The following is a 57,193-nucleotide window of genomic DNA, read 5'->3' as shown; positions in this document are numbered from 1 at the left end:
AACCCCTGCCGGCGGAAACACCATGAAGCCTCGCCACAGTCTCTGTCTGCTGCTGGCCAGTGCCAGCCTAGCGGCCGCCGACCCACGCTACACCCAGAACGATTTTGGCGGCGTCGGCCTGCTGCAGACCCCAACCGCGCGCATGGCGCCTGCGGGGGAAATCAGCATCAACGCCAATCGCACCGATCCCTACTCGCGCTATAGCTTCTCGCTGCAGCCCTTCGACTGGCTGGAGGGTACCTTCCGCTATACCTCGATCAGCAACCGCAAGTATGGGCCTGATGATCTGAGCGGCGACCAGAGCTACAAGGACAAGGCCTTTGACGTCAAATTCCGCCTGTTGCAGGAATCGCGCTGGGTACCCGAAATTGCGCTGGGCGGTCGCGATATCGGCGGTACCGGGCTGTTCTCAAGCGAGTATTTTGTTGGCAACAAGCGCGTGGGCGACCTCGATTTCAGCCTTGGTCTGGCCTGGGGCTACATCGGCAATCGCGGCGAGCTGGACAACCCGCTCGGCTGGGTCGACGACAGGTTCAATACACGCCCCCAAACGGAAGGCACCGGCGAGCTAAGCTCCAACAGCTACTTCCGTGGCCACCCGTCTCCCTTCGGCGGTATCAACTGGCAAACACCGTGGGAGCCGTTGTCGATCAAGCTCGAGTATGACGGCAACGATTATCAGCATGAGCCGCAGAACAACAACCAGAAGCAGAACTCGCCGTTCAACATCGGCATGGTGTTCAAGGCCAGCGACTCCATCGACCTGCATGCAGCCTTCGAGCGCGGCAATACCGCCATGTTCGGCATCACCCTGCACACCAACTTCGCCAGCCGCACGGCGCCCGCAAAGGTCAACGACCCGGCTCCGGAACCACTGCAGCAGAAAGCGACCGAGCGCCAGCCCGATGCTGTGGACTGGGCAGAGGTTTCCCGGCGCGTAGAAGAGAACGCCGGGTACAAGGTAAACCGCATCACCCACAAGGACAGCGAAGTCGTGCTCTACGGCGAACAGACCCGCTATCTGTACCCGCCCGAAGCCGTCGGGCGCACTGCGCGCATTCTCGACAACAGCACCGGTGACGATGTCCAGTGGTTCACTATTGTCGATACACGCTACGGCCAGCCTGTAGTAGAAACCAGCGTGCCGCGCCGGGTATTCCGCGACGTCGCAAACCAGGAACGGCCACTGGAAGACCTTCGCCGCACCACTGAGCAGAGCGCGCCGTTACCGCAACAGGAAGAACTGGTTTATCAACAGAAACCCGATCCGTTCAGCTACAACCTAGGCCTGGGCTACAACCAGAGTATCGGTGGCCCCGATAATTTCCTGCTGTACCAGTTCACCGCTGATCTCGACAGCGAGTATCGCTTCACTCCGAGCCTGTGGTGGAACGGACTGCTCAGCGCCAATCTGATCAACAATTACGACGACTTCACCTACGACGCACCGAGCAACCTGCCACGGGTACGCACCGACATCCGTCAGTACATGACTACCTCCAGTGTCATGTTGCCCACCTTCCAGCTGAACAAGACCGCACGACTGGACCAGGACCTCTACGGCATGGTTTATGGCGGTTACCTGGAAAGCATGTACGCCGGCATTGGTGGCGAACTGCTCTATCGCCCGATGAACGAAGCCTGGGCCGTAGGTGCCAATCTGGACCTGGTCCGCCAACGCGATTTTGATCAGCACTTCGGCCTGCGCGATTACCAGACTGCGACGGGCTTCGTCACGCTCTACTGGCAAACCGGCTTCGAAGACATCCTCGCCCAGGTCAGCGCTGGTCGTTACCTGGCTCGCGACTGGGGCAGCACGCTCGATCTCTCTCGGCAGTTCCGCAACGGCGTGCGTTTTGGTGCCTGGGTTACCCTCACCACGGCCAGCAAGGATGCCTACGGCGAAGGCAGTTTCGACAAGGGTCTCTACGTCTCGATCCCCTTCGACGAGCTGATGAGCAGCTCGACCATGCGCCGAGCCAATCTTTCCTGGGACCCGCTGACCCGCGACGGTGGCGCTCGCCTCAACCATTATTACTCGCTCTACGACCTCACCGAAGGGCGTGACCCAGTGATGTTCCAGAACTTGTTCGGACGCATCGTGAAATAACTCGAAGCTCTCCCGGATCATGGCGCGGAAACCAAAGTCACCCACAATGGTCTGACGCGCCCTGGATCCAAGGAGAGTTCCCTTATGAAAACCCTACCCCTGCTACTGATGGCCGGCCTGCTCGCCGCGTGCAGTTCCACTCCTTCCGGAGACAAGGCGTCGCTGGACGGCGAAGTCTTCTACCTGCAGCGCATTGCTCTACCGCCGACAGCCCAGGTGACTGTCAGCCTGCAGGACGTTTCCCTGGCCGACGCGCCCGCCACCGAACTGGCCCGGCAGCAACTGGAATCCGGTCGCCAGGTGCCACTGGCGTTCCACCTCGACTACGACCGTAGTCAGGTCAAGCCGGGCCACAGTTACGCCGTCAGTGCTCGCATCGAGGACAACGGCCGTCTGCTCTTCATTACAACCGAGCGCCACAGCGTCAAACTCGACGGTAACGACCCGCAACCACTGAGAGTCCGCGTCGACCCCGTGCGCTGATTCACCGCGCCGCCGGGTTTTCCCCGGCGGCCTTCCTCCGTTAATCTCCCCCCTCCATTCTCCACCACGGGGCCGCCCCGGCCGCCGTGTTTCGCTCAAGGAAGTATCGATGCTGCGATTCCCCGTTCTGCTGGCCGGCGCCCTGCTGTCCGTCAATGCCTTCGCCCTGTCCCTTTCCGACCTCAGCCAGAGCGACGCCGCCGGCGGCCTGAAGGATGCGCTGACTCAGGGTGCGCAGGTGGCCGTGAAGCAACTCAGCCAGCCCGGCGGCTTCAGCAACGACCCGGCCGTGCGCATCGAGCTGCCCGGCAAACTGGGCAAGGCCGCCAAGACCATGAAGCAGTTCGGCATGGGCGCCCAGGTCGACCAGCTCGAAGCGAGCATGAACAAGGCCGCCGAAGCCGCCATGCCGCAGGCCCAGGCGCTGCTGGTGGATGCAGTGAAGAAGATGAGCGTGACCGATGCCAAGGGCATTCTGCAGGGTGGCGAGCACTCGGCGACGGACTACCTGAACCGCAGCAGCCGCGAGCAACTGCGCGCGAAGTTCCTGCCGATCATCAAGCAGGCCACCGACCAGGTGGGCGTAGCCAAGCAGTACAACGCTTTCGCCAGCCAGGCCGCCGCCTTCGGCGTGGTCGATGCGAAGAGTGCGAACATCGAGAACTACGTGACCGAGGAAGCACTGGACGGCCTGTTCAAGCTCATCGCCGAGCAGGAGAAGACCATTCGCCAGAACCCGACGGCCGCCGCTACTGGCCTGGCGAAGAAAGTATTTGGAGTGCTCTGAGCAGACGTGCGCCGCGGGCGCCAAGAGCGTTCGCGAGCAAGGACTGGGCGTCCCCCTCGCTCCTACAGGTAAGTGAAAGCCCGGCCAATGCCGGGCTTTTTCATGCCTACAGATTGGTGTCACGCGAGCCCCCCTGCAGGAGCGCGCCCTGGGCGCTAACTGCGGGCATAGACCACTCCTGCAGGTGCTGCGAGCGATGGGTATCGCTGCGCCTCACGCCATCCTATGAGAAGCTGCCGCGCTCCAGTAATCGGCCAGCGTCGCCGAGGCGTAGCCATACGCTGCCTTGCCACTCCAGTACGGTCAGCGGGTAGCCCTGTACCTCGCGCACAGCCTGACGAGGACCATAGCCCGTTGGCAGTTGGGCATCGCGCAGGGTCGGCACGACTTCGTTGCTCAGCCACTGGCGCAGGTTGCGGTTTTCCGGGTGGTAGAAGTAGACCAGCAGCAGTGTGTAGAGGCCGCTTTCGTTGACCAACAGTTCGTCCTCGCTGCCACCGAGCAGGTGCTCCCAGCGGTACTGGTCGGGATCGAGCTTGCGGGTGGTTCGGCCGCTTACGTCGGAGTTGGTCAGGCGGGCCAGGTCGCGGGTGGAGAACCAGGCCTGGCGGTCGATCATCAGGCCACGCAGGGTGCGGTCGAAGCGCTGAAAGGTTTGGAAGCTCAGGCCTTTGTCAGCTGGGAACAGCTTGGAAGGGTTCATGCGGTCTCTCCTCATACAGCGAAAGAGCCGCCCCCGGGAAAAGGGAGGCGGACCGTGCAAGGGTGGAAAACCGGGTGCTACAGCTATAGACCGGTCGGGCCGAAGCCCGCCTCACACGGTCCGCCATAGACAGCCAGAGTTGGCCCGGCCTACGAAAGGCCGGGCCATCCCTGCTATGGCGATAGCTGGAGCACTACAGGTTTCCACACCTGACCACGGCTGTTCCGTGGCGGAGAGAACGCTAAGCAGCAGGCTTGTAGGACCGCAACGCCATTGATGAGTCAGGCGGTTCCTGAACGATGACCAAGCACCTTACGGAACGATCCGTGTCTGGGAATCGGCTTCAGGAAAAGGTCATGAGGGTGACAGGTAGAAAGGTTCGCGTATGTCGGACGATTCGTTTCGAGCAGCCAGACGGCGGATAACGCTGCGCGTTATTCGCCCTACGCCGAGGTTCGATGGGTGGAGTCTGTCTGTAGGAGCGAAGGGGACGCCCAGTCCTTGCTCGCGAACCCGTTCAACGCCGGAGTCGCTGGGAAGCCAGTTCGCGAGCAAGCTCGCTCCTACAGAAAGCCGAAGCACCGTAGGGCGGACAACGCTGGCGCGTTATCCGCCCTGCATGCAGTTACTCACACTGCCCCATGCCTTCGTCAGGCTTCCTTCTTCACCCTGAACCACGCCGCATACAGCGCCGGCAGGAACAGCAGCGTCAGCGCCGTGGCGACGATCAGGCCGCCCATGATCGCCACCGCCATCGGGCCGAAGAACACACTGCGCGACAGCGGGATCATTGCCAGCACCGCCGCCAGGGCGGTCAGCACGATGGGGCGGAAACGCCGCACCGTGGCTTCGATGATGGCGTGCCAGGTATCCATGCCATGGGCGCGATCCTGCTCGATCTGGTCCACGAGGATCACCGAGTTGCGCATGATCATCCCCGCCAGGGCGATGGTGCCGAGCATGGCGACGAAGCCGAAGGGCTTCTGGAACACCAGCAGGAACAGGGTTACGCCGATCAGGCCCAGCGGCGCGGTGAGGAACACCATGATCATCCGCGAGAAGCTGCGCAGCTGGATCATCAGCAGGCTGAGAACCACCACGATGAACAGCGGTACGCCGGCGTTCACCGAATCCTGGCCCTTGGCCGAGTCTTCCACGGTGCCCCCGACCTGCAGCAAATAACCGTCCGGCAATTCGGCCCGGATCGGGTCAAGCGTCGGCGAGATCTGCTTCACCAGCGTCGCCGGCAACGAGTCGTCGTAGATGTCGGCGCGCACGGTCACAGTCGGCAGGCGGTTACGCCGCCAGATGATGCCTTCTTCGAAGCCGTATTCCAGCGTCGCCACTTGCGACAGTGCCACGCTGCGGCCGCTGCTGGTCTGCATCGACAGGCTGGGCAGCTGCGAGAGGTCATGCCGGCCGCGCTCGTCGCCGCGCAGGAGGATCTCGATCAGCTCGTTGTCCTCGCGGTAGTAGCTGACGGTGGAACCGGTCAGCGAGCTCTGCAGGAACTGCGAGATATCCGAGGTGCTCACGCCCAGGGCGCGGGCGCGCTCCTGGTCTATGTCGAGGAAGATCGCCTTGCTCGGCTCTTCCCAGTCCAGGTGCACGTTCACCACATGGGGGTTCTCGCGCATCTTGTCGGCAACCTTGCGCGCCAGCTCGCGGACTTCCGGGATGTGCTCGCCGGAGACGCGGAACTGCACCGGGTAGCCCACCGGCGGACCGTTCTCCAGGCGGCTGATGCGCGTGCGCAGGGTCGGGAAGTCCTCGTTCATGTGCTTGATCAGCCACTGGCGGATTTCCTCGCGCGACTCCAGGCTCTTCGCCAGGACCACGAACTGCGCAAAGCTCGCCGCCGGCAGTTGCTGGTCCAGCGGCAGGTAGAAGCGCGGCGAACCGGTGCCGACATAGGCCACGTAGTTGTCGATGCCCGGATGCTCGGCGAGCATTTTCTCCAGGCGATTGACCTGCTCGGTGGTGGCGGTGAGCGAATCGCCCTCGGCCAGTTTCAGGTCCACCAGCAATTCCAGGCGCGCCGACGGCGGGAAGAACTGCTGCGGCACCAGGCGGAACAGCATGATCGAGCCGATGAAGGCTGCCACGGTCAGCAGGATCACCGTCTTGCGGTAGCGCACGCACCATTCCACCACGCGGCGGAAACGCTGGTAGAAGGCAGTGGAATACGGATCGTGGCCTTTGTCGGTGCCGCCGTGTTTTTCCGCGTAGCGCTTGGCAAGGTCGGGCAGAAGTTTCTCGCCCAGGTAGGGCACGAAGACCACGGCGGCGATCCACGACACCAGCAGCGCGATGGTCACCACCTGGAACAGCGAGCGGGTGTACTCGCCGGTACCCGATTGCGCGGTGGCGATGGGCAGGAAACCGGCAGCGGTCACCAGCGTGCCGGTGAGCATCGGGAAGGCCGTACTGGTCCAGGCGTAACTCGCCGCCTTGAGCCGGTCGTAGCCCTGCTCCATCTTCACCGCCATCATCTCCACGGCGATGATCGCGTCGTCCACCAGCAGGTCCAGCGCCAGCACCAGCGCGCCGAGGGAAATCTTGTGCAGGCCGATACCGAAGTAGTACATGCAGGCGAAGGTCATCGCCAGCACCAGCGGGATCGATAGCGCCACCACCAGGCCGGTGCGCAGGCCGAGGGAGAAGAAGCTCACCAGCAGCACGATGATCAGCGCCTCGGCCAGCACGCGGACGAACTCGCCGACGCCTTCGCGCACCGCTGCCGGCTGGTCGGACACCTTGCGCAGCTCCATGCCTGCCGGCAGCGTCTGCTGCAGGCGTTCGAATTCCGAGTCGAGCTTCTTGCCCAGCACCAGGATGTCGCCGCCGTCCTTCATGGCCACGGCGATGCCAATGGCATCCTCGCCCATGAAGCGCATACGCGGCGCGGGCGGGTCGTTGAAACCGCGGTGCACCTCGGCCACATCGCCGATGCGGAAGGTGCGGTCGCCGACGCGGATCGGGAAGGAGCGGATGTCCTCCACCGAATCGAAGCGACCAGACACGCGCAGTTGCACCCGGTCAGTGGCCGTCTCGAAGAAGCCGGTGGCAGTCACCGCGTTCTGTTCTTCCAGTGCCTTCTGCACCGCCGCCAGCGGCAGGCCGAGGGTGGCGAGCTTGGTGTTGGACAGGTCGATCCAGATTTTCTCGTCCTGCAGGCCGACCAGTTCGACCTTGCCGACGTCCTTGATGCGCTGCAGCTGCAGCTGCAGGCGGTCGGCGTAGTCCTTGAGCACCGCGTAGTCGAAGCCCTTGCCCGACAGCGCGTAGATATTGCCGAAGGTGGTGCCGAACTCATCGTTGAAGAACGGCCCCTGGATGCCCTGCGGCAGGGTGTAGCGGATGTCGCTGACCTTCTTGCGGATCTGCTACCAGAGCTCGGGAATGTCGCGGGAGTGGAAGTCCTCGCGGGCGACGAAAGTCACCTGGGATTCACCGGGCCGCGAGAAGGAGATGATGCGGTCGAAGTCGCCGGTCTCCATCAGCTTCTTCTCGATGCGCTCGGTGACCTGGCGCGAGACTTCTTCGGCGGTCGCGCCCGGCCAGTTGGTCTTCACCACCATGGCCTTGAAGGTGAATGGCGGGTCTTCGCTCTGCCCGAGCTTGGTGTAGGACAGCGCACCGACTATGCCCAGCAGCAGCATGAGGTACAGGACGATGGAGCGGTTCTGCAGCGCCCAGGCGGAAAGGTTGAATTGCATCGGGCGTTACTCCTTCGCCACCAGCTTGATCGACCGGTTCTCCCGGTCGACAGGCCTTACCTCCTGCCCTTCACGCAGCACCTGGACACCGGCTGCCACCACCCAGTCGCCATCCTTCAAACCTTCGAGCACCGGCACGCGGTCTTCGGCGTAGGGACCGACGCGCACCGGGCGACGGTGCAGGGTGGAAGTCTTCGGATCGACCACCCAGACAAATGGCTGGCCTGCCTCCGAGGTCAGCGCGGCCAGTGGCACCGCCAGCGGCACGGCGCCCTCGGCATGGACGTAGACGCGGGCGCTCTGGCCCAGTTCGGCGGGCACTTTCGGATCGTCGAAAGCAACGCGCGCTGCAAAGGTGCGCGATTGCGGATCGGCCGCCGGCGAGAGTTCGCGAATCTTGCCGCTGAAGCGCTTGTCACGCTGCGACCAGAGCTCGACGCTCACTGCTTCACCAACGCGGAAGCGCTCGAAGGCATGTTCGGGGAAGCTGATCAGTACTTCGCGGTCGCCATCGGCGGCCAGGGTGAAGACGGTCTGCCCAGCGGCGACCACCTGCCCCACCTCCACACGGCGCGTGGCGATCACGCCGTCCTGGGGCGAGCGCAATACCGCGTAGCCAGCCTGGTTGCTGGCCACGTCGTATTCGGCGCGAATCTGCTTCACGCGCGCTTCGCCGGCGCGGTAGGTGTTCTCGATATTGTCGAACTGCGACTGGCTGACCAGCTGGCGCTCCAGCAGGGTCTTGTAGCGGGTGTATTCGGAGCGGACGGTCTGCAGGTTGGCTTCGGCTGCCGCCACCTGCGCACGAGTGGCTTCGAGCTGCAGACGAACGTCTTCAGGATCGAGTTCCGCCAGCGGCTGGTCCTTCTTTACCCGCTCGCCGGTTTCCACCAGGCGCTTGCTGACCTTGCCACCAATGCGGAACGCCAACTCCGGCTCGTGGCGGGCATGGACTTCGCCGGGATAGGCTTCGGTGATGTCACGCGCCGGCAGCGGCTGTACCACGATGGCCGGACGCACAGCGGGCTTGGGAGGCTCGCCATTACCGCAGGCAGAAAGGGAAAGGATGAAGGCAGCAGGCAGCGCGACAGACAGAGCATGGCGGAACATGATGTGTGACCTTTCGCAAAACGCGGTTGGAATTCTTATACTCCCCGGTATAGTAAAAATACAGAACCCATCAGTCCAGTATTAGAAATGTAAAATCATGTCGCCATCGAACTCATCGAACGGCCCGGGTCGCCCCAAGGACCCCGCCAAGCGCCAAGCCATTCTCGAGGCCGCCAAGGAGCTGTTCGTCCGCCATGGCTACGACGGCAGCAGCATGGAGGCCATCGCCGCCGAGGCCGGGGTGTCCAAGCTCACCGTGTACAGCCACTTCACGGACAAGGAGACGCTGTTCGTCGAAGCCGTGCAGGCCAAGTGTGCGGAGAACCTGCCAGAGCTGTTTGCAGAGCCATCGGCCGATGCGCCGCTGGAAAGCCTGCTGCTGAACCTGGCGCGCGGCTTCAATCAGTTGATCAACAGCCCGGAGGCCATTGCGCTGAGCCGGCTGATGATTGCCCAGGGCGGGCAGAACCCGCATCTGTCACAGCTGTTCTTCGACGCCGGCCCGCAACGCGTGCTGGACCAGATGGAGCGCCTGCTGGAGCAGGCTCGCCAGCAGGGCAAGTTGGCGATGGACAGCCCGCGCCGGGCCGCCGAGCACTTCCTGATGCTGGTGCAGGGCTGCGTGCACTTCCGCCTGATGATCGGTTGCGTGGAGCCGCCGACCGAGGAGGAGTCCGAGGCTCACGCGCAGGAAGTGGTGGCGCTGTTCCTCAAGGCTTTCAGGCCCTGACTCACGCCGGAGTGCCTAGGGAAGAAGCGAGCTTGCTCGCGAACAGGACTTCCCGGCGAGTTCGGCGTTAGGCGGGTTCGCGAGCATGCTCGCTCCTACAAGAATATCAGCCCCCGCAGACTGGCCCGCACCGCCGGTGTAACGGACTTCCCTCCCCCCAGCGCCCCGCTCCTGAGGGAGAGGGAGCAGCACAGTCTCATCCTGCATCGATCGGTCCCCTCTCCCTCAGGAGCGGGGCGCGTAGCCAGGGTTAGGGTGAGGGCTGGATCGCGCGAGGCATTATCAGCCAGGAGCAGACCCGCAAAGTGGCCGTCAGCCCTTGAGGCTCTTCAGCGGATAGATGTCATAGCGGCTGGACTTGCCTTCCAGGCTGTAGCTGGGCTTCTGCCCCTCGATGATCGGCGCTTTGCGCGGGCGCTTGACCACCACCCGGTGGCTGGCCAGCTTCAGCGCCGCATCCAGCAGCGCCGGCGCGTCCAGGTCGTCGCCCACCAGTGGGCGGAACAGGCGCATTTCCTTCTTCACCAGCGCACTCTTGTCGCGGTGCGGGAACATCGGGTCGAGGTAGATCACCTGCGGCGCCTCGCCTTCCCAGGCGGCCATGCGCTCGATCGCATTGCCCTGCAGCAGGCGCATACGCGCGACGATGGCGCCCACCTCGAAATCCCCGGCGGCACGGGCCAGGCCGTCTTCCAGCAGCGCGGCGATGATCGGTTGGCGCTCGGTCAGGTGCATCTCGCAACCCAGGGTCGCCAGCACGAAGGCGTCCTTGCCCAGGCCGGCGGTGGCGTCCAGCACACGGGGACGCACGCCCTGCTGGATACCCACGGCCTTGGCAATCATCTGCCCGGCGCCGCCGCCGAACTGGCGACGATGCGCGGTGGCGCCTTCGAGGAAGTCCACCCGCACCGGGCCGGGCGAGTCCGGCCCCAGTTGCAGCAGTTGCAGGCCTTCATCGCCCAGTTGCAGAGCGAAGTCCGCATTCCCCTCGCCCAGCGGCAGCCCGAGCCGCTGCGCCCACTGCTCGGCGGACGCCTGCCAGGCAGGCGCCAGGGCCTGGACGACGATGCGCGGCGGAGTGAGGACTTCGGTCATGGCGGGGCGATCCTGGAAAAAACCGCAATTCTACCGCAGCGCGCAGCCGGCGGGCTCAACGGCAGATCTGCCAGCCGCCCAGGTCGAGGTGAAAATGGTCATGGTGGGCGCGGTTGTAGTCCGGTCCCAGCACAGCGTCGAAGTTGCCGCAGGCGCCGTCGCGCACGGCACGCAGGAAGCGAGCGGCATCGCCCTCCCCCGACCAGTCCCTGGCCACGACGATGCGCCGGCCGTCGGCGAGGCGGAAGGCGGCAATGTCCAGCGCGTTGGCACTCGCGTGCTGGCTGCGGCGGGCATCGGCGCGCCCGTAGATGTTGCGGCAGGCAAAGCTGCCCAGGTGCTCCACGCCAACCACCGGCTGGCCGTAGACGGCCCTTGCAGCCGGTTGCAGCGAGTGCCGCTCGAACAGCGCGAAGCTCACCGCCAGCGGGCAACTGGCGAGGAAGCTGCTGCTCAGCTTTACCTCGGCGGCCTGCACGCGCCAGACGTTCTGCAACGGGCAACCGGCGACCGGCTCGCTGTCGGCCATCGACTGCGCCTTGAGATCAGAACTCTGCAACGCCAGGCGGCACAGGTCGACGTCGTCACGCAGTCGCCAGAGCTTGTAGCGGGTCAGCAGGTTGGGCTCATCGCGCACATCCAGCGGTGCCCAAGGATTCCAGCGAGCTGGCAGGCTCAGCCACTGCTGCTGCACCGATAACGCGAACCCCGCGCAGGCGAGGACGAAAGCGAGCAGCCACCAGCGCAAGCGTCAGCCCCGGAAGAGTCCGTTGATGCGGTCGAAGGGCATGGCGTTGTGCATCGGCTTGAGGTCGCCCTTGGCCAGCGCTTCGGCGCTACTGAAGAAGGCGCCGTAAGCCGCGCGTGCCAGGGTCGAACCGACGCTGACGCGCTTCACCCCCAACGCTGCCAGCTCCTCCAGGCCAAGTTGCACGGCGGGCGAGCCCACCAGCACGTTGACCGGTCGCGGTGCCACGGCGCTGACCACGGCGGCGATTTCCTCGCGAGTCTTCAGGCCCGGCGCGTAGAGCACGTCGGCGCCGGCTTCGGCGAAGGCCACCAGGCGGCGAATGGTGTCATCCAGGTCGGCACGGCCATGCAGGAAGTTCTCCGCCCGCGCCGCCAGGGTGAACGTGAAAGGCAGGGCCCGGACCGCCTGCACGGCGGCGGTGATGCGCTCGACCGCCAGCTCCAGCGGATAGATGGGTGTGTCCGGGCGGCCGGTGGCGTCTTCGATGGAACCGCCGACCAGCCCGCAGGCGGCAGCCAGGCGGATAGTCTCGGCGCAATCGTCAGGCGTATCGCCGTAGCCATTCTCCAGATCGGCGGCAACCGGCAATGGCGTCGCCTCGATGATCTGCCGCGCATTGGCCAGGGCTTCGTCGCGATTGACGGCGCCTTCGGCGTCGCGGCGTCCCAGCGCGAAAGCCAGCCCGGCGCTGGTGGTCGCGAGGGCTTCGAACCCCAGATGGGCAAGCATCTTTGCCGAGCCGGCATCCCAGGGGTTGGGCAGGACGAACAGGCCCTCGCGCTGGTGCAGCGCGCGGAAGGCTTCGCCGCGTTGTTGTTGATGGGTCATGGCTGTCTCCTTGCCGAGCGGGAAGGAGCAGGTTAGCCCCCTCGCCCGCTCGCCGCCATGCACAGTTGGGGTGTCAGAGCAGGCCGAGCTGCTCCACTTCCGGCTTCGGCTCGAACAGTGCCGGCAAACCTGGAAGGCGCTCGCGCAGCAAGGCATGGAAGCGCTGCGCCTGTTCGGCGGCGCGGTGGTTGTCCGGCGTGTGGAGGAAAACGTAGGGCGTCAGGCCCTGCTCGATCCACTCGGCCACCTTGCCGACCCAGGGCGCAAGGTGAACGAGATTGGCGTCCAGGTCCGGCCCACCGATGAAGCGCACCTGCGGGCTGTCGCTGAAGGCCGCCGGGCGCACCGGTACCTTGGGCTTCTTCGACTGTGCGTGCAGCACGTCAGGGTCGTCAGACCGGCAGGCAAACAGCGCCCGCGAGTCCAGGCAGATACGTTCTACACCACGATCCAGCAGCAGCCGGTTGAGCGCCCGCTCCTCCTCGCCCTTGGCAAAGAACGCCGGGTGTCGCACCTCGACGGCAAGGCGACGCTCGGCGAAGGCGTCGAGCCAGGCCGCCAGCTCGCCCAGCCGATCCGGTCCGAAACTGGCCGACACCTGCAGCCACAGCGGCGCGACGCGCTTACCCAGCGGCCTCAGCAGATCGAGGAAATCCCGCGTGTTCTCCAACTGGCCGCGCAGGTCGCCCTCGTGGCTGATATCGCGGGGCAACTTGGCGCAGAAGCGGAATGTCTCCGGCATGGTCTGCGCCCAGCGCGCGAGGGTATCGGCGTTGGGGCGGGCGTAGAAAGTGGTGTTGCCTTCCACAGCGTTGAACACCTGGGAGTAGAAGCCCAGGGTATCGGCGGGACGCAGGTCAGCGGGATAGAAGGTGCCGCGCCAGGCAGGCTCGTTCCAAGATGGACATCCGAGGAAATACGGCAGCGACATCGAATCAGGCGTAGAGGTCGAGACCGAGGACTTCCTGGCCTTCGTACTGGCCGGCCATGCTGGCGGTGCTGGTGTAGCTGGCCAGCGCCTGGGCAGCACGGGAGCTCAGCGGGCGCTGGTACTCGATGTCTCGCAGGGTCGCCGGCACGCCGTAGCTGCTGGCGCTGGAGGATTCGACGCGGCGGGTCTGCGGCTGCGAGTCCAGCCCCTGGCTCGCCGAGGTCGGCGCGGGTTGGTCGCGGCGGGCTTCGACGTCACTCTGCACATCCCGATACGGCGTGACCGCAGTGCCCGTCCGGGAACCGCGCTCAGGCGTCTGGGATATGGAAGTGAAACCGTCGATACGCATGTCAGAAACTCGGTGGGAATGCGCTCACTCTAGCGAGCGCTCCAGGCTGCGGTCAATTGGCACAGGTCAGGCTTTCTTGGGTGTCGCCACGTTGTCCCGCAGGTAGACGGGCTGCGCGTGCTCTGCGTCAACCGACTCGCCCCGCGCCCAGGCGAATTCGGCCAGGGTCAGCAGGTCTTCGGCGTGCGGCAACAGGCTGGCATCGCAGGCGGCAACCTTCACCGCCAGGCGCTCCTCGAAGCCCCAGCCGGTGCCGGAGCCGAACCACTCGCCCTGGGCATCGCGCGGCAGCTCGACGCGCTCGGGCGGCAGCACCGCCTCGGCGCCGGCCAGACGCATCTCGCCCTGCTCCACGCGGTAGCAACCCCAGTACACCTCGTCCATGCGCGCATCGATGGCAGCGGCAACCTGGGCGGCGCCGTGCTCGCGGTGCGCACGCTGGGCCAATACCGCCAGGTCGGAGATCGGCAGCACCGGCTTCTGCAGGGCGAACGCCAGGCCCTGGACGACGCCGATGGCGATACGCACACCGGTGAAGGCGCCGGGGCCGCGGCCGAAGGCGATGGCGTCGACGGCGGACAGCGCGATGCCGGCCTCGCCGAGGATGTCCTGCACCATGGGCAACAGGCGCTGGGCGTGCAGGCGCGGGATCACCTCATGGCGCACGAACCGGCGGCCGTCATGCAGCAGGGCGACGGAACAGGCTTCGGTCGAGGTATCCAGGGCCAGCAGCGTGGGCATGGTGCTTTCCATTAGTCGATAAAAAACGGGCGGGCATTATAAACGCCAAAGGCCCGCATGTGCGGGCCTTTGGCAGACGCGGGAGCGATCAGCTCAGAGCGGCGAGCACCTTGGTGGTGATCTGCTCTACCGAGCCGACACCCTCGACGCGGGTGTACTTCGGGGTGCCTTGGGCGGCGGCCAGCTTCTGGTAGAAATCGACCAGCGGCTTGGTCTGCGAGTGATAGACCGACAGGCGGTGACGCACGGTGGCTTCCTTGTCGTCTTCGCGCTGGATCAGCTCTTCACCGGTCTCGTCGTCCTTGCCGGCAACCTTCGGCGGGTTGTGCTCGACGTGGTAGACGCGGCCGGAAGCGGCATGCACACGGCGGCCGGCGATGCGGCTGACGATTTCTTCGTCTTCAACGGCGATCTCGACGACGTTGTCGATGGTGACGCCCGCTTCCTTCATGGCCTCGGCCTGGGGAATGGTGCGCGGGAAGCCATCGAACAGGAAGCCGTTGGCGCAGTCGGGCTGGGCGATACGTTCCTTGACCAGGTTGATGATCAGGTCATCGGAGACCAGACCACCGGCGTCCATCACGCTCTTGGCCTGCAGGCCCAGTTCGGTGCCGGCCTTGACCGCTGCACGCAGCATGTCGCCGGTGGAGATCTGCGGAATGCCGAACTTCTCAGTGATGAAGCGAGCCTGGGTACCTTTGCCGGCACCGGGCGCCCCGAGCAGAATCACACGCATCGATATGCTCCTTAATACTTGTTAAGCGAAATCACGGATCCGCCTCTTGGGGCCAATCTCATCGTGCTGGAATGGCGCAGACATGCGCCGAAAGGTTGCTCACGATACACAGCGGTCCCCTGCCAGACAAGCCGGCCATGGGGACTGCGCGAGCCGGTCCCGGGCGCTTGATGGCACCTGGAACAGCCATCAAATTAATCTCATTTGCCGGCTCGGCAATCCACCTTTGGTGGGGGGTGATGTGCCCTCAACCGGTATTGCGCAGCCCCGCGGCTATCCCCGCGACCGTGACCAGCATGGCCTGCTCCAGACCGCCGCAGGCATCGCCGGTGCAGCGTCGCGAGCGGGCCAGCAGCTCGGCCTGGAGCAGGTGCAGCGGGTCCAGGTAGGTATTGCGCACACCAATGGATTCGCGCGTCTCGGCGGCGTGAGCGAGCAGTTGGGACTGCCCGGTCAGGCCCAGCACCACGCGCACCGACTGCGACAATAGGTCGCGCAAATGCGCACCTAATGGTCGCAGTTCCGATTGCACCAGGCGCTCGTCGTAGAGTTGGGCAATTTCCCGGTCGGCCTTGGCCAGCACCATCTCCAGCATGTCGATGCGGGTGGTGAAGAACGGCCACTCCTTGCGCATACGGGACAACAGCGCGCCCTCGCCACGCTCGATGGCCTTGAACAACGCGTCTTCCCAACCCAGCCAGGCCGGCAGCATCAGGCGCGTCTGGGTCCAGGCGAAGATCCAGGGAATCGCCCGCAGGCTTTCCACCCCGCCCTCGCGTCGTTTGGCCGGGCGGCTGCCCAGCGGCAGGCGGCCCAGCTCCTGCTCCGGCGTGGCCTCGCGGAAGTAGTCGACGAACTGCGGGTTCTCCCGCACCACCGCGCGGTAAGCGAGCACGCCATCGGCGGCCAGGCGATCCATCTCCTCGCGCCAGGCCGGCTCTGGCACCGGCGGCGGCTGCAGGGTGGCTTCCAGCACCGCGGCGAGATAAAGGTTGAGGTTCTGCTCGGCGATATCCGGCAGGCCGAACTTGAAGCGAATCATCTCGCCCTGCTCGGTGGTGCGGAAGCGCCCGGCCACCGAGCCCGGCGGCTGCGAGAGGATCGCCGCGTGGGCCGGGCCGCCGCCACGGCCGACGGTGCCGCCACGGCCATGGAACAGCAGCAGTTCGATACCATGGTTGCGGCAGATGTCCACCAGCGCCTCCTGCGCGCGGTACTGCGCCCAGGCCGCCGCCAGAGTACCGGCATCCTTGGCCGAGTCGGAGTAGCCGATCATCACTTCCTGCGGCCCGGCCAGGCGGGTGCGGTAGCTGTCGAGGCTGAGCAGGCGGTCGATGCAGGGGCCGGCGTTGTCGAGGTCATCCAGCGTCTCGAACAGCGGCACGACGCGCATCGGCCGCTCCAGGCCGCATTCCTTGAGCAGCAATTGCACGGCGAGCACGTCGGACGGCTGGCCGGCCATGGAGATGACGTAGGAGCCCAGCGACGCTGCCGGCGCCTGCGCCACCACGCGGCAGGTGGCGAGTACTTCGGCGGTCTCGGGGCAAGGTTCGTAGTTCGCCGGCAGCAGCGGGCGACGGCTGGCGAGCTCTTCCAGGAGGAATTCCTGGCGCACGCTTTCGTCCCACTCGGCGTAGTTGCCCAGCCCGAGGTAGTCGGTGATCTCGCTCATCGCCCTGGCGTGGCGGGTGGAATCCTGGCGCACGTCCAGCCGGGCCAGGAACAGGCCGAAGGTGGCGGCGCGGCGCAGGGTATCGAGCAAGGCGCCATCGGCGATTACGCCCATGCCGCAATCGTGCAGCGAGCGGTGGCAGAGTTGCAGTGGTTCGAGCAGCTCTCGGTTGTCTTGCAGCACCTCGCTGCCGGGCTCTTCGCCGGTATGGATAGCCCGCTCGGCCCACGCACGGGTGGCACGCAGACGTTCGCGCAGTTGCTTGAGCAACGCACGGTAGGGCTCGGCAAGCTCACCCACGTCGGCGCGCAGTTCTTCGCTGGCCTGCTGCATGGATAGATCAGCAGCCAGGCTATCCACGTCGCGCAGGTAGAGATCGGCGGCCATCCAGCGCGCCAGCAGCAGGACCTCGCGGGTGATAGCGGCGGTGACATTGGGGTTGCCGTCGCGGTCGCCGCCCATCCAGGAGGCGAAGCGGATCGGCGCGGACTCCAGCGGCAGCCGTTCACCGAGGGTTTCCTGCAGGGTGCGATCGACATGCCGGAGGAAGTCCGGCAGCGCGTGCCAGAGGGAGTGTTCGATCACCGCGAAGCCCCATTTCGCCTCGTCCACCGGGGTCGGCCGGGTGCGGCGGATTTCGTCGGTGTGCCAGGCCTCGGCGATCAGGCGCTGGAGTTTTTCCTGCACCGCCTGGCGCTCTTCGGGCAACAGGTCGCTGTGGTCACCAGCGGCCAGTTGGCCGGCGATGGCGTCGTACTTCTGGATCAGCGTGCGGCGCGCCACTTCGGTGGGGTGCGCGGTGAGCACCAGTTCGATCTCCAGCTCCGCCACCTGCCGCGCCAGGCCTTCGGCACCCAGGCCGGACTTGCGCAGGCGCCCCAGCAATTCTGTCAGCACGCGGTTCTCGAAGGGCTCCGGCTCCTTCGGCGTTCGGCGACGAATGCGGTGGTACTGCTCGGCGATATTGGCCAGGTTGAGGAACTGGTTGAAGGCGCGCGCCACCGGCAGCAGTTCGTCCTCGCCCAAGTCGTCGAGGGTCGCGGTGAGCTGCTTGGCGCCTTCCGCCGAGCCACGCCGCGCGGCCTTGGCGCCGGTGCGGATCAGCTCGATCTTGTCGAGGAAGCCCTGCCCGTACTGGGCGCGGATGGTCTGCCCGAGCAGTTCGCCAAGCAGGTGAACGTCCTCGCGCAGGCGCGCATCGATATCCGGCATCGCGGTCTCCTTGGAGTGAGAGCGCCCATTGGAAAGGGCCACGCTGAGAGTTTCACAGTGCCGCCAGGTGTGGCGGCTGACAAGCGCTCGACGAACGCCCGCAGTCATGCTCGGACAACGTCTAGGCTGAAAGTTATCCCCATCGTCGGGAAAACCTGCGGCGGCCTCACGAGGGCCGACCGCCACGTAACGACCCTAGAGGTGAATATGAAGATCCGCGAGCTGGTACGCCATTGGGAACAGAACGCCAGGGGGCGCATGACCAACCACCAGTACAGCATTCCGCTGGACGTCGAGACCGCCGCGCGTCTGGCCGCGCTGCACGACATGTACCCCAAGCGCAGCGACGAGGAGCTGCTGGGGGAACTGGTCAGCGCGGCGCTGGAGGAGCTGGAGGCAAGCTTCCCCTACGTGCAGGGAAACAAGGTGGTGGCCCAGGACGAACAGGGCGACCCGATCTACGAGGACACCGGCCCGACGCCGCGCTTCCTGGCGCTGTCGCGCAAGTACCTGCATGAGCTGACGGAGGCGGAGCACTCCTGAAACCCAGCGCCCTGGAGTTTTCCGGGGTGCTGGATTCTATTTGTTGGAGCGAGCTTGCTCGCGAACAGGCCTGCCGGCAGCTCCAGCGCTGGGCGGTTTCGCGAGCAAGAACTAGGCGTCCCCCTCGCTCCTACATAAAAGCGGTGCCAACTGTCCGTTCCTACGCATGGCCTCAGATCAACAAATTGGCCCAGTAGGACCCATGCCCTGGGACAGGTTATGCGCCAGCCGGCGCTCAATGGCGGATAACGCTGACGCGTTATCCGCCCTACGAATTCTCGAGCCCGACAATACGATCAATGCCGGCCATGCACGCCTGGCACATGCAAATGCCCCGCCTCGGCGCACGCATCGGGAATCACCGAAGGCTCCGCCGGCTGTTCCAGCTCGCGCAAGATGCCGCAATCCACGCTGCTGCCCTCGCCCTGGCACTGCGCGCGCAGGTCGCGCAATTGCTGGCTGAGCGACTGCAGTTCGGCGATGCGCACCTCGACGTGGTGCAGGTGCTCGTCGATCAGCCGATTGGCGGTACCGCAGTCGGACTCGGGGCGGTCGCGCAGGCCAAGGAGGATGCGGATTTCCTCCTGGGTCATGTCCAGCGAACGGCAATGGCGGATGAACGACAGCCGCTCGACGTGGCTGGCGTCGTACTGGCGGTAGTTGCCCTCGCTGCGCGACGGCGCGGGCAGCAGGCCTTCGCGCTCGTAGTAGCGGATGGTTTCCACTGGGCAGCCGGTCAGTTTCGCCAGTTCACCGATCTTCATTTTCGACTCCTCGCCAGCAGGTGCTTGACTCTGTAGTTGCTACAGGGTGTGCAATCAGCAGCAACTCGTCAAACAGGAACGGACGACATGACTGCCAATCGCCAGGGCCCGATCATCCACGGTCCCGCCCCAATCCAGGATCAGCACCGCGAACAGGAAGCCGCCGGCTGCTGCGGCTGCGACAAAGGCGCGCTACTGCGCGCTCCGGCCGCCGAACCTGCCCCGCACGCTCACGACCATGCCCATGATCACGATCACGATCACGATCACGATCACGATCACGATCACGATCACGATCATCAGCATGAGCGTATCGATCCCGCGCAAGCGGCAAGCGCCGTGGCAGGGGCTGCGGCCGGCGAGCTGCGCTGGACCAGCCTGCGCATCGAGGCCATGGACTGCCCCACCGAGGAACGCCTGCTGCGCGACGCACTGGGCCGCGTGCCGGCGGTGGAGGACCTCGACTTCAACCTGATGCAGCGCCTGCTGCGCGTGCAGCACCGCTTCGATAGCATCGAGCCGCTGCAGAAGCTGGTGGCCTCCCTCGGCATGCAGGCCGAGCCCGTGGACGAAAACGCTCCTGCGCCCGCACAACCCGCCCAGCAGAAACCCTGGTGGCCGCTGGCGCTGGCCGGTGTCGCGGCGGCGGGTGCGGAGTTCTTCGAGTGGTTCGCCATCGGCCCGCACTGGCTGGTGGCGGTGCTGGCCATCGCGGCGATCCTTGGCGCCGGCCTGCCGACCTACCGCAAGGGCTGGATCGCCCTGAAGAACCGCAACCTCAACATCAATGCCCTGATGAGCATCGCCGTGACCGGCGCCATGCTGATCGGCCAGTGGCCGGAAGCGGCCATGGTCGCCGTGCTGTTCGCCATCGCCGAGCTGATCGAGGCCAAATCGCTGGACCGCGCGCGCAACGCCATTCGCGGCCTCCTGCAACTCGCCCCGGAGCAGGCCACGGTGCTGGTCGACGGCCAGTGGCAGGAGCTGCCGGCCAAGACCGTGACGCTCGATGCCCGCGTGCGGGTGCGCCCGGGCGAGCGCATCGCCCTGGACGGCGAGGTGCTCGACGGCCGCTCCAGCGTCAACCAGGCGCCCATCACCGGTGAAAGCCTGCCGGTGGAAAAACAGGCCGGCGACACCCTGTTCGCCGGCACCATCAACGGTGAAAGCGCGCTGGAATACCGCGTCACCCGCGTGGCCGACGACAGCACCCTGGCACGCATCATCCATGCGGTGGAAGAAGCCCAGGGCTCGCGTGCGCCGACCCAGCGCTTCGTCGACCAGTTCTCGCGCATCTACACCCCGGCGGTGTTCCTCATCGCCATCGCCACTGCGCTGCTGCCGCCGCTGTTCTTTGGCGGCGCCTGGCTCGACTGGGTCTACCGCGCGTTGGTGCTGCTGGTGATCGCCTGCCCGTGCGCCCTGGTCATCTCTACTCCGGTGACCATCGTCAGCGGCCTGTCAGCGGCGGCTCGCCTGGGTATCCTGATCAAGGGCGGGGTGTTCCTGGAAATGGGTCGTTCGTTGAGCTGGATCGCCCTCGACAAGACCGGCACGCTCACCGAAGGTCGCCCGCGCCAGACCGATTTCACCGCCCTGCGGGAAACCACCGCCGGCGACGTTCGCGCGCTGGCCGCCAGCCTTGCGGCGCGTTCGGATCACCCGGTCTCGCACGCCGTGGCACAGGCCGCCGAGGCAGACGACATTGCGCTGTACAGCGTCGGCGAGCTGACTGCCCTGCCCGGCCGCGGCGTGAAAGGCGAGATAGACGGGCGAACCTACCACCTGGGCAACCACCGCCTGGTGGAGGAGCTGGAGCTGTGCTCGCAGGAACTGGAGGCGCGCCTCGACGCCCTGGAACAACAGGGCAAGACGGTCATCGTGCTGCTCGATAGCGAGGGCCCGCTGGCACTGTTCGCCGTGGCCGACGGCGTCAAGGAGACCAGCCGCGAAGCCATCGCCCAGTTGCACGCGCTGGGCGTGAAGACGCTGATGCTGACCGGCGACAACCCGCACACCGCCAACGCCATCGGCGCCCAGGTGGGCATCGACGAAGCACTGGGCAACCTGCTGCCCGAGGACAAGCTGCGCGAGGTAAAGCAGCGCCAGGAAGGTGGCCAGCGCGTCGGCATGGTCGGCGACGGCATCAACGACGCTCCCGCCCTGGCCCGCGCCGACATCGGTTTTGCCATGGGCGCGGCGGGCACCGATACCGCCATCGAAACAGCCGGCGTCGCGCTGATGGACGATGACCTGCGCAAGCTGCCGTCCTTCATACGCCTGTCGCGCCAGACCCATCGCGTGCTGATACAGAACATCACCCTCGCGCTGGGCATCAAGGCGGTGTTCCTCGCCCTCACCCTGGCCGGCGAAGGGACCCTGTGGATGGCGGTCTTCGCCGACATGGGTGCCAGCCTGCTGGTGGTGTTCAACGGTCTGAGATTGCTGCGTCATCGCGGCTGATCCCAGTGGATCGTCACCAATGCCCGCCAATACGGCGGGCATTTTTTTTGAACCCCCTGACAAAACCCTTAGTCCCCTAATCAGATGCCCACGAAGCCGCAGACCAGCGTGGCAGGCATCCACCGGCACTCGAATCGCCGAGGGAACCCCTTACCAAACGTCAGAGGATTCACCCAATGGAACTGAAATCTCAGAGCGCTCGAACCGTCCCGACCGCCTCCACCTGCGCCTCCCTGCGCCTCAGCCTGCTCGCCCTTGGCAGCGCCGTGCTGCTGGCTGGCTGCGCCGGCAACCCGCCCAGCGAACAGATGGCCGTCACCGAATCGGCGGTGAACGCCGCCGTCAGCTCCGGTGGACCGGAATTCGCCCCGGTCGAAACCAAGAATGCCCAGGACAAACTCGCCCAGGCGCGCATTGCCCTGAACGACAAGGAATACGACCAGGCCAAGCGCCTGGCACAGCAGGCCGAATGGGACGCTCGCGTGGCAGAGCGCAAGTCGCAGGCCGTGAAGGCGCAGAACAACGTCAAGGACGCCCAGCAGGGCGTGATGGAGCTGCGTCAGGAAGGCCTGCAGCAGGCCCAGTGATCCCGCCCCTACGTCCGGTCATATAAGGAATTCCGACATGAACAAGCTCATCGTACTGCCCGCCATCTCGACTCTCGCCCTGGCCCTGGCCGCGTGCTCGACGCCGCCCAACGCCAACCTGGAGAAAGCCCGCAGCGACTTCCAGGCGCTGCAGGCTGAACCCCAGGCCACCCAGCAGGCCGCGCTGGAAACCAAGGACGCCGGTGACTGGCTGGCCAAGACCGACAAGGCCTACCGCGACGGCGCCGACCAGAAGGACGTCGACCAGATGGCCTACCTGACCCAGCAGCGCATTGAGCTGGCCAACCAGACGGTGGCCCTGCGCAACGCCGAGGACCAGATGAAGAACACCTCGGCCCAGCGCGCCCAGGCCCGTCTGGATGCCCGTACCGCACAGCTGAACAAGCTCAAGGGCGAGCTGAACGCCAAGCAGACCTCGCGCGGAACCATGGTGTCCTTCGGCGACGTGCTGTTCGATCTCGACCGCGCCGAGCTGAAGTCCGGCGCCATGAGCAATGTGCAGAACCTCGCCGGCTACCTGCAGCAGAATCCGGAACGCAAGGTCATCGTCGAGGGCTACACCGACAGCAGCGGCTCGTCCTCCTACAACCAGGGGCTTTCCGAGCGCCGCGCCGACGCTATTCGCCTGGCCCTGCTGAGCCAGGGAGTCACGCCCGATCGCGTCGTATCCCGCGGTTACGGCAAGGAGTATCCGGTGTCGAGCAACGCGACCCCGGCCGGCCGCGCCATGAACCGTCGCGTCGAGGTCACCATTTCCAATGACGCCAACCCGGTGCAACCGCGCTCGGCGGTGAGCGGTACTTATTGATCCTTCGGGATACAGCGCTCTTGTAGGATGGCGTGGAGCGAAGCGATACCCATCGATCACTGCACCTGCAGCATGGGTATCGCTCCGCGCCACCCATCCTACGACCTGCGTTTCCTGTTGGAGCGGGCCACGCCCGCGACCATGGGCGTTTATTCAGGCCAGCGTTCAGCCCAGCAGGCGCCGGTACAGCTCGGCCATCTCGGCCGAGAAAGGCACCAGCACCAACTCTTTCAGCGAACTTCCTTCACCGAGCAGACGACGCAGTTCGTCCACGGCGACCTTCGCCGCGGCTTCGGCGGGATAACCGTATATACCAGTACTGATGGCGGGAAAGGCGATGCTGGCGAGGCCGTTGTCTTCGGCCAATTGCAGGCTGTTGCGGTAGCACTGGGCGAGCAGCCCGGGCTCGCCGTGCTCACCACCGCGCCAGACGGGTCCGACAGTGTGGATGACGAAGCGCGCCGGCAGGCGGAAGCCAGGAGTGATCTTCGCCTGGCCAGTCTTGCAGCCACCCAGCGGGCGGCACGCGTGGACCAGCTCCGGGCCGGCCGCACGGTGAATGGCGCCGTCGACACCTCCACCGCCCAGCAGCGAACTGTTGGCGGCATTGACGATGGCATCGACGTCGAGTCGGGTGATGTCGCCCTGCCAGACGCGGATTTCGGGGTGGCTCATGATGCTTGCTCCCTGCCTCTGCGACGGCGGGCCCGTCGTCATTTGACCTCTTGCGGGGTCTCTTCACCCATGCAGCGCACGGCGCGCTTGCGGCCATCGACCAGCACACCGGTCAGGCCCTTCTGGGTCATGTCGAACATCACCAGCACGCCATCGATGCACTGCGCCTGCTGGTCGGCCGGGTCCAGGGAGAGCTTGGTGCTGTCCTGGCCGGGAATGCTCTTGAGCATGGTGAACTGGGTCAGTTCCAGCGCGTCCTCGGGCTTGGCGAAGTGCAGGTAGCCGTAATACCAGAGCGTGCCAACCGAGACGAAGATGGTGGCGATGACAGTGAGGATGTAGGAGATCGGATTGCGGTCGTTCATGGGGTGCCTTGTTGTTTCGGGTCCGCCTGCGATTCCTGTGGCTTCGCCGGAGAGGGAGAGTTCGGGACTTCGGCCAACCGGCGCAGGCCGGTGAAGTGCTGCGGATCGTCAAGGAAGCGCAGCATCACTTCGCGCCACACCGGCTCCCCGAAGGTTTCCACGTGATTGCCGCGTGTCAGCTGGAAGACCTTGGGCGGCGGCGCGGCCTTGTAGAGGGTCAGGCCGTTGTCCAGGGGCACAATGGTATCGTCGATGCTGTGGAAGAACAGCACGGGTGCGCCAGAAAGTCGCGGCATGGAGCGGATCGCGCTGTCACCGTCGGGCACCAGCCAGGACAGCGGCACCTGCAGCGGCCAGGTCAGCCAACTGGTGCTCAGGGTGTATTGCGCCACATCGCGGTAACTGGCCGGCACGCCATCGAGCACCACGGCATTCAACTTCTTCTGCCGCTCAGGGTGCATGCCCAGGTAATGCACCGCCATGGCGCCGCCCAGGCTCTGGCCCAGCAGGATCACCGGTTTGCCCTGCACCTCCGGTGCCTTGTCCAGCCAGGCGAAGGCGGCGTCGATGTCCTGGTAGATTGCCGGCAGGCTCGGCTCGCCCTCGGACTTGCCGTAACCGCGGTAATCCAGCATCAGCACCTGGTAGCCCTGCTCCGGCAGCCAGTACGCGCCGCCCAGGTGCCAGGCCATGTTGCCGCCATTGCCGTGCAGGTGCAGCACGGTTCCCTTGACCGGCACACCCGCTTTCGCCGGCAACCACCAGCCGGCGAGCTTCACGCCATCGGCAGTGGTGAACGTGACGTCGCGGAACTCCAGTTTGGCCCGCGCGGGGGTGATGGCGACGTCGTCGCTGGGGTAGAACAGCAAGGAGCTGCAGGCGGTCAAAAGGAGAGTGCTTGTCAGTAGCAGGCAGGCTTTCAGCAATCGAGTCATGCAGCAGGTGTCCTTGTGTAGCGGCAGCCAATCACCATGCGGGGCGCCGCGCGGCGGTTATTTACGCCCGAGTATCCGCAGCACCCGCAGGAACAGGTTGATGATGTCCATGTAGAGCGCCGCTGCACTGTCGATAGCGTTATCGAGCGTCTTGGGAATCTGATTCGCACGAGCCCAGTCGTAACCGATGTATCCGCAGAAGATCACGGCGACGATCCAATCGAGGATGCCGTGGTGCACTCCGAAAACGAAGACTTCCACCAACTCAACCACGATCACCAGTAGCAAGGCGATGAGCAGTGTCGAACCGATTCGCTGGAAGAATGCCGGGAACAGGCTTCCGGCACACATCATCCCGACCGTAACCAGACCTGTGACGCGTATTGCTTGCAGCACAAGTTGCGGGTCGTACCGGGCGACGACCAGATTGACGATCAGGCCGAACGGAACCACCACGAGGTTGTAGCCCAGGAAGCTCACCACCGGGTTGCTGGACGAGCTGAACAGGTAGGCGCCGGCCAGACAGCAGGCAAAATAACCAATGTAGAAGATCCAGGGATTGAGGCCGCGAATCCACTCGACCGGGACGTTTCCCACCATCCACCAGTTCACCAGGAATCCCCAGCAGAGGGTCAGCCCGATGATCAGGTTGTAGGCGGCTGCGCCGATCGGGCGATCCTCGAAGTTCGCCTGCCTGTCGAATACCGAATGCTCCATTGCAATGCGCTCCTTGCGCCTGGATACCGACAAGTTCTCTCACCGCTGATTGGCAAAGCGACTCAGAGGATATTGGCGTAGTCCGCCTCGATGCGGTCGAGGCTGAGGTGGTTGAGGAAGTTCGAGAAGCACATCCACGCCGACAGTGCGTTGAGGTCGCGGAACTGCGGCGGCAGGTACTTGGGCGGTACCACCAGGCCCTCGTCCACCAGTTGGCGCAGGGTACGCATGTCTTCCAGGGTGGCCTTGCCGCAGAACAGCAGCGGGATCTGCTCCAGCTTGCCCTTGCGCACGGCGAGCTGGATGTAGTTGTAGATCAGGATGAAACCCTTGAGGTACGACAGGTCCTTGGTGAACGGCAGGCCCGACGGCGTCGAACCGCGGAACACCCGGCTGGCGTTCTGGTAGCTGCTTTCCGCGCTGTAGTTCTGCTCGCGGTAGAAGTTGAACACTTCCAGGAAGTCCGCGCCCTCCTCCGCCATGTGGATGGCGCGGGTGCGGTTGGTGAGCTTGCGCAGGCGCGTCGGGTAGGAGGCGAAGGCGATCACTTCCATCAGGATCGCCAGGCCTTCCTGGGTCACGGTGGACGACGGCGGGCCCTTGGCGAGGAAGGTGCAGATCGGCTGGTTGAGGCCATTGAGCGTGGTGCCGACGTGCACCAGGCCTTCGTGGACTTCCAGCGCGCGCACGTCGCGCTCGTTGAACATGGCGTCGGCACGCACCTTGATGTAATCGGCGCCGGCCGCCGCGTCAGCGACGATGCCGTCGGACTCGAAGACGCGGATGGTGTCCTCTTTGCCGTCGAACACCTTGTTGAGGCGCTCCTGCAACATCCGCACCGCGTCGCTGGCGGTAAGGGTCTTGGGTTCGTCCTTGAGGTCGCCTCGGTCGGCGATGTTGTTCAGGTAGTCCGAGAGCATCAGGCCGAGGTCCGCCAGGGTCGGATCGCCGGCATGAAAAGCATCGGAGGCAGAGCCGTAGAGTTCCTGGGAAATCAGCCCGAAGTCCTGGGTGCCGCGTGCTTCGAGCATGCGGATGACCATGCGGTATTCCTTGCACATGCGCCGCATGATCTGCCCGACCGGGTTGAACTGCCCCAGGTGGCGGGTGATGTCGCGCTCGATGTTCTGGAATTCCTGCTTCTTCGCGCTGCTGTCGAAGGACAGTGGGCGACTGTCGTAGTAGCTGCGGTCGACCTTGGGCGCGTGCTTGCCGCGGCCCTTGAGGAAGTCGTCGCGGATGCTGTCATCCCACTTGATGGCATCGAGTACGCGGATCGGTGTCTGCGCCTCGACGATCCGATCGGACAGGCTGCGGATGATCTGCTGGTACTCGTTGGGCGTGGACTTCTTGCGCCGTGGGGTCATTGCTTTTCTCCCGGGGTCACGCGCGAGAAGCGCAGCGCTTCGACGAACACGTCGGAATTGGCCGGATCATTCAGGTAGGCGATGACGTCGGCGAGCGGGCTGCTCACCAGCGCACCAGCACCCTGCTCGGTGTCGACCTTCTCGCCCTTGAGCGCGCCTTCCTTCATGTCCTGCAGGATATGGTCGACATCCAGGTTATAGATCACCAGTTCGTCCTTGTCGGTGATCTCGAAGCCGGCCAGGGCGAAGTTGCCGCCCATGCTCTTCGGCAACCCGGCCGAGAGGTACCAGCGACTGCCGTGATGGGCGACGGTGAAGCCGAAGTCCTCGACACTGTCGGTGTTGTCCTTGCTGTCGACGTAGCTGAGCGCACGGTAGAGGTTGGAGCCGGAGCGGGTGACCTCGAGGAACTGCTCCTCGCCGTACTCGTCCACACGCGACCACTGGCCCAGCAGGTGAGCCGGCGCGGGCTCGTTGGCCGGAATCGGGTCCTTGAACGTCACCAGACAGCCACTGAGCAGGCAGATGCTCAACAGCAGCAGTGCACGCCAGACTTTCATCACGCCCTCCTTAGGTCCGGATGCCTTCTCATGCGATACGCGCAGGCGTCCGGAGTTCCGACACGAAAACCCCGCCGGCCGGCGGGGTTGGAATGCAGCAGTTGGCGCTACAAACCCATCACCAGGTCGAGGTAGCGGCTAAGGATGGCACGCATTTCCTCGATCTGCAGATGGTCGGCGCCGTCCAGCAGGCCCTGATACTCCATCTGCAGGATGATGGCCGTCAACACCCGGGCATCCTGCTCGGGCTGCTTTGAACCGAGCACTTCGAAGAAATGCACCACGCCCAGGGACAGAATCCGTCGGTGGCGCTGTGCCAGATCGCTGAGGCTGGGGTTGAGCAGCGCCTCCTGGCGGAAGGCCTGTTCGGCCAGCAGATGCTCGCGGCGCTCGTTGAGCTGGACCATCACGTACTGGATCGCCAGCTCGACGATATTCGCGGTCAGTTCGCGGCGCGCCTGCGGGTCGTCCTGGGCGAGACCGGCGGCCATGGCCTGGAGGTCACCCTCGACGCTGCCCCAGAAGGTCGACAGGGCTTCGGCGCTGCGTTCGACGAAGAGCGCGAAGGTATCGGTGATGAGGTCCTGGATGTCCTTGAAGTAGTAGGTGGTGGCGGACAGCGGCACGCCGGCCTCGGCGGCCACGGCACGGTGGCGTACGGCGCGGACGCCATCGCGCACGATGATCCGCAGCGCGGCGTCGAGGATCGCCTGGCGGCGCTGCTCGCTGCCTTGGCGGCTGGCCTTGCGGCCCTGGTATTTGACACTTTCGGCGATGGCGCTGGCGACTTGCGCGGCACTGTCTCGCGGGGACACTGGGGTCACGGGCATTACCTCCGACGGCGCGGCCTGATGGCGCATTGTTCGAGCTTTTCTGTGGGAAAACAATCGCCGCCATGTGGCTGCGACACCGGCGCACGAAGCAGGCCGCGAGGCAGAGCAGGCGGCAGGGAGTCAGGCCTGGGTGTATGACGTGCCACATAGCGCACGAGCCACGGGAATGACCTGCATTTCGTCGGATGGTATACCGCCAGAATCCCTGGCATCTGCAGGAGCGAGCTGGCTCGCGAACGGGCTGCCCGGCAGCACCGCCACGCAACGGTTCGCGAGCAGGCTCGCTCCTGCGAATAACAACGGAAACGAAAAAGGCCGCCCGAGGGCGGCCTTTCTTTCCAGTTCCTGCGCTTACGCCTGCGGGCGCATGTGCGGGAACAGGATGACGTCGCGGATCGACGGCGAGTTGGTCAGCAGCATCACCAGGCGGTCGATACCGATACCTTCGCCGGCGGTGGGCGGCATGCCGTATTCCAGCGCGTTGACGAAGTCGGCGTCGTAGTGCATCGCCTCGTCGTCACCGGCGTCCTTCTCCTTCACCTGCAGCATGAAGCGCTCGGCCTGATCTTCGGCGTCGTTGAGCTCGGAGTAGGCGTTGGCGATCTCGCGGCCACCGATGAACAGTTCGAAGCGATCGGTGACGCTCGGGTCGTTGTCGTTGCGGCGCGCCAGCGGGGAGACTTCGAACGGATACTGGGTGATGAAGTGCGGCTGCTCCAGCTTGTGCTCGACCAGCTCTTCGAAAATCATCACCTGCAGCTTGCCCAGGCCTTCGTGGCCGAGGACCTTGGCGCCGGCCTTCTTGGCGATGGCGCGGGCCTTCTCGAGGTCGGTCAGGTCAGCCGCGGTCAGTTCCGGGTTGTACTTGAGGATGGCATCGAACACGGACAGGCGGGCGAACGGCTCGCCGAAGTGGAAGACCTTGTCGCCGTAGGGCACGTCGGTGCTGCCGAGCACGGCCTGGGCCAGCTCGCGGAACAGCTCTTCGGTCAGGTCCATGTTGTCTTCGTAGTCGGCGTAGGCCTGGTAGAACTCGAGCATGGTGAACTCGGGGTTGTGCCGGGTCGAAACGCCTTCGTTACGGAAGTTGCGGTTGATCTCGAAGACTTTCTCGAAGCCACCGACCACCAGGCGCTTGAGGTACAGCTCCGGGGCGATACGCAGGAACATGGCCATGTCCAGCGCGTTGTGGTGGGTTTCGAAGGGCTTGGCCGCCGCGCCGCCAGGGATGGTCTGCAGCATCGGGGTTTCCACTTCGAGGAAGCCGCGATCGGAGAGGAAGCGACGGATGTGGGCGATGACCTGCGAACGCACGCGGAAGGTGTGGCGGGTTTCCTCGTTGACGATCAGGTCGACGTAGCGCTGGCGGTAGCGCTGCTCGGTGTCGGTCAGGCCGTGGTGCTTGTCCGGCAGCGGGCGCAGGGACTTGGTCAGCAGGCGCACGCTGGTCATCTCGACGTAGAGGTCGCCCTTGCCGGAACGGGCCAGGGTGCCTTCGGCGCCGATGATGTCGCCCAGGTCCCAGGTCTTGATCTCGGCCAGGGTTTCTTCCGGCAGGGTCTTGCGGTTCACGTAGGCCTGAAGGCGGCCGCTGCTGTCCTGCAGGACGATGAACGAACCACGGTTGAGCATGATGCGACCGGCGACCTTGACCGGGATGGCTGCAGCTTCCAGCTCTTCCTTGGTCTTGTCGGCGTACTGTTTCTGCAGGTCCGCGAAGTAGTCGGCGCGGCGGAAGTCGTTGGGGAAGGCAATGGCCTTGGCCTCACGCACGGCGGCAAGCTTTTCCTTGCGCTGGGCGATCAGCTTGTTTTCTTCCTGTTGCAGTTCGGTCTGGTCGAGTTGTTGGTCGCTCATGGTCGTCTATCTGCCTGGCGTCTAAATCAAATTGGGGGATACGTGTAGGAGCGAGCTTGCTCGCGAAGCTCTTGGACGGGTTCGCGAGCAAGCTCGCTCCTACAGTAGAGCTCTGCGTCAGAGCCCTTGTTTGAGGCTGGCCTCGAGATACTCGTTGAGGTCGCCGTCGAGCACCTTGTCGCAATCGCTGCGTTCCACGCCGGTACGCAGGTCCTTGATGCGCGACTGGTCGAGCACGTAGGAACGGATCTGGTGGCCCCAGCCGATATCGGACTTGGTGTCTTCCAGCGCCTGCGAGGCGGCGGTGCGCTTCTGCATCTCCTGCTCGTACAACCGGGCCCGCAGCATCTTCATGGCGGTGTCCTTGTTGGCGTGCTGGGAGCGTTCGTTCTGGCACGCTACCACGGTGTTGGTCGGTACGTGGGTGATACGCACCGCGGAGTCGGTGGTGTTCACGTGCTGACCGCCCGCGCCGGAGGAGCGGTAGGTGTCGATGCGCAGGTCGGCCGGGTTGATCTCGATCTCGATGTTGTCGTCGATTTCCGGCGAGACGAACACCGCGGTGAACGAGGTGTGGCGACGGTTGCCGGAGTCGAACGGGCTCTTGCGCACCAGGCGGTGCACGCCGATCTCGGTGCGCAGCCAGCCGAAGGCGTACTCGCCCTTGATATGCACGGTGGCGCCCTTGATGCCGGCGACTTCGCCCTCGGACAGCTCGACGATCTCGGCATCGAAGCCGTTCTTGTCGGCCCAGCGCAGGTACATGCGCAGCAGCATGTTGGCCCAGTCCTGGGCTTCGGTGCCGCCGGAGCCGGCCTGGATGTCCAGGTAGGCGTTGTTGGGGTCCATCTCGCCGCTGAACATGCGGCGGAACTCGAGCTTCTCGAGGATTTCGCGCAGGCGCTGGACTTCGGCTTCGACGTCGCCAACGGCGCCTTCGTCATTCTCCTCGACCGCCATGTCGAGCAGGTCGCGGGAGTCGGCCAGACCGCCGGTGAGCTCGTCGAGGGTCTCGACGATCTGCGCCAGCATGGCGCGCTCGCGGCCCAGGTTCTGGGCGTATTCGGGCTTGTTCCAGACCGCCGGGTCTTCCAGCTCGCGGTTTACTTCGATCAGACGATCATGTTTCAGATCGTAGTCAAAGATACCCCCGAATCGACTGGGTGCGGTCGGTGAGGTCCTTGATGCTGTTGAGGATCGGTTGGATTTCCATGGCGGGCATCTCTCACGGGTAAAGGGCGTAGAAAAGCCGGCAAGTATACGTGATTTTTCGCCACCTTTTCAGGCTTTGCGACAAAGCACGCCCACCGTTTTCGCGCCCTCCCCGCCCGTTCAGCCGGCGATGGCCACCTGGTTGCGGCCGCCGTGCTTGGCGTTGTAGAGCGCCTGGTCGGCCAGTTCGATGAGCTGGCGGCAGGCCTGCCCGGCCTGGGGGATCAGCGTCGCCACACCGATGCTGATGGTCAGCGACGAGCCCGGCGTGGGCAGTTCGTGGCGGATATTCAGGTCCTGCACCAGGCGCCGCAGCTTTTCCGCCAGCAGGCGTGCACCGCCGGGCGAGGTGTTAGGGAGGACCATGACGAACTCCTCGCCGCCGTAGCGCGCGGGCAGGTCCGAGGGGCGGCTGGCGCTGGCGCGGATCGCCCCGGCCACCTGGCGCAGCGCCTCGTCGCCCTGCACGTGGCCGAAGGTGTCGTTGTAGGCCTTGAAGTGGTCGACATCCATCAACAGGATCGACAGCTGGGTCTGCTCGCGCAGGCCGCGGCGCCACTCCATTTCCAGGTATTCGTCGAAGTGCCGGCGGTTGGACAGCCCGGTGAGGCCGTCGGAGTTCATCAGCCGCTGCAGCACCAGGTTGGTTTCCAGCAACTGCTGCTGGCTCTCGCGCAGGGCCCGGTAGGCCTCGTCGCGCTGCAGCAGGGCGAGGTAGGAGCGCGAGTGGTAGCGCACCCGCGCGATCAGCTCGATGGCGTCGGGCAGCTTGACCAGGTAGTCGTTGGCGCCGGCGGTGAACGCCGCGCTTTTCACCGCCGGGTCTTCCTTGGTCGACAGGACGATGATCGGCAGGTCACGCGTAGCCGGATTGGCACGGTACTCGCGCACCAGCGAGAGGCCGTCGGCGCCGGGCATCACCAGGTCCTGGAGGATCACCGTGGGCTTGATCTGGATGGCCAGGGCAATGGCCTGGTGCGGATCGGAGCAGAAGTGGAAGTCGATGCTGGGGTCGTCCGCCAGCGCGCGGCGCACGGCTTCGCCGATCATCGGCTGATCGTCCACCAGCAGCACCATCACAGCGGAATCGCCTGGGATGTTCACGGGGTAGTCACTCGTCAAAGGGTTCATCTGATGGGGCTCCGTAGCCTGCACTCAGGCGCAGACTTCAGCGAGTCTTCGGGCGATGTCGCCCAGCGCGCGAATCTCCACGGCGGCACCGATCGCCGCCGCGGCCTTGGGCATACCGTACACGGCGCTGCTGGCCTGGTCCTGGGCCAGCGTCAAGAAACCGCGTTCGCGCATGCGCTTCAATCCCTCGGCGCCGTCCCGGCCCATGCCGGTCAGCAGCACACCGACGGCATCGCCGGACCAGTACTCCACCACGCTGTCGAAAAACACATCGATGGATGGCCGGTAGATGTGGCCGCTGGGTTCGGCGGTGTAGGCCAGTTCGCCGCCCTTGACCAGCCGGATATGGTGATTGGTGCCGGCCAGCAGCACGCAGCCCGGCTGCGGCGGCTCGCCGTTGCGCGCCAGGCGCACGGGAATCGTCGACTGGGTGGAGAGCCACTCGGCCATGCCGGCGGCAAATACCTCGTCGACGTGCTGGACGACCACGATGGCCGCCGGGAAATCCGCCGGCAGCTTCGCAAACAGATCCGCCAGTGCCGCCGGGCCGCCCGCCGAAGAGCCGATGGCGACCAGCTTGCGAGCACCACCGCCCTTGCGCGCCGGCACCGTGCTGGTGGCAGGGCGGCTGTCGCGCGGTGCATTGAGCCAGGCCAGGTTCTGCAGCTTGCGCAGCAGCGGGCGAGCCGCCTCGGCGGGGTCGCCGGCGCCCATGCTCGGGGTATTCACCGCGTCCACCGCGCCATTGCCCATGGCGTCGAACACGCGGCTCATGTTCTGTTCCAGGTCGACCGTGACGACGATGATCGCACAGGGGCTCTGGGCCATGATCCGACGCGTGGCCTCGACGCCATCCATCACCGGCATCAGCAGGTCCATGAGGACCACGTCGGGCTTGTGCGCCGCGCACATCTCCAGCGCTTCGGCGCCGTTGGCGGCGACCCAGACGATGCGATGCGCCGGCTCGAAAGCGAGCGCGCGGCGCATCGCCTCCACTGCCAGTGGCATGTCGTTGACTATCCCTATCTTCACCCGTGGGCTCCTCCGATCAGGTCGACCACCGCGTCCAGCAGGGCCTCGTCATGGAAGCTGGCCTTGGCCAGATAATAGTCGGCGCCGGCATCCAGGCCGCGTCGACGGTCTTCTTCGCGGTCCTTGTAGGACACCACCATCACCGGCAGCGATTGCAGGCGGGTGTCGCGGCGGATCAGGGTCACCAACTCGATACCGTCCATGCGCGGCATGTCGATGTCGGTGATGACCAGATCGAAATGCTCAGAGCGCAGGGCGTTCCAGCCGTCCATGCCGTCCACCGCCACAGCGACGTCATATCCCCGCCCCAGCAGCAGCTTGCGTTCCAGTTCGCGCACGGTGAGCGAGTCGTCCACCACCAGCACGCGCTTGCGCGCCGGGCCGGCGAGGCGCCCGGCAGGATCGATGCGTTCGAGCCGGCCGGTAGCCAGGAGCTTCTCCACCGAGCGCAGCATGTCCTCGACGTCGAGGATCAACACTGGCGTGCCGTCATCCAGCAGCGCACCGGCGGAAACGTCCTGCACCTTGCCCAGCCGCGCGTCCAGCGGCACCACCACCAGGGTGCGCTCGCCGATGAACTTTTCCACTGCCACGCCGTAGGCGCTTTCCCGATCGCGGATCACCACCACCGGAATCTCGTCCGGCGAGCCTTCGCCATCAGGGCGCTGCAACAGCTGGCTGGCGGAGACCAGGCCGACATGCCGTCCTTCATGCCAGAACTGCTGGCGGCCTTCGAGCTGGACGATCTCGTCCGCCGCCAACCGGCGCATGCGCTCGATGTGCGCCAACGGGAAGGCGTACGCCTCGCCGCCGATGGTGACGACCAGGCTGCGCACCACGGACAGCGTCAGCGGCACTTCCAGGTGGAAACGCGCGCCCTGCCCGCGTACCTGCTCCATGCGGATGCCGCCGCGCAGCTGGCGCACCATGTGCTGCACGGCATCCAGGCCGACGCCGCGACCGGACACCTCGGTGACCTGCTCGCGCATGCTGAAGCCGGGCAGGAACAGGAAGCTCAGCAGCTCGTCCTCGGTGAGGCGCGCCACGGTTTCCTCGGTGGACAGCTGGCGGCGGACGATGGCCGCGCGCAGGCGGTCGAGGTCAACACCGCCGCCGTCATCTTGCAGCTCCAGGACCAGCATGCCGGCGTGATGGCGGGCCAGCAGCTGGATGACGCCCTGTTCCAGCTTGCCGGCGCGGGCGCGCACCTCGGCGGATTCGATGCCGTGGTCGACGGCGTTGCGCAGCAGGTGAGTGAGCGGCGCTTCGAGCTTTTCCAGCACATCGCGGTCGACCTGGGTCGTTGCGCCCTGCACGTCCAGGCGCACAGCCTTGCCCAACGAGCGGCCGAGATCACGGACCATCCGCGCCTGCCCGGACAGCACGTCGGAGAAGGGACGCATGCGGCAGGACAGTGCGGTGTCGTAGAGCGACTGCGCGCGCTGGCCGGCCTTGAAGCTGAACTCGTCCAGCTCGGCGATCTGCTCGCTGAGCAGTTGCTGGCACTCGCCGACCAGGCGGCGCGCGTCGGCCAGGTAGGCCTGCGCCTCGGCGTCGAGGTTGGCCGTGCTGGCAGCGTCGCGGGCGCCATCCAGGACGCGGCTGGCACTGGCCTGGATTCGCTTGAGGCGCTGCAGGGAATCGAGCAGCGGCTTGAGGCGCTGGGACTCCACCAGCGACTTGCTGGAATAGTCGAGCAGTTGGTTCAGGCGCTCGGCGGTGACCCGCAGCACGCGTTCGCCAGCTTCATCGCTGTCGCTGGAGCGGCGACGGGGTGCCGGCTCGGCGGGCGCGGCAGGCGGCGTGGGCGATTCAGTAGCCGCCTCAATGGCGACGGGGGCCGGCTCGACCGGCATGGCAACGGGAGGCGCAGGCGGTGCCGGGGTCTTTCCGGAAAGCAGCGCCTGCAGGCGCTCGACCATGGCCGGTACGCCCTGCTGGGCCTGCTCCGCACGCTCGGGCTGGGCGTCGGCGATGTGCAGGAGGATATCGGTGCCGGCCAGCAGCGCGTCGATATGCCCGGAGGTCAGCAGCAGGCGGCCCTCCTGGGCGCCGACCAGGCAGTCTTCCATCACATGGGCGACCTGCACGCCGGCATCCAGCCCGACGATCCGCGCCGCGCCCTTGAGCGAGTGCGCCGCGCGCATGCAGGCTTCGAGCTGGTCGGCCTGGGTCGGGTTGCGCTCCAGCGCCATCAGGCCCTGCACCAGCACCTGCGTCTGGGCCTCCGCCTCCAGGCGGAACAGCTCCAGCATCGATGCGTCCTTCATCTGGTCCGGGGTCATGCGAGGCTCCGGGTGGCGGCATCGAGCAGGGCTTCCTGGTCGAGCAGGCGGATGCTGCGGTTGCGCCACTGCATCACACCACGGGTGAAGCGGTCATTGGCGGCGTGGCCCTGAGACGCGGCTTCGACGATGGCCTTCTCCTCCAGCTCATGAATGCCTTCCACCTCGTCCACCGGCGAGATGATCGGCCCGCCAACGGCCGCCAGGATCAGCATGCGCGGCACGACGCGGGCATCGTCACGAGTGGCCGTACGGTTGTCGAGGCCGAGCAGTTCACCGAGGGAAATGCACGCCACCAGGGTGCCACGCACATTGGCCACGCCCAGCAGCGCGGGCGAGCGCTGGTGCGGCAGCGAGTGCACGACGCAGGACGGTGCCACCTCGGCCAGGGCGCGGGTGGGCAGGCCCAGCCATTCCTCGCCGAGACGGAAGATCAGGTGCGGTCGGCCCTCTTCGATGGCTGCCTCAGTGGTTTCGACGGGCGCCAGCTGCGCTCCCTCGCTGCCCAGCGCGTAGCGGTCCAGCAGGCTGATGGCAGCGGCGGCATGCACCGGGCAGTTGCGGCAATGGATGTGCTCGGCCAGCTTCGGGCAGCTGCGGTCGCCGCGCACGCCGATGCGGTTCCAGCAGTCGTCCACCGTCGGCAGGTCGCTGTCGAAGACCGAGCTGCCGATGGATGAAGAGTCGCGTTCAACCATTGCGCTTCACTCCTCGCGCGGCGCGCTCCTGCAGGCGGCGGGCGCCGGCCGTGTCGCCCTGGGCCGCAAGCAGCGCGGCCAGGTGCTGCAGGCTTTCCTGGTGGTCGGGTTGCAGGTACAGGGCCTTGCGGTAGAAAGCCTGGGCCTCGCTGCCCTGGCCCTGGGCATCGGCCAGCAGGCCGAGCCAGTAGAAAGCTTCGGCGTCCGGGCCCTTCTCGGCCAGCAGCGCCTCGCAGCGCTGGCGCGCTTCGGCGGCCTGGCCGGAGTTGGCCAGCCGAGCGATCTCCGCCAGCGCGTTACCGGCAGGCACAGTGACCGGCGGCTCGGGCTTGGCGGCCAGGCGCGGGCGCACCGGCGCGGGCTTGGGCGGAGCCGGACGCGGAATCGGCGCCGGCGCGGTCCAGTTCAGCGGCGCCACGCGGGGAGTCGGTTCGGCGCTTTCCAGCGGGAAGGCGAAGGATTGCGGGACGCCCAGCGGGCGCAGGCCGATGCGCGACATCAGGCTGGCTTCGGCCGGGCCGATGAACAGCACGCCATCCGGCCGTGTCAGGCGACACAGCACTTCCACCACCTGCTCCTGGGTCGGCCGGTCGAAATAGATCAGCAGGTTGCGGCAGAACACGTAGTCATAGGGTGCTTCGCCGGCCAGCAGGCCCTGCGCCAGCAGGTTGCCGACGCGGAAGCGGACTTTGCGGCGCACCGCCTCGGCGAGCTGGTATTCGTTGCCATCGGCGCTGAAGTGGCGGTCGCGGAACTCCAGGTTGGAGCCGCGGAAGGAGTTGCGTCCATAACGCCCCTCTTCCGCCCGCTCCAGTACCGCACGGCTGACATCCAGCGCGTCGACCTGGAAGGCAGACGGCGCCAGTCCCGCATCCAGCAGCGCCATGACGATCGAGTACGGCTCCTCGCCAGTCGAACAGGGCAGGCTGAGCACGCGCAGCGGGCGGCTGCCGGCCAGCTCCAGCAAGCGCCGGGACGCGAGATCGGCGAGCGCGCCGAAGGATTCGGGGTAGCGGAAGAACCAGGTCTCCGGGACTATCACCGCTTCGATCAGTGCCTGCACTTCCTCGGCAGAACCCTGCAGGAGCATCCAATAGTGCTCGGCGTTGCCGTTGCTGGCCTTGTTGATGCGCTGGCGCACGGCGCGCTCGATCACGGCGTCGCCCACCGATTCGGCGTCCAGGCCGATACGTTCCTTGAGCAATCGGGCGAAGCGCGGATCGGTCATGCCGGCGCCCCTCCCGAGTCACGCAGCAGGCGCGCGCGGGCTTCGTCGCTGAGCAACTGGTCGACACCGACGCGCTGCAGCAAGCCCTGCTCATCCTCCAGCACGGGGCCGAGATAGCGGGCGCTGCCGTTGTCCAGTGGGTAATCGCGGAAAGCCTCGGGATCACGGCGCAGGGTGTGCGTGGCCTGTTCGAGGATCAGCCCGAGCCGCTGCTCCGGGCCATCGACCGCGGCGCGGTAACGCACCAGCACCAGGCGCGTGCTGGTGCGACGCGGCGCGCTGTAGCCGAAGGCCAACTGGCTCAGGTCGAGCACCGGCAAGAGTTCGCCGCGGTGCGGGAACAGCCCGGCAATCCAGTTCGGCGCTTCCGGCACGCGCTTGAGCGCAGGCACCGGCAGCACCTCGATGACGTCATGGACGTCCAGCGCATAGCGGTCCGCCCCCAGGCGGAATTGCAGGTACAGCCTGCCCGCCGCGGCGGCGTCAGACCTTGAAGCGGGAGACGCCATTGCGCAGTCCGTTGGCCACGAGGTTCAGCTCGTCGATGGCGAAGCTCGCCTGGCGCAGGGATTCCACGGTCTGCCCGGTAGCCTCGCCGAGCTGCACCAGCGCCTGGTTGATCTGCTCGGCGCCGGTGGCCTGGGCCTGCATGCCTTCGTTGACCATCTGCACACGCGGCGCCAGCGCCTGCACCTGCTGGATGATCTGCGAGAGCTGCTCACCGACCTGGCCGACTTCGGAAATGCCGCGACGCACCTCCTCGGAAAACTTGTCCATGCCCATCACGCCAGCGGACACGGCGGACTGGATCTCGCGGACCATCTGCTCGATGTCGTAGGTGGCCACGGCGGTCTGGTCGGCCAGGCGGCGCACTTCGGTGGCGACCACGGCGAAGCCACGGCCGTACTCGCCGGCTTTCTCCGCCTCGATGGCGGCGTTGAGCGACAGCAGGTTGGTCTGGTCAGCCACCTTGACGATGGTGGTGACCACCTGGTTGATGTTGCCGGCGCGCTCATTGAGGATCGCCAGTTTGGCGTTGACCAGTTCGGCGGCGCCCATCACGTGGTGCATGGTCTCTTCCATGCGCGCCAGGCCGAGCTGGCCGGAGCCGGCCAAGGTGGAAGTCTGCTCGGCAGCCGACGACACCTCGGTCATGGTGCGCACCAGGTCGCGGGAGGTGGCGGCAATTTCCCGCGAGGTGGCGCCGATCTCGGTGGTGGTGGCGGCCGTCTCGGTGGCGGTGGCCTGCTGCTGCTTGGAGGTAGCGGCGATCTCGGTCACCGAGGTGGTCACCTGGATGGCCGAGCGCTGCGCCTGGGATACCAGGCCCTTGAGCTCCTCGGCCATGCCGTTGAAGCCGGTTTCGATCACGGCGAATTCGTCGTTGCGCTCCATGGCCAGGCGCGTGGTGAAGTCGCCGCCGCCCATGACCTGCAGGCCTTTCACCACCTGGCGCACCGGCTCGGTGATGGCGCGCATCAGCAATAGCCCGCATACCGCGGCGGCCAGAATCGCCAGCAGCAGGGAAATGAGCATGATCACCTTGGCGGTGGTCACCTCGGTAACGATGTTCTCCGCGGCGGCATCGGCGATCTCCTTGTTCAGCGAGATCAACTGGTTCAGCGTTTTGCGGCCGTCCTCCCACATCGGCTCCAGGCGATCCAGCAGCAGACGCCGGGCACCCTCGCGGTCCGTGGTGTAGAGCTGCAGCACCTGTCCGAGCAGGGCGTCATACTCGTTTATCTGCTGCTTGAAGTGCGCGAGCATTTCCTTGTCGCGACTGTCGCTGACCGTCCGTTCATAGAGGGCAACGCGCTCGATCAGGGTGTCATGGTTGGCACGGAACTCCTGCCGGCGCGCCTCGTCGAGCGACTTGCCATCGCTCAGGCCAACCAGTACCTGGGTCAGCAGGATGCTGTCGGTCCAGGCCGAGCGCACCGTGGTCAGGGCATAGGTGCCGGGCATGGCATCTTCGCTGACCCGCTTCGTGCTGGCTTCCACGCGAAGCAGACGGGTGTAGGAAATCACCACCATCAGCAACATGATCGCGATGACGACGGCAAAGCTGGCCAGGATGCGTTGGCGTAGAGTCCAGTTCTTCACAGCGTTCCCCAGAAGATGTGTGGCGTGCCGACGGATGATGGATTCGGGCGAGCAGTCGCGCGAATGTAAATTCCTACTAAATCCTCAGCAAGATAGGACATATAGTATCCGGAGACGCTGGAACCTTATCTCTTTATTCCGAATTTTTAGTACGCCGGTTCTGCCATTCCGACGCCCCATTTCCCTCGGCCAATCCAAGACTCATGCTCAGCCTTGCCCTGGCCGCTCACCTTGGCCTTTTCCTCTCCGCCTTCGGCGCCGCCACCCTGCTGCCGCTGCAATCTGAAGCCGTGCTGGTCGGCCTGCTGCTGGGTGGGCAGCACCCACTGTGGTCGCTGCTGCTCGCCGCCAGCCTCGGCAACGTGCTCGGTTCGCTGGTGAACTGGCTGCTCGGCCGGGGCATCGAGCGCTGGCGCGGACGGCGCTGGTTCCCGGTGAGCGAGCGGGCGCTGGAAAAGGCCCAGCACCACTACCAGCGCTTCGGCAGCTGGTCGCTGCTGCTGAGCTGGGCGCCGGTGATCGGCGACCCGCTGACGCTGATCGCCGGCGTCATGCGCGAGCCGTTGTGGCGCTTCCTGCTGCTGGTCACGCTGGCCAAGTTCGGGCGCTACGCAGCGCTGGCCTGGCTCACGCTCGTCTGAATGAACCCCTCTCCAAAAGCGGACAGGTTTTTCGTCTGCTAGTCCTGTTTTGCCACTGCTGCGAAAAAATGGCGCCAAGTAATATCACTGCGCCATCACCGCACATGGCAGGCCCACGGGCCCAACACAATGGATGAAGAAAAGGGAAATTCACGATGTTCAGAAGCATGAGTATTGGCCGCCGCGCGTCCCTGGGTTTCGCTGTCATGGGCCTGCTCCTGGTGTTTCTCGGGTTGTTCTCGCTGTACAAGCTGTCGACCCTGCGCGCCGCTTCCGAGGAAATCGACAGCAACTGGCTGCTGAGCATCAACCAGATGAACCAGCTGTCGTGCGACATCGCGCGCATTCGCCTGGAATCCATGCGTCTGCTGGTCAACCACGACAGCACCGCGCGCCAGCACAGCCTGGCGCTGATCGCCGAGGCGCGGCAGGACAAGGACAAGGTGCTCGCCGACTACCGCCAGCTGATTCTCAGCGCCGAAGAGCAGCAGCGCACCGATGAGCTGCGCCAGACGCTGGACGGCTATCTCGGTTTCGTCGACCAGTTGGTGGAAAAGATCCGCCAGAACGACGACGAGGGCGCGCTGCACATCCTCAACGGCAACATCACCCAGCAGGGCGCGGAGCTGAACAAGCGTCTCACCGCACTGATCGACCTCAACCGCAATGGCGCCGCCGCTGCCGCCGACCGTGCCGTAGAGCAGTTCCAGAGCGGCCGGTTGGTGGTTGGCGCAATCCTCCTGCTGAGCGTCGGCCTGACCCTGCTGCTGGCCTGGCAACTCACCCGCAGCATCGTCGTGCCGCTTGGCCAGGCGGTACGCGTAGCCCGGACCATCGCCAGTGGCGACCTCAGCCAACGCTTCACCGTCGAAGGCCGCGATGAGCCGGCGCAGTTGCTCAACGCCCTGGCGGACATGCAGAACAGCCTGCGCGAGACCATTCGCGGCATCGGCAACTCGGCCAGCCAACTGGCTTCGGCCGCCGAGGAAATGCACAGCGTCATGGACGACAGCAGCCGCGCGCTGCAGCAGCAGAGCGACCAGATCGAGATGGCCGCCACCGCGGTCAACCAGATGACCAGCGCCGTGGAGGAAGTCGCCAGCAACGCCGCCTCGACCTCCGCCGCCTCCCGCGAGGCCATCGACGCCGCACGCAGCGGCAGCGAGCGGGTGGACGAAACCTCCAGCGCTATCGGCATCCTGGCTGGTGAAGTGGGCCAGGCTTCGCAGCAGGCCGAAGCCCTGGCGAACCAGGCGCAGGATATCGGCAAGGTGCTGGAAGTGATCCGCAGCGTCGCCGAGCAGACCAACCTGCTGGCGCTCAACGCCGCCATCGAAGCTGCCCGTGCCGGCGAGGCCGGGCGTGGTTTCGCGGTGGTCGCCGACGAGGTGCGCTCGCTGGCCCAGCGCACGCAGAGCTCGACCCGCGAGATCGAGGAGCTGGTGTCGGCCATCCAGAACGGCAGCGATCGCACCGTCACCGCTCTGCTCAGCAGTACCGCCCACGCCGAGCGCACCGTCAGCCGCACCGGCGAGGCAGGCGCCTCGTTGCAGGTGATCCTGGAACGCATGTCGCTGATCAACGAACGCAACCTGGTGATCGCCAGCGCCACCGAGGAACAGGCCCAGGTCGCCCGCGAGGTGGACCGCAACCTGCTGACCATCCGCGACCTGGCGACCCAGACCTCGGCCGGTGCCACCCAGACCAGCGCGGCGAGCCAGGAACTGTCGCGCCTGGCCGTGGACCTGAACGGCATGGTGGCGCGCTTCGTGGTCTGACGGCCTGTCACCCTACTCCCGTTTCGCCTTCGAACTAGCGAAACGGGACGGGGTGGCAGGGAATTTTTCCGGCAATTTCCTATCCAATGGCCATCATGGAACGCCACAGGGTGGATAGATGAAACTGTTGAAATTCTCGGCCGTGCTGGCCGCCGCCGCGCTGTTGAGCGCCTGCGGGGGTAACGAAGCGAAGGTCTGCGGCTCGGACGACGTGAAGAACCAGCTGGTGAAGATCTTCCTCTCCGGCGCGCTTTCCGCCCAATCCGATGCGCTGAGCAAGGCCGAGCTGAAAGACGTGGCGATCATCGACAAGGACCCGGACAGCGGCGTACTGGAATGCGTCGGCACCCTGACCGTACCGGTGGTCGGCCAGGTCGCCTCGGGCACCCTGAAGTACCAGATCGCCCCGGCGGCCAAGTCCGAGCACGACTACCTGCTGCTGCTTGCCGACGGTCCGCTGGCCAATGCCTTCGCCAAGCGCATCGAAGGAATGATCCCGCAGCAGTGAAGTTATCCACAGGCAATAAAAAACCGGCCCAGGTGGCCGGTTTTTTATTGGGCGTTTTTTGTAGGAGCGAGCTTGCTCGCGAACAAACTCCGCTGTGAACGACGGGTTCGCGAGCAAGCTCGCTCCTACAGATATGCGCTGCCCCTGGGGTTACCGCTGGGAATGGATTCCGCCAGGAGAATTTCGCGGTGGCCTACTGCAGGGGACTTTCGGCTCAGAATCCTTCCAGATCGATCAGCTCACCCTCGAAGCGCAGCCAGCCGCCCTCTTCATTCGCCTCGCCACCCTGGATCTCGCCGTAATAGGACAACCCGTTATCCAGCGTCACGCAGACGTGGGTCGGCTCTTCCGGGGCATCCAGCTGGCCCTTGAAACGCACCTCGATCACGCCCTCTTCGGGAGCGCTGAGGGTGATGGTGACGCGGGCGTTATCCACTGCTTCGGCTTCGCGGCCCCAGTGCTCGGCGCTGACGGTAACGGTGGCGATCTCTTGACTCATGCTCGAACTCCAATACGAATGGCCCGCTGCGCAGGCCAAGTCGGCATAGGGTAAGCGACACCGTGCCGCCGCGATACCTCCCCGCCATGAACAAGGCCCGCATTGCGCGGGCCTTGTTCAGCTCACATCGCCGGTCAATCGGCGTGAATATCGTTGTCCTTCGTCTCGCGCAGGAACAGCAGCGAGCACACCAGGCTCATCGCCGTCACCAGCACCGGGTACCACAGCCCGTAGAAGATGTTGCCGGTATACACCACCAGGGCGAACGAGATGGTCGGCAGCAACCCGCCGAACCAGCCGTTGCCGATGTGGTACGGCAGCGACAGCGAGGTGTAGCGGATGCGTGTCGGGAACAGCTCGACCATCAGCGCCGCCAGCGGGCCATAGCAGCAGGTGGCGATGAAGATCAGCGCGACGATGATGGCCACCACCATCGGCCGGTTCACCAGCGAGGAATCAGCCACGGTCGGGTAGCCGGCATCCTTCACCGCTGCGCCCAACGCGGCGGCGTCGAAGCCCTCGATGCGCTTCTCGCCCACGGTCACCACCAACTCGCTACCAGCCGGCGCGGCCACCGTGCTGTAGGGCACGCCGCCTTTCACCAGCAGGGTCTTGGCCTTGTCGCAGGCGCTGTCGAACTTGGCCTTGCCCACCGGATCGAACTGGAAGGTACAGGTGGCCGGGTCCGCCATCACGGTGACCGGCGCCTGGCGCGAGGCCGCGTCGATCTGCGGGTTGGCGTAATGGGTCAGCGCCTTGAACAGCGGGAAATACAGCACCGTGGCCAGCAGCAATCCGGTGATCAGCACCGGCTTGCGACCGACCTTGTCCGACAGCCAGCCCATGATCACGAACAGCGGCGCACCGATCACCAGCGCAACGATCAGCATCCCGTTGGATAGCGCCGGGTCGACCTTGAGCACCTGAGTGAGGAAGAACATCACGTAGAACTGTGCGGCGTAGAAGGTCACCGCCTGCCCGGCGTTGATGCTGAACAGCGCGATCAGCACGATCTTCAGGTTGCTCCAGCGGGTGAACGATTCCTTGAGCGGCGATTTGCTCACCTTGCCCTCGGCCTTCATCTTCAGGAACGCCGGCGACTCGTGCATGGACAGGCGAATCCAGGTGGAGATGCCCAGCAGCACGATGGAAATCAGGAACGGCAGGCGCCAGCCCCAGGTTTCGAACTCCGGCCCGGTGAGCTGGCGGCAACCCCAGATCACCACCAGCGACAGCAGCAGCCCGCCGGTGGCGGTGCACTGGATCCAGCTGGTGTAGGCGCCGCGTTTGTGGTCCGGCGCGTGCTCGGCCACGTAGATCGCCGCGCCGCCGTACTCACCGCCCAGCGCCAGGCCCTGCAACAGCCGCAGCACGATGAGGATGACCGGCGCCGCCACGCCGATGGTGGCATAGGCCGGCAGCAGACCGACGGCGAAGGTCGACAGGCCCATCAGCAGGATGGTGACGAGGAAGGTGTACTTGCGCCCGATCATGTCGCCCAGGCGGCCGAACACCAGCGCGCCGAAGGGGCGGACGAGGAAGCCGGCGGCGAACGCCAGCAGGGCGAAGATGAAGGCGGTGGTGTCGTTGACCCCGGCGAAGAAGTGCTTGGCGATGATCGCCGCCAGCGATCCGTAGAGGAAGAAGTCGTACCACTCGAACACCGTGCCGAGCGACGAGGCGAAGATCACCTTGCGCTCGTCGCGACGCGTAGTCGCGGGACGCTCATAGGAGCTGGGCTGTGCTACATCGGTCATTACGGGCTCTCCTGCCCCTTCTGGGGGCTCTTGTTTTTGTCAGCCTCGACTGCCACGGCTCTAACACCGCGCGATACCGGTTTTTGCGGCTCTCCGTAGGAGCGACTCTGTACAACAAATACGTAGGATGGCGTGGAGCGAAGCGATACCCATCGATTACTGCGCAGCTTCCGCATGGGTATCGCTCCGCTCCACCCATCCTACAAACCGTGCAGCTTTCGGCCGCACGCCGTCACGCCACCGGAGCTTCCTCCTGTGCGCGCCCACTGGAAGGGATGACCTCCGCGCCGCGCGCGGGTTCGCTCAAAATCATCTGCGCGGCCTTTTCCGCGATCACCAGCACCGGCGAACAGCTGTTGCCGGAGGTCAGGCTGGGCATGATCGAAGCGTCGGCGATGCGCAGGCCGGGGATGCCATGCACGCGCAACTGGCTGTCCACCACCGAGCCCTCGCCCTGCCCCATGCGGCAGGTGCCGGCCGGGTGGAAGATGGTCGTGCCGATCTCGGCGGCGGCGCGGTGCAGGTCTTCCTCGGTCTGGTAATCCGGGCCGGGCTTGAACTCCACCGGGTTGAAACGCGCCAGCGCGGGCGCGGCGGCAATGCGCCGGGTCAGGCGGATGGCATCGGCGGCTACGCGCAGGTCCTGTGGGTGGCTCAGGTAATTGGGCTGGATCACAGGCTTGTCACGCGGATCGAGCGAGCGCAGCGTCACAGTCCCGCGGCTCAGCGGACGCAAATCGCAGACCGACGCGGTAAACGCCGGGAAGCTGTGCAGCGGCTCGCCGAAGCGTTCCAGCGACAGCGGCTGCACGTGGTATTCAAGGTTGGCCGAACGCTGGCCGGGGTCGGACTTGGCGAACGCGCCAAGTTGGCTCGGCGCCATGGACAGAGGCCCGCTGCGCTTGAGCAGATACTCCAGGCCCATGCCCATCTTGCCCCACAGCGTCGAGGCGATCTGGTTCAGCGAAGGTGCGCCGTTCATGCGGTAGATCAGGCGCAGCTGCAGGTGATCCTGCAGGTTGCCGCCGACGCCGGAGAGCTCATGGCGCACGTCGATTCCGTGCCTCTCCAGCAGATCGCGCGGACCGATGCCCGAGCGTTGCAGCAATACCGGCGTGTTGATCGCCCCGGCGCAGAGGATCACCTCGCGCCGAGCCCGCAGTTCACGCCGAGCCCCCTGCCAGTTCACTTCCAGGCCAACCGCGCGACCGTTTTCCAGCAGCACACGATGGGCTTCGACGTGGGTCAGCACGGTGAGATTGGCGCGGTTGGCGATGGGCCGCAGGAAAGCCTTCGACGCATTCCAGCGCACGCCGGAACGCTGGTTCACCTGGAAATAGCCGCAGCCTTCGTTGTCGCCGCCATTGAAGTCCTCCACCGAGCGCACGCCGGACTGCGCCGCCGCCTCGCGGAAGGCATCGAGGATCGCCCACGACAGGCGCTGCTTCTCCACCCGCCATTCGCCGCCCGAGCCGTGCAGTTCGCTCGATCCGCCGAAGTGGTCCTCCATCTTCATGAATAGCGGCAGCAGGTCGTTCCAGCCCCAGCCAGGGTTGCCCTCGGCAGCCCAGCCGTCATAGTCCAGCGCCTGCCCGCGCATGTAGATCATGCCGTTGATCGAGGAGCAGCCCCCCAACGTGCGCCCGCGCGGGTACTTGATGGCGCGGCCGTTCAGGCCCGGCACCTTTTCGGTGTCGAAACACCAGTCGGTGCGCGGGTTGCCGATGCAATAGAGGTAACCGACGGGGATGTGGATCCAGGGATAGTTGTCCGGGCCGCCGGCTTCGAGCAGCAGCACGCGGTTGGCGGGGTCGGCGGACAGGCGATTGGCCAGCAGGCAACCGGCGGGGCCCGCGCCGACGATCAGGTAGTCATAAGCATCCAGTGCCTGCGGCATGGAAAGTACCTCGTCGTTTCTTGTTCTTTTGGGTATGACGACTGAGCCTAGTCGCTCGTTCGTGATAAAAGAACAGTCGTTTCGAGTCACCTGCTGTGCGTTTTCTAACAGTGCGCCTTCTGCCAACGAGAGCCGCCCATGTTCGACTGGAATGACCTGCGCTACTTCCTCGAGCTGCACCGCAGCGGCCGCCTGCTGACCACCGCCAAGCGCCTGGGCACCACCCACGCCACCGTGGCGCGGCATATCGAGAGCATCGAGCGCGACCTCGGCACCCAGCTGTTCGCCCAGCACACCGGCGGCTACCAGCTCACCCCGGCCGGCCAGGCGCTGCTCAAGCACGCCGAGGCCATGGAAAACACCGCCCTCCTCGCCCAGGAGGAAATGAGCCAGGCCATCTCGCCGCTGGGGCAGATCCGCATCGGCGTCACCGAAGGCCTGGGCACCATGTTCCTTGCCCCGCGCATGGGCGAACTGATGCAGCGCTATCCTGGGCTGGAGGTGGAACTGGTATCGGTGCCGCGCTTCGTCAGCATCACCAACCGCGAGGCGGATATCGCCATCACCCTGGAACGCCCCAGCGCCGACCTACTCATCAGCCGCCTGCTCACCCGCTACCGCCTGAGCCTGTTCGCCAGCCCCGCCTACCTGGAAAACGCCCCGCCCCTGCGCGACCGCGAAGACCTCAGCCAGCACCCGTGGATCGGCTACGTCGACGACCTGCTGTTCAGCCAGGAACTGCTGTTCCACCACAGCTTCTGCCGCCATCCTCAGGTGGTCTTCCGCAGCACCAGCGTGGTCGCCCAGCAGCAAGCCGCCCAGGCGGGCATCGGCATCGCCATCCTTCCGCAGTACATGGGCCTGCACGACCCGCGGCTGGTGCCGGTACTGCCGGAGGAGTTCATCGAACGGGAATACTGGATGTGCACCCGGCGCGAGTTGCACCGGTCGGTGCGGCTGAGGTTGGTGTGGGACTTTCTGGTAGAACTCTGCGGCCGCGAACAGGGCATTCTGGTCGAGGGACAAACCGCAGCTATACCGGCTGCAGCGAGCCACTGAACGCGCCATACCAGCACAGCGCGGCCTTTCTTCAGGAGCAAGTGTGCTCCTGCAAACGCGGTTAGCCTGCCGATAGGGGCTGCTGCTTCACCACATCAATAGCGCCGAACTTGCCTACAGGTTCAGGGATTCCTGACAGCCGCTTCCGAATTATTCAAGGCGACTTTTACCGAAGATATCCGGCACCCGATTCCGGAGATATTTCATGCGCCAGCGGCAACCCAGCCTGTCCCTGCAAAGCATCGTCGATGCGCTCAACAGTGGCGCCCTCGCCCGTGGCGAGACCCTGGCGCGGCAGTTGCTGCGTAGGCAACCGCGCAACGCCGATGTGCTGCATCTCTGCGGCGCAGCCTGCCTGATGCAGGACAAGGCGGCGCAGGCGCAGGAGCTGTTCAAGCGAGCGCTGATGCTGCGCAAGGACGGCACCTTCTACCTCAACCTGGCCCTGGCCGAGCGCGCCCTGAACGATGATCGCGCAGCGGAAGCGGCCTTTCGCAACTGCCTGAAGTTTCAGCCGGGCAACGCCAAGGCAGCAAATAACCTGGCGAACATCCTCAATCATCGGCGCCAGTACGCCGAGGCCGAACAGCTGTATCGCCAGGCCATCGCCAGCGAACCCGGTTATGTGCTGGCCCACAGGAATTTGGCCAGTCACCTGCGTGAACGCGGCTACAGCGAGGCGGCAATTCAGCTGGTATCAGGGGCACTTAAGATCAGCCCCGACTGCATCGAACTGCAGTTGGAACTGGCCCGCGCCTTGGAGAAGCGCAAGCGCTACGCCGAAGCTGCGGAGTGGTTCAGCAAGGCGGGGCATTGGGGCGACCTGCAATTCGCGCTACGCAACCTGGCGGATTGGTCGCGGCTGAGTGACGTGGACGCAGCCCTGCTGGAGCAGTTGCGCATTCCCACGCAGGAACGCACGACTCCCTGGAGCCTGATCAATATCCCCGCCCTTACCCCGGCAATGCACCGCGACACCGCGCGCCACTATGCCGAGGACTGCTGGCCGGCGGAGATGGCGGCCAAGCCTCTGGCGGAGGAGCCCGCACCTGGCGAACGCTTGCGCATTGGCTACCTGTCCAGCGACCTCTACGCCCACGCCACACTGTATTTGATGATGGGCGTGCTGGAGGCTCACGACAGTGCCAAGGTGGAGATCCAACTGTTCGACTACAGCCCGCAACGTGAGGACTACTTCACGCGTCGCATCGCCGAAACCGGCCTGCCGCGCCACAACCTGCGCGAACTGTCCGACGAGGCGGCGGCGAAGCTGATCGCCGAGCAGCGCCTGCACGTCCTGGTGGACCTGAAGGGCTATACCACTGGAGCGCGCCAGGGCATCACCGCATTGCGGCCGGCGCCGGTGATCATCAATTGGCTGGGCTATCCGGGCAGCCTGGGGCATCCACGCCTGGCGGATTACCTGATCGGTGATCCGACCGTGACGCCAGCCGAGCACGCTGCGCATTTCAGCGAGACGCTGGCGCTGATGCCCCATAGCTACCAACCCAATGACCGGGACCGCCCCTTGAACCCGCCGCCTGGTCGAACGGAGGTCGGGCTACCGGAACAAGGCGTGGTGTTCGCCAGTTTCAACCAGTTGCTCAAGCTCAATCCGGGCGAATTCGACCTGTGGTGCCGATTGCTGCGGGAGGTGCCGGGGGCCGTGCTCTGGCTGCTGGAGCCCGAGGTCGAGGAGGCCCGCGACAATCTTCGGCGCGAGGCACAGCAGCGTGGAGTGGCCGCCGAACGCCTGATCTTCGCACCGCGCCTGAAGCAGGATGAACATCTGGCCCGTCTGTCCCTCGCCGACCTGGCCCTGGACAGTTTCCCCTGCACCTCGCATACCACGGCCAGTGATGCGCTCTGGGTGGGGGTACCGCTGATCACTCGACTGGGCGAGACCTTTACCAGCCGCGTGGCGGGAAGCCTGCTCAAGGCGCATGGTTTTGACGAACTGGTAGCGAAGGATGCAGAGGACTGCTTCGAGCGGCTGAAAGCCCTGGCCCTCGACGACAGCGCACGCACCGAGCTGCGCCAGCGGCTGTCGGCAGCGCGGATGGACTCGCCGTTGTTCGACACGGCGCGTTTCACCCGTGATCTGGAAGCCTTGTACCAGGCAATCTGGCAGCACCACTGCACCGAGCCGGAAGAGCGCTCCGAGGTTGTGCTGGCGGTTTAGTTGCAGGACCGAGGGGGACGCCCAGTCCTTGCTCGCGAACCCACCCAGCGCTGGAGCCGGGGGAAGGCTGTTCGCGAGCAAGCTCGCTCCTACAAAAGCAGGAGCGGAAGGGTCACTCCGCGCGGGCGTGCTCGACCTTGTCGGAGGCGGACCAGAGGCGGTAACGGACTTCGACGTCTTTCGGCGCGTAGATCACGATGGGCAGTTTGCTGTTGTAGCGCAGCACGAACCCTTCACCGATTACCGGGACGAAGTCCTTCTTGCTCTTGCCCTCGGGGCAGGCCATCAGGGTGCTGGCCGGGCCGCTGACCTTGTCCAGGCGGTAGTAGGAGTAGCCCCAACCTTCCAGGGTCTTCTCTTCCAGGGTGCCGCCCAGGCGCTGGCGGTTGCAGTCGACGGTCAGCGTCTTGCCGGCGAGGATCTCGACCTTGAAGTTCTCTTCATGGGCTTGCTTGGGCAGATGGATGACCTGTCGGACGAAGCCGTCCTCGGCCTTGGGATAGGGCGCGACGTCTTCCAGTTTGGCGGCGTTGGCCAGGGTGGCGGTAACGCTGAGCAACAGCGCGGTGGGCAGGGTGAAACGAGCGAACGGCATGAAGCCTCCTTGCAGAATTGAGGAACGAACGCGCCGCGAGGGTGCGTTCGTCCGAGCCTCTCTGACCGTCAGATTGTACGAATGCTCCTACGGTCGTGCCCTGAGTTGTATCAAGCTACTTCACCACCGGCCTTCGCCTGCTGTTCCAGGTGCGCCTGGAGTTCCGGGGCGAGGTTGAGGTTGTAGGCCAATTCGTCGAGGTAGGTGCGCTCGGCGTCCTGCTGGTCGTCCACTAGCATCACGCTGACCAGGTACATTTCCGCGGCAACGGCGGGATCGCCCTGGGCGGTTTGCGCGACGTCTGCGGCGTCCAGTGGTTTCTGCATTTCGGCGTCGATCCAGGCCTGCAATTGCGGCTCGCCTGCGTGGCGTTGCAGTTCTGCCTGGATCGCCGCCTGCTCGCGCTCATCGATACGGCCGTCCGCCTTGGCAGCCGCGAGCATGGCAGTGAGTATCGCGTGGCTATGGGCTTCGGCCTCGGGGCCATCGAGCTGGTCGACGGTGGTCAGCGATTGCTGCTGCGAGGGATTGGCATTCTGCTGGCGCTGCCAGTTCTGATAGGCCTGGTAGGCCATCATGCCCAGCGAGGCGAGCATGGCGTAGTTGACGCCGCCACCCGTGGAACGCCCCTGGGGAGCGCCGCCGGAACTGGCGCCGCCACCAAGCATGCTGCCCAGCACACCACCCAGGCCGCCCAGACCACCACCACCGGAACCGCCCGCGCTACCACCGCCGAGAATCGAACCCAGACCGCCGCCTCCGCCGCCGCCCAGCAACCCGCCGAGCAGGCCACCCAGGCCACCGAGCGGGTCCGCGCCACCGGCGCCGCCCTGTTGCTGTTGCTCCGCCGAGCCCTGTCCGGCCCGCAGCAGTTGTTCCAGTAGATCGGTTGTGTTCATGACCAGTCCCTCGCCATCGCGCGGTGTGCGTTGGGCAACGATAGTCCCGCCACACCGATGCGCCAGCGCCGTCCGCCAGCCGGCCCGGAATGGTCGGGACGCCCGGCGACGGAGACTGATGCCCGGCACCATCGGGTGCCAGGCGAAGCGGCGCAGCTGCGCCCTTTATCCAGCGGATGCGAGGAAGGTCACGCCACTCAGGCGGGCACCGCGTCCAGCGCCTTCTGTGCCTGGGCTTCCAGCTCGACCTTGAGGCCGGCGTCGAGACTCAGCTGGCGCGCCAGTTCATCGAGGTAGGCACGTTCCATGAAGTTGGTCTCGTCGACCATCAGCAGGCTGGCCAGGTACATCTCGGCAGCCATTTCCTCGCTGGTGGCGGCGCGAGCGACCTCGGCCGGGTCCAGCGGCTTGGCCAGTTCGCGCTCGAGCCAGCCTTGCAGCTCGACGTCGCCGGTGAGCTTGGCAATCTCGCCATCGATCAGTTGGCGTTCGCGATCATCGATATGTCCGTCGGCTTTCGCGGCGGCAACGATGGCCCGCAGGATCGCGTGGCTATGCTGCTCGGCCTGTGCCGGCGGCAGGCGGTCAACGGTCTGCGGCTCGCCGCGCGGAGCGCTGGCCTGCTTCTGCTGCCAGTTGCCGTAGGCCTTGTAGGCGAGCACGCCCAGCGCCGCGAGGCCGCCATAGGCGACGACCTTGCCGCCCACCTTGCGCGCCTTCTTGCTGCCCATCAGCAAGCCCAGCGCACCGGCTGCCAAGGCGCCGCCACCGGCGCCGGACAGCAGGCTGCCCAGGTCCAGGCCACCCTTGCTGCCACCCTGTGCGGGTTGGCCGCCGCCCTGCTGGGTCAGGCCCTTGTTCTGCATCAGTTCCTGCCCGGATTTGAGCAGTTGGTCGAGCAGGCCACGTGTGTTCATGGCGATCTCCACTAGCTATCGAGATGAAAAGTCAGGCCTCCGACTCTAGCTCGCAGCCTTGTCAGAGCGGAGTTGCAGAGTGCTTCCGGATATTGCGGGCCTTTGCCGGCGGGTCCGCAGGGCAAATAGGCCGCTTTCATTCGATTAAAAAGAATGCTCCTATAGATTTTCGATAATCAACAATGAAATGCGCCGAGACCGGCTAGACAAGGCTCTAGATCGCGACTCCGCGCGCCAACGGCCAATCGCCCATGATGACCCTCCGCCAGATCCGCCACTTCATCGCCGTCGCCGAGACCGGCTCGATCTCCGCCGCCGCCCAGGCGGTGTTCATTTCCCAGTCGACCCTGACGCTGGCCATCCAGCAGTTGGAAGAAGAGATCGGCGTGCGCCTGTTCGACCGCCACGCCAAGGGCATGACCCTGACCCACCAGGGCCACCAGTTCCTGCGCCAGGCGCACCTGATCCTTGCCACCGTGGAGAACGCCAAGCGCAGCCTGCAGCAGAGCACCGACCAGGTGGCCGGCAGCCTGACCATCGGGGTGACCAGCCTGGTGGCGGGTTACTACCTGGCCGACCTGATCAACCGCTTCCAGCGCGCCTTCCCCAACGTGAAGACCCGCGTGGTAGAGGACGAGCGCCCGTACATCGAGCACCTGCTGGTAAGCGGCGAGATCGACGTCGGCGTGCTGATCCTCTCCAACCTGGAAGACCGCCACGCCCTGCAGACCGAGGTGCTCACCCACTCGCCGCACCGCCTGTGGCTGCCGGCGCAGCACCCGCTGCTGGAACGCGACAGCATCGGCCTGGCCGATGTGGCCGGCGAGCCATTGATCCAGCTGAACGCTGACGAGATGGGCCTGCACACCCAGCGCATCTGGTCGCGCGCCGGGCTGGTGCCGCAGGTGACGCTGCGCACCGCCTCGGTGGAAGCCGTGCGAAGCCTGGTGGCGGCGGGCCTGGGTCTGTCGATCCAGCCGGACATGACCTACCGTCCCTGGTCGCTGGAAGGCGACATCATCGAGGCGCGGCCGCTGGTAGACCTTTCCGAACCCCTGGACGTCGGCCTGGCGTGGCGTCGCGGCACCGCTCGACCGGCGCTGGTGGACCCGTTCCTCACCGTCGCCCGCGAGCAGCCCAACGCAAAACGCCTGTCGATCTGAGGAGCGGATTACACAAACACGCCGAGCCAACACAGGGCGAATAACCGCTCGCGGTTATCCGCCGAACGGACCGGAGGGAAAGGGACGGCGGATAACGCTTGCAGCGTTATCCGCCCTCCGGATTGGCAGCCACCTGAGCGCCATTCCACACAAAACGCCTTGCGATCTAGAGGCTTACAGCGTTCGATTTAATCGAACGGCGCTTTCAGTAATTAGAATTTGTCGACCCCACGTCCGGACTCTAGTCTCTCGTCCCATACCAAAGGGCCAAGTTCCGGGCACCGCCCCTACGCCGGAGCACGCACATGGCCCCCGAAAACAAGACAGATAAAAGACGAGCTTCCAGGATGACCGGCGCAACCCTGCATACCGCCTTGCTGATCGACGGCCAACTGGTCGCCGGCGAAGGCATGGCCGAACCGATCATCAACCCGACCACGGGCGAGACCATCGTCAGCATCGCCGACGGCTCCATCGATCAGGTCGAGCAGGCCATCGCCGCTGCGCACCGCGCCTTCCCCGCCTGGGCCCGCACTACGCCCGCGCAACGTTCCGCCGCGCTGCTGGCCATCGCCGACGCCATCGACAAACGCGCCAATGATCTCGCCCAACTGGAATCGCTGAACTGCGGCAAGCCGCTGCATTTGGCGCGCCAGGACGATATCCCCGCGACCGCCGACGTGTTCCGCTTCTTCGCCGGCGCCGTGCGCTGCCAGCAGGGCCAGCTCGCCGGCGAATACGTGCCCGGCCATACCAGCATGGTGCGCCGCGACCCGGTGGGCGTGGTCGCTTCGATTGCACCGTGGAACTACCCGCTGATGATGGCCGCGTGGAAGATCGCCCCGGCGCTGGCCGCCGGCAACACGCTGGTGTTCAAGCCGTCCGAACACACGCCACTGAGCATCCTGGCGCTGGCGCCGGCGCTGGCGGAAGTCCTCCCGGCCGGCGTGATCAACATCGTCTGCGGTGGCGGCGAAGGCGTCGGCAGCCATCTGGTCAGCCACCCGAAGGTGCGCATGGTCTCCCTCACCGGCGACATCGTCACCGGCCAGAAGATTCTCCAGGCCGCCTCGCGCACCCTCAAACGCACCCATCTGGAACTGGGCGGCAAGGCGCCGGTGATCGTCTGCAACGACGCCGATCTCGACGCCGTGGTCCAGGGCGTACGTACCCACGGTTACTACAACGCCGGCCAGGACTGCACTGCCGCCTGCCGCATCTACGCGCAGGCTGGCATCCATGACCGCCTCGTCGCCGAGTTGGGCGATGCCGTGGCAAGCATCCGCTTCGCCCGCAAGCGCGACGCCGACAACGAAATCAGCCCGCTGATCAGCGCGCGCCAGCGCGACCGCGTGGCCAGCTTCGTCGAGCGCGCCCTCGGCCAGCCGCACATCGAGCGCGTCACCGGCGCCGCCGTGCATTCGGGCCCCGGCTTCTACTATCAGCCGACTTTGCTGGCCGGCTGCAAGCAGCAGGACGAGATCGTCCAGCGCGAGGTGTTCGGCCCGGTCGTCACCGTGACCCGCTTCGACCAACTGGAGCAGGCGGTGGACTGGGCGAATGACTCCGAATACGGCCTGGCCTCCTCGGTGTGGACGCAGAACCTGGACAAGGCCTTCCAGATCGCCAACCGCCTGCAGTACGGCTGCACCTGGATCAACACCCACTTCATGCTCGCCAGCGAGATGCCCCACGGCGGGCTCAAGCGCTCGGGTTACGGCAAGGACCTGTCCAGCGACTCGCTGCAGGACTACAGCGTGGTGCGCCACATCATGGCGCGCCACGGCCAGCAACTGGATTGAACCATCCGGCGGGGTCGCCCGCCGGCACATAAGAAACGCCCCGGCGGTACGCCGCGCGAGGGCTGTTGCTCGATTGAACTGCCCCACCAATAGAGACAACAACGAGAGGGAGACACCCGATGCGCAAGACCGCACTGCTCAGTGCCATCACCACCGCCCTGCTGGCCAGCGCCGGCGTCCAGGCCGCCGAGGCCCTGAAGGAAGTCGGCAAAGGCGAAGGCCGCCTGGACATCATTGCCTGGCCCGGCTACATCGAGCGCGGCCAGTCCGACAAGAACTACGACTGGGTCACCCAGTTCGAGAAGGACACCGGCTGCCAGGTCAACGTGAAGACCGCCGCCACCTCCGACGAGATGGTCAGCCTGATGGCCAAGGGCGGCTATGACCTGGTCACCGCCTCGGGCGACGCCTCCCTGCGTCTGATCTACGGCAAGCGCGTGCAGCCGATCGATCCGTCGCTGATCCCTAACTGGAAGAACATCGACCCGCGCCTGAAGGACGCCGCCTGGTACGTGGTCAACGGCAAGACCTACGGCGCGCCGTACCAGTGGGGCCCGAACCTGCTGATGTACAACACCAAGGTCTTCCCCACCGCGCCGGACAGCTGGAAGGTCGTGTTCGACGCGCAGAACCTGCCCGACGGCAAGCCGAACAAGGGCCGCGTGCAGGCCTACGACGGTCCGATCTACGTCGCCGACGCCGCGCTGTACCTGAAGGCCACCCAGCCGGAACTGGGCATCACCGACCCGTACCAACTCGACGAGAAGCAGTACGCCGCCGTGGTCGAACTGCTGCGCAAGCAGCATGACCTGATCCACCGCTACTGGCACGACACCACCGTGCAGATGAGCGACTTCAAGAACGAAGGTGTCGCCGCTTCCAGCGCCTGGCCGTACCAGGCCAACGCCCTGAAGGCCGAAGGCCAACCGATCGCCACCGTGTTCCCGAAAGAAGGCGTCACCGGCTGGGCCGACACCACCATGCTGCACGCCGAAGCCCAGCACCCGAGCTGCGCCTACAAGTGGCTGAACTGGTCGCTGGAGCCCAAGGTGCAAGGTGACGTGGCCGCCTGGTTCGGCTCCGTGCCGGCGGTGCCGGAAGGCTGCAAGGCCAGCACCCTGCTGGGCGGCGAAGGCTGCGCCACCAACGGCTACAACCAGTTCGACAAGATCGCGTTCTGGAAGACCCCGGTGGCCGAGGGCGGCAAGTTCGTCCCGTACAGCCGCTGGACCCAGGACTACATCGGGATCATGGGCGGCCGTTGATTTCGGCTCCCCTCTCCCTCTGGGAGAGGGGTTGGGGGTGAGGGCCCGGCCGTGTGCCGTGGCTTTCCTCCCCCCCCCCMCCCCCCCCCC

At 65.6% G+C, this 57,193-nt stretch carries 50 protein-coding genes and 1 pseudogene (1 of these 51 cut by a window edge); 17 read left to right on the top strand and 34 right to left on the bottom strand.

What is annotated here, in order from left to right; genetic code table 11:
- From A6723_RS05955 to A6723_RS05940, 4 genes are all read left to right on the top strand, one after another.
- Nucleotides 1-26, top strand: partial view of a capsule biosynthesis GfcC family protein gene (locus A6723_RS05955; protein WP_054908296.1) — the 3' portion only. The gene continues 751 nt to the left of window position 1, outside the view; only the last 26 of its 777 coding nucleotides appear in the window; the start codon falls outside the window, past its left edge; its stop codon occupies nt 24-26.
- The gene (locus tag A6723_RS05950; RefSeq protein ID WP_054908295.1) at nt 23-2,110 is read left to right on the top strand and encodes a YjbH domain-containing protein; all 2,088 of its coding nucleotides are present in this window, start codon (nt 23-25) and stop codon (nt 2,108-2,110) included. The genes A6723_RS05955 and A6723_RS05950 overlap by 4 nt, the downstream gene beginning before the upstream one ends.
- Nucleotides 2,111-2,194: 84 nt before the next feature.
- Nucleotides 2,195-2,593, top strand: coding sequence for a YbaY family lipoprotein (locus tag A6723_RS05945; protein ID WP_054908294.1), 399 nt, complete (start codon nt 2,195-2,197; stop codon nt 2,591-2,593).
- Between the two features lie 109 nt (nt 2,594-2,702).
- Complete coding sequence (locus tag A6723_RS05940) at nt 2,703-3,380, top strand: DUF4197 domain-containing protein (protein ID WP_054908293.1); 678 nt, start codon at nt 2,703-2,705, stop codon at nt 3,378-3,380.
- A 223-nt stretch (nt 3,381-3,603) separates the two neighbouring features.
- Here A6723_RS05940 and A6723_RS05935 read toward each other — a convergent pair whose 3' ends face one another.
- The 3 genes and pseudogenes from A6723_RS05935 to A6723_RS05925 form a co-directional block, all read right to left on the bottom strand.
- Entirely contained in the window at nt 3,604-4,083 is a 480-nt protein-coding gene (locus A6723_RS05935; RefSeq protein WP_054908292.1) for a Bro-N domain-containing protein, read from the bottom strand.
- 650 nt (nt 4,084-4,733) lie between these two features.
- A pseudogene (locus tag A6723_RS05930) lies at nt 4,734-7,802 on the bottom strand (efflux RND transporter permease subunit).
- Between the two features lie 6 nt (nt 7,803-7,808).
- On the bottom strand, nt 7,809-8,912 hold the full coding sequence (locus tag A6723_RS05925) for an efflux RND transporter periplasmic adaptor subunit (protein WP_054908289.1): 1,104 nt from the start codon (nt 8,910-8,912) through the stop codon (nt 7,809-7,811).
- Between the two features lie 97 nt (nt 8,913-9,009).
- Here A6723_RS05925 and A6723_RS05920 point away from each other — a divergent pair, with 97 nt between their 5' ends.
- The gene (locus A6723_RS05920; RefSeq protein ID WP_037009583.1) at nt 9,010-9,642 is read left to right on the top strand and encodes a TetR/AcrR family transcriptional regulator; all 633 of its coding nucleotides are present in this window, start codon (nt 9,010-9,012) and stop codon (nt 9,640-9,642) included.
- A 312-nt stretch (nt 9,643-9,954) separates the two neighbouring features.
- On the opposite strand, the gene A6723_RS05915 is transcribed toward A6723_RS05920, so the two are convergent.
- The 8 genes from A6723_RS05915 to ppc form a co-directional block, all read right to left on the bottom strand.
- Nucleotides 9,955-10,737 carry a class I SAM-dependent methyltransferase gene (locus tag A6723_RS05915; protein WP_054908288.1) on the bottom strand — a complete coding sequence of 261 codons (783 nt, stop codon included), beginning with the start codon at nt 10,735-10,737 and terminating at the stop codon, nt 9,955-9,957.
- 55 nt (nt 10,738-10,792) lie between these two features.
- Nucleotides 10,793-11,485: an extensin family protein gene (locus tag A6723_RS05910; protein WP_054908287.1), complete on the bottom strand. Its 693-nt coding sequence runs from the start codon at nt 11,483-11,485 to the stop codon at nt 10,793-10,795.
- Nucleotides 11,486-11,488: 3 nt separating this feature from the next.
- Complete coding sequence (locus A6723_RS05905; RefSeq protein ID WP_054908286.1) at nt 11,489-12,316, bottom strand: oxaloacetate decarboxylase; 828 nt, start codon at nt 12,314-12,316, stop codon at nt 11,489-11,491.
- Nucleotides 12,317-12,389: 73 nt separating this feature from the next.
- Nucleotides 12,390-13,247 carry a DUF72 domain-containing protein gene (locus A6723_RS05900; RefSeq protein ID WP_054908285.1) on the bottom strand — a complete coding sequence of 286 codons (858 nt, stop codon included), beginning with the start codon at nt 13,245-13,247 and terminating at the stop codon, nt 12,390-12,392.
- 4 nt (nt 13,248-13,251) lie between these two features.
- On the bottom strand, nt 13,252-13,596 hold the full coding sequence (locus A6723_RS05895; RefSeq protein ID WP_024765660.1) for a hypothetical protein: 345 nt from the start codon (nt 13,594-13,596) through the stop codon (nt 13,252-13,254).
- Nucleotides 13,597-13,662: 66 nt separating this feature from the next.
- The gene (gene tsaB / locus A6723_RS05890; RefSeq protein WP_054908284.1) at nt 13,663-14,337 is read right to left on the bottom strand and encodes a tRNA (adenosine(37)-N6)-threonylcarbamoyltransferase complex dimerization subunit type 1 TsaB; all 675 of its coding nucleotides are present in this window, start codon (nt 14,335-14,337) and stop codon (nt 13,663-13,665) included.
- A gap of 88 nt (nt 14,338-14,425) precedes the next feature.
- Nucleotides 14,426-15,073, bottom strand: a complete 648-nt coding sequence (gene adk / locus A6723_RS05885) for an adenylate kinase (RefSeq protein ID WP_024765662.1) — start codon at nt 15,071-15,073, stop codon at nt 14,426-14,428.
- Nucleotides 15,074-15,320: 247 nt separating this feature from the next.
- Nucleotides 15,321-17,957, bottom strand: a complete 2,637-nt coding sequence (gene ppc, locus A6723_RS05880) for a phosphoenolpyruvate carboxylase (protein WP_054908283.1) — start codon at nt 17,955-17,957, stop codon at nt 15,321-15,323.
- Between the two features lie 207 nt (nt 17,958-18,164).
- On the opposite strand from ppc, the gene A6723_RS05875 reads away from it, so the two are divergent.
- A complete protein-coding gene (locus A6723_RS05875) occupies nt 18,165-18,500 on the top strand; it encodes a hypothetical protein (protein ID WP_054908282.1) in 336 nt (111 codons plus the stop codon).
- 296 nt (nt 18,501-18,796) lie between these two features.
- Here the strand turns inward: A6723_RS05875 and cadR are convergent, their stop codons facing one another.
- Nucleotides 18,797-19,264: a Cd(II)/Pb(II)-responsive transcriptional regulator gene (gene cadR / locus A6723_RS05870; protein ID WP_024765664.1), complete on the bottom strand. Its 468-nt coding sequence runs from the start codon at nt 19,262-19,264 to the stop codon at nt 18,797-18,799.
- 87 nt (nt 19,265-19,351) lie between these two features.
- Between cadR and A6723_RS05865 the strand changes: the two genes are divergently transcribed.
- From A6723_RS05865 to A6723_RS05855, 3 genes are all read left to right on the top strand, one after another.
- On the top strand, nt 19,352-21,727 hold the full coding sequence (locus A6723_RS05865; protein ID WP_256546890.1) for a heavy metal translocating P-type ATPase: 2,376 nt from the start codon (nt 19,352-19,354) through the stop codon (nt 21,725-21,727).
- A gap of 176 nt (nt 21,728-21,903) precedes the next feature.
- Nucleotides 21,904-22,314 (top strand): DUF4398 domain-containing protein, encoded by a 411-nt coding sequence (locus A6723_RS05860; protein WP_054908281.1) that lies wholly within the window; start codon nt 21,904-21,906, stop codon nt 22,312-22,314.
- Between the two features lie 37 nt (nt 22,315-22,351).
- Nucleotides 22,352-23,143, top strand: coding sequence for an OmpA family protein (locus A6723_RS05855; RefSeq protein WP_054908280.1), 792 nt, complete (start codon nt 22,352-22,354; stop codon nt 23,141-23,143).
- Between the two features lie 165 nt (nt 23,144-23,308).
- Here the strand turns inward: A6723_RS05855 and A6723_RS05850 are convergent, their stop codons facing one another.
- The 16 genes from A6723_RS05850 to A6723_RS05770 form a co-directional block, all read right to left on the bottom strand.
- Nucleotides 23,309-23,818, bottom strand: coding sequence for an O-acetyl-ADP-ribose deacetylase (locus A6723_RS05850; protein WP_054908279.1), 510 nt, complete (start codon nt 23,816-23,818; stop codon nt 23,309-23,311).
- Nucleotides 23,819-23,856: 38 nt separating this feature from the next.
- On the bottom strand, nt 23,857-24,183 hold the full coding sequence (locus A6723_RS05845) for a hypothetical protein (protein WP_054908278.1): 327 nt from the start codon (nt 24,181-24,183) through the stop codon (nt 23,857-23,859).
- Nucleotides 24,180-25,118: an alpha/beta hydrolase gene (locus tag A6723_RS05840; RefSeq protein WP_054908277.1), complete on the bottom strand. Its 939-nt coding sequence runs from the start codon at nt 25,116-25,118 to the stop codon at nt 24,180-24,182. Before A6723_RS05840 ends, A6723_RS05845 begins: the two co-directional genes overlap by 4 nt.
- A 57-nt stretch (nt 25,119-25,175) precedes the next feature.
- Complete coding sequence (locus A6723_RS05835; RefSeq protein WP_054908276.1) at nt 25,176-25,835, bottom strand: Bax inhibitor-1 family protein; 660 nt, start codon at nt 25,833-25,835, stop codon at nt 25,176-25,178.
- A 62-nt stretch (nt 25,836-25,897) separates the two neighbouring features.
- Entirely contained in the window at nt 25,898-27,202 is a 1,305-nt protein-coding gene (locus A6723_RS05830) for a flavohemoglobin expression-modulating QEGLA motif protein (protein WP_054908275.1), read from the bottom strand.
- Nucleotides 27,199-27,762: a hypothetical protein gene (locus tag A6723_RS05825; RefSeq protein WP_054908274.1), complete on the bottom strand. Its 564-nt coding sequence runs from the start codon at nt 27,760-27,762 to the stop codon at nt 27,199-27,201. The genes A6723_RS05830 and A6723_RS05825 overlap by 4 nt, the downstream gene beginning before the upstream one ends.
- Nucleotides 27,763-27,869: 107 nt before the next feature.
- On the bottom strand, nt 27,870-28,586 hold the full coding sequence (locus tag A6723_RS05820) for a TetR/AcrR family transcriptional regulator (protein WP_139092909.1): 717 nt from the start codon (nt 28,584-28,586) through the stop codon (nt 27,870-27,872).
- A 360-nt stretch (nt 28,587-28,946) separates the two neighbouring features.
- Entirely contained in the window at nt 28,947-30,452 is a 1,506-nt protein-coding gene (lysS, locus tag A6723_RS05815; protein WP_054908273.1) for a lysine--tRNA ligase, read from the bottom strand.
- 117 nt (nt 30,453-30,569) lie between these two features.
- Nucleotides 30,570-31,665, bottom strand: a protein-coding gene (gene prfB / locus A6723_RS05810; RefSeq protein ID WP_139092908.1) for a peptide chain release factor 2 whose coding sequence is annotated in 2 segments (ribosomal slippage) — nt 30,570-31,592 and nt 31,594-31,665 — 1,095 coding nt in all. Because the reading frame shifts where the segments join, the coding sequence is not laid out codon by codon here.
- A 119-nt stretch (nt 31,666-31,784) separates the two neighbouring features.
- Nucleotides 31,785-32,795, bottom strand: coding sequence for a PleD family two-component system response regulator (locus A6723_RS05800; RefSeq protein ID WP_054908272.1), 1,011 nt, complete (start codon nt 32,793-32,795; stop codon nt 31,785-31,787).
- 24 nt (nt 32,796-32,819) lie between these two features.
- On the bottom strand, nt 32,820-33,827 hold the full coding sequence (locus A6723_RS05795) for a chemotaxis response regulator protein-glutamate methylesterase (RefSeq protein WP_054908271.1): 1,008 nt from the start codon (nt 33,825-33,827) through the stop codon (nt 32,820-32,822).
- Nucleotides 33,824-36,112 (bottom strand): hybrid sensor histidine kinase/response regulator, encoded by a 2,289-nt coding sequence (locus tag A6723_RS05790; RefSeq protein WP_054908270.1) that lies wholly within the window; start codon nt 36,110-36,112, stop codon nt 33,824-33,826. Before A6723_RS05790 ends, A6723_RS05795 begins: the two co-directional genes overlap by 4 nt.
- Nucleotides 36,109-36,810 carry a chemotaxis protein CheW gene (locus A6723_RS05785; RefSeq protein ID WP_054908269.1) on the bottom strand — a complete coding sequence of 234 codons (702 nt, stop codon included), beginning with the start codon at nt 36,808-36,810 and terminating at the stop codon, nt 36,109-36,111. The genes A6723_RS05790 and A6723_RS05785 overlap by 4 nt, the downstream gene beginning before the upstream one ends.
- Nucleotides 36,803-38,038, bottom strand: coding sequence for a protein-glutamate O-methyltransferase CheR (locus tag A6723_RS05780; RefSeq protein ID WP_054908268.1), 1,236 nt, complete (start codon nt 38,036-38,038; stop codon nt 36,803-36,805). The genes A6723_RS05785 and A6723_RS05780 overlap by 8 nt, the downstream gene beginning before the upstream one ends.
- Complete coding sequence (locus A6723_RS05775) at nt 38,035-38,547, bottom strand: chemotaxis protein CheW (protein ID WP_054908267.1); 513 nt, start codon at nt 38,545-38,547, stop codon at nt 38,035-38,037. Before A6723_RS05775 ends, A6723_RS05780 begins: the two co-directional genes overlap by 4 nt.
- Complete coding sequence (locus A6723_RS05770; protein WP_054908266.1) at nt 38,522-40,141, bottom strand: methyl-accepting chemotaxis protein; 1,620 nt, start codon at nt 40,139-40,141, stop codon at nt 38,522-38,524. Before A6723_RS05770 ends, A6723_RS05775 begins: the two co-directional genes overlap by 26 nt.
- 203 nt (nt 40,142-40,344) lie before the next feature.
- On the opposite strand from A6723_RS05770, the gene A6723_RS05765 reads away from it, so the two are divergent.
- From A6723_RS05765 to A6723_RS05755, 3 genes are all read left to right on the top strand, one after another.
- On the top strand, nt 40,345-40,782 hold the full coding sequence (locus A6723_RS05765) for a YqaA family protein (protein WP_054908265.1): 438 nt from the start codon (nt 40,345-40,347) through the stop codon (nt 40,780-40,782).
- 155 nt (nt 40,783-40,937) lie between these two features.
- Complete coding sequence (locus A6723_RS05760; RefSeq protein ID WP_054908264.1) at nt 40,938-42,560, top strand: methyl-accepting chemotaxis protein; 1,623 nt, start codon at nt 40,938-40,940, stop codon at nt 42,558-42,560.
- Between the two features lie 118 nt (nt 42,561-42,678).
- Nucleotides 42,679-43,068, top strand: a complete 390-nt coding sequence (locus tag A6723_RS05755; RefSeq protein ID WP_054908263.1) for a hypothetical protein — start codon at nt 42,679-42,681, stop codon at nt 43,066-43,068.
- Nucleotides 43,069-43,282: 214 nt separating this feature from the next.
- On the opposite strand, the gene A6723_RS05750 is transcribed toward A6723_RS05755, so the two are convergent.
- From A6723_RS05750 to A6723_RS05740, 3 genes are all read right to left on the bottom strand, one after another.
- Nucleotides 43,283-43,567: a hypothetical protein gene (locus tag A6723_RS05750; protein ID WP_024765683.1), complete on the bottom strand. Its 285-nt coding sequence runs from the start codon at nt 43,565-43,567 to the stop codon at nt 43,283-43,285.
- Between the two features lie 134 nt (nt 43,568-43,701).
- Nucleotides 43,702-45,324, bottom strand: a complete 1,623-nt coding sequence (locus A6723_RS05745) for an MFS transporter (RefSeq protein WP_038803391.1) — start codon at nt 45,322-45,324, stop codon at nt 43,702-43,704.
- A gap of 232 nt (nt 45,325-45,556) precedes the next feature.
- Nucleotides 45,557-47,221, bottom strand: a complete 1,665-nt coding sequence (locus tag A6723_RS05740; protein ID WP_054908262.1) for a GMC family oxidoreductase — start codon at nt 47,219-47,221, stop codon at nt 45,557-45,559.
- Between the two features lie 138 nt (nt 47,222-47,359).
- Between A6723_RS05740 and A6723_RS05735 the strand changes: the two genes are divergently transcribed.
- Both A6723_RS05735 and A6723_RS05730 read left to right on the top strand, forming a co-directional pair.
- Entirely contained in the window at nt 47,360-48,280 is a 921-nt protein-coding gene (locus tag A6723_RS05735) for a LysR family transcriptional regulator (protein WP_054908261.1), read from the top strand.
- Nucleotides 48,281-48,485: 205 nt separating this feature from the next.
- Nucleotides 48,486-50,462 (top strand): tetratricopeptide repeat protein, encoded by a 1,977-nt coding sequence (locus A6723_RS05730; RefSeq protein WP_054908260.1) that lies wholly within the window; start codon nt 48,486-48,488, stop codon nt 50,460-50,462.
- 112 nt (nt 50,463-50,574) lie between these two features.
- Here A6723_RS05730 and eco read toward each other — a convergent pair whose 3' ends face one another.
- From eco to A6723_RS05715, 3 genes are all read right to left on the bottom strand, one after another.
- Entirely contained in the window at nt 50,575-51,057 is a 483-nt protein-coding gene (gene eco, locus A6723_RS05725; protein ID WP_054908259.1) for a serine protease inhibitor ecotin, read from the bottom strand.
- Between the two features lie 110 nt (nt 51,058-51,167).
- Complete coding sequence (locus tag A6723_RS05720; RefSeq protein WP_064979583.1) at nt 51,168-51,956, bottom strand: tellurite resistance TerB family protein; 789 nt, start codon at nt 51,954-51,956, stop codon at nt 51,168-51,170.
- A 197-nt stretch (nt 51,957-52,153) separates the two neighbouring features.
- Nucleotides 52,154-52,873 carry a tellurite resistance TerB family protein gene (locus A6723_RS05715; RefSeq protein WP_054908257.1) on the bottom strand — a complete coding sequence of 240 codons (720 nt, stop codon included), beginning with the start codon at nt 52,871-52,873 and terminating at the stop codon, nt 52,154-52,156.
- A gap of 251 nt (nt 52,874-53,124) precedes the next feature.
- Between A6723_RS05715 and A6723_RS05710 the strand changes: the two genes are divergently transcribed.
- The 3 genes from A6723_RS05710 to ydcS all read left to right on the top strand — a co-directional run bounded on the left by A6723_RS05710 (nt 53,125) and on the right by ydcS (nt 57,103).
- Nucleotides 53,125-54,036 carry a LysR family transcriptional regulator gene (locus A6723_RS05710; RefSeq protein ID WP_045209919.1) on the top strand — a complete coding sequence of 304 codons (912 nt, stop codon included), beginning with the start codon at nt 53,125-53,127 and terminating at the stop codon, nt 54,034-54,036.
- A gap of 347 nt (nt 54,037-54,383) precedes the next feature.
- Entirely contained in the window at nt 54,384-55,838 is a 1,455-nt protein-coding gene (locus A6723_RS05705) for a gamma-aminobutyraldehyde dehydrogenase (RefSeq protein WP_064979582.1), read from the top strand.
- A 119-nt stretch (nt 55,839-55,957) separates the two neighbouring features.
- On the top strand, nt 55,958-57,103 hold the full coding sequence (ydcS, locus tag A6723_RS05700) for a putative ABC transporter substrate-binding protein YdcS (protein ID WP_024765696.1): 1,146 nt from the start codon (nt 55,958-55,960) through the stop codon (nt 57,101-57,103).
- Nucleotides 57,104-57,193: the final 90 nt, after the last annotated feature.

It is taken from the genome of Pseudomonas sp. AU11447 (assembly GCF_001672555.2).
Taxonomy (GTDB): domain Bacteria; phylum Pseudomonadota; class Gammaproteobacteria; order Pseudomonadales; family Pseudomonadaceae; genus Pseudomonas; species Pseudomonas nitroreducens.
Note: the sequence above shows the minus strand (reverse complement) of the source record. Positions and strands in the feature narration are given on the sequence as shown.

Bases quoted from the DNA above. Each gene is read 5' to 3' on its own strand.
- A6723_RS05950 (WP_054908295.1), top strand. From the start codon at position 23: ATGAAGCCTCGCCACAGTCTCTGTCTGCTGCTGGCCAGTGCCAGCCTA.
- A6723_RS05945 (WP_054908294.1), top strand. From the start codon at position 2,195: ATGAAAACCCTACCCCTGCTACTGATGGCCGGCCTGCTCGCCGCGTGC.
- A6723_RS05940 (WP_054908293.1), top strand. From the start codon at position 2,703: ATGCTGCGATTCCCCGTTCTGCTGGCCGGCGCCCTGCTGTCCGTCAAT.
- A6723_RS05935 (WP_054908292.1), bottom strand. From the start codon at position 4,083: ATGAACCCTTCCAAGCTGTTCCCAGCTGACAAAGGCCTGAGCTTCCAA.
- A6723_RS05925 (WP_054908289.1), bottom strand. From the start codon at position 8,912: ATGTTCCGCCATGCTCTGTCTGTCGCGCTGCCTGCTGCCTTCATCCTT.
- A6723_RS05920 (WP_037009583.1), top strand. From the start codon at position 9,010: ATGTCGCCATCGAACTCATCGAACGGCCCGGGTCGCCCCAAGGACCCC.
- A6723_RS05915 (WP_054908288.1), bottom strand. From the start codon at position 10,737: ATGACCGAAGTCCTCACTCCGCCGCGCATCGTCGTCCAGGCCCTGGCG.
- A6723_RS05905 (WP_054908286.1), bottom strand. From the start codon at position 12,316: ATGACCCATCAACAACAACGCGGCGAAGCCTTCCGCGCGCTGCACCAG.
- A6723_RS05900 (WP_054908285.1), bottom strand. From the start codon at position 13,247: ATGTCGCTGCCGTATTTCCTCGGATGTCCATCTTGGAACGAGCCTGCC.
- A6723_RS05895 (WP_024765660.1), bottom strand. From the start codon at position 13,596: ATGCGTATCGACGGTTTCACTTCCATATCCCAGACGCCTGAGCGCGGT.
- tsaB (WP_054908284.1), bottom strand. From the start codon at position 14,337: ATGCCCACGCTGCTGGCCCTGGATACCTCGACCGAAGCCTGTTCCGTC.
- adk (WP_024765662.1), bottom strand. From the start codon at position 15,073: ATGCGTGTGATTCTGCTCGGGGCGCCCGGTGCCGGCAAAGGTACCCAG.
- ppc (WP_054908283.1), bottom strand. From the start codon at position 17,957: ATGCCGGATATCGATGCGCGCCTGCGCGAGGACGTTCACCTGCTTGGC.
- A6723_RS05875 (WP_054908282.1), top strand. From the start codon at position 18,165: ATGAAGATCCGCGAGCTGGTACGCCATTGGGAACAGAACGCCAGGGGG.
- cadR (WP_024765664.1), bottom strand. From the start codon at position 19,264: ATGAAGATCGGTGAACTGGCGAAACTGACCGGCTGCCCAGTGGAAACC.
- A6723_RS05865 (WP_256546890.1), top strand. From the start codon at position 19,352: ATGACTGCCAATCGCCAGGGCCCGATCATCCACGGTCCCGCCCCAATC.
- A6723_RS05860 (WP_054908281.1), top strand. From the start codon at position 21,904: ATGGAACTGAAATCTCAGAGCGCTCGAACCGTCCCGACCGCCTCCACC.
- A6723_RS05855 (WP_054908280.1), top strand. From the start codon at position 22,352: ATGAACAAGCTCATCGTACTGCCCGCCATCTCGACTCTCGCCCTGGCC.
- A6723_RS05850 (WP_054908279.1), bottom strand. From the start codon at position 23,818: ATGAGCCACCCCGAAATCCGCGTCTGGCAGGGCGACATCACCCGACTC.
- A6723_RS05845 (WP_054908278.1), bottom strand. From the start codon at position 24,183: ATGAACGACCGCAATCCGATCTCCTACATCCTCACTGTCATCGCCACC.
- A6723_RS05840 (WP_054908277.1), bottom strand. From the start codon at position 25,118: ATGACTCGATTGCTGAAAGCCTGCCTGCTACTGACAAGCACTCTCCTT.
- A6723_RS05835 (WP_054908276.1), bottom strand. From the start codon at position 25,835: ATGGAGCATTCGGTATTCGACAGGCAGGCGAACTTCGAGGATCGCCCG.
- A6723_RS05830 (WP_054908275.1), bottom strand. From the start codon at position 27,202: ATGACCCCACGGCGCAAGAAGTCCACGCCCAACGAGTACCAGCAGATC.
- A6723_RS05825 (WP_054908274.1), bottom strand. From the start codon at position 27,762: ATGAAAGTCTGGCGTGCACTGCTGCTGTTGAGCATCTGCCTGCTCAGT.
- lysS (WP_054908273.1), bottom strand. From the start codon at position 30,452: ATGAGCGACCAACAACTCGACCAGACCGAACTGCAACAGGAAGAAAAC.
- A6723_RS05800 (WP_054908272.1), bottom strand. From the start codon at position 32,795: ATGAACCCTTTGACGAGTGACTACCCCGTGAACATCCCAGGCGATTCC.
- A6723_RS05790 (WP_054908270.1), bottom strand. From the start codon at position 36,112: ATGACCCCGGACCAGATGAAGGACGCATCGATGCTGGAGCTGTTCCGC.
- A6723_RS05785 (WP_054908269.1), bottom strand. From the start codon at position 36,810: ATGGTTGAACGCGACTCTTCATCCATCGGCAGCTCGGTCTTCGACAGC.
- A6723_RS05780 (WP_054908268.1), bottom strand. From the start codon at position 38,038: ATGACCGATCCGCGCTTCGCCCGATTGCTCAAGGAACGTATCGGCCTG.
- A6723_RS05775 (WP_054908267.1), bottom strand. From the start codon at position 38,547: ATGGCGTCTCCCGCTTCAAGGTCTGACGCCGCCGCGGCGGGCAGGCTG.
- A6723_RS05765 (WP_054908265.1), top strand. From the start codon at position 40,345: ATGCTCAGCCTTGCCCTGGCCGCTCACCTTGGCCTTTTCCTCTCCGCC.
- A6723_RS05760 (WP_054908264.1), top strand. From the start codon at position 40,938: ATGTTCAGAAGCATGAGTATTGGCCGCCGCGCGTCCCTGGGTTTCGCT.
- A6723_RS05755 (WP_054908263.1), top strand. From the start codon at position 42,679: ATGAAACTGTTGAAATTCTCGGCCGTGCTGGCCGCCGCCGCGCTGTTG.
- A6723_RS05750 (WP_024765683.1), bottom strand. From the start codon at position 43,567: ATGAGTCAAGAGATCGCCACCGTTACCGTCAGCGCCGAGCACTGGGGC.
- A6723_RS05745 (WP_038803391.1), bottom strand. From the start codon at position 45,324: ATGACCGATGTAGCACAGCCCAGCTCCTATGAGCGTCCCGCGACTACG.
- A6723_RS05740 (WP_054908262.1), bottom strand. From the start codon at position 47,221: ATGCCGCAGGCACTGGATGCTTATGACTACCTGATCGTCGGCGCGGGC.
- A6723_RS05735 (WP_054908261.1), top strand. From the start codon at position 47,360: ATGTTCGACTGGAATGACCTGCGCTACTTCCTCGAGCTGCACCGCAGC.
- A6723_RS05730 (WP_054908260.1), top strand. From the start codon at position 48,486: ATGCGCCAGCGGCAACCCAGCCTGTCCCTGCAAAGCATCGTCGATGCG.
- eco (WP_054908259.1), bottom strand. From the start codon at position 51,057: ATGCCGTTCGCTCGTTTCACCCTGCCCACCGCGCTGTTGCTCAGCGTT.
- A6723_RS05720 (WP_064979583.1), bottom strand. From the start codon at position 51,956: ATGAACACAACCGATCTACTGGAACAACTGCTGCGGGCCGGACAGGGC.
- A6723_RS05715 (WP_054908257.1), bottom strand. From the start codon at position 52,873: ATGAACACACGTGGCCTGCTCGACCAACTGCTCAAATCCGGGCAGGAA.
- A6723_RS05710 (WP_045209919.1), top strand. From the start codon at position 53,125: ATGATGACCCTCCGCCAGATCCGCCACTTCATCGCCGTCGCCGAGACC.
- A6723_RS05705 (WP_064979582.1), top strand. From the start codon at position 54,384: ATGACCGGCGCAACCCTGCATACCGCCTTGCTGATCGACGGCCAACTG.
- ydcS (WP_024765696.1), top strand. From the start codon at position 55,958: ATGCGCAAGACCGCACTGCTCAGTGCCATCACCACCGCCCTGCTGGCC.